Annotated in this window: 60 protein-coding genes; 28 read left to right on the forward strand and 32 right to left on the reverse strand. The window is 69.5% G+C overall.

Going from position 1 to position 52,466, the window contains the following annotated elements; translation table 11 throughout:
- Positions 1 to 45: 45 nt before the first annotated feature.
- Together SGCZBJ_RS12065 and SGCZBJ_RS12070 are read right to left on the reverse strand one after the other, a co-directional pair.
- Positions 46 to 453 (reverse strand): hypothetical protein, encoded by a 408-nt coding sequence (locus SGCZBJ_RS12065; protein WP_101718243.1) that lies wholly within the window; start codon positions 451 to 453, stop codon positions 46 to 48.
- 231 nt (positions 454 to 684) lie between these two features.
- On the reverse strand, positions 685 to 1,647 hold the full coding sequence (locus SGCZBJ_RS12070; protein WP_101718244.1) for a DMT family transporter: 963 nt from the start codon (positions 1,645 to 1,647) through the stop codon (positions 685 to 687).
- Positions 1,648 to 1,782: 135 nt separating this feature from the next.
- On the opposite strand from SGCZBJ_RS12070, the gene SGCZBJ_RS12075 reads away from it, so the two are divergent.
- Positions 1,783 to 2,055 carry a hypothetical protein gene (locus SGCZBJ_RS12075; protein WP_101718245.1) on the forward strand — a complete coding sequence of 91 codons (273 nt, stop codon included), beginning with the start codon at positions 1,783 to 1,785 and terminating at the stop codon, positions 2,053 to 2,055.
- On the opposite strand, the gene SGCZBJ_RS12080 is transcribed toward SGCZBJ_RS12075, so the two are convergent.
- From SGCZBJ_RS12080 to SGCZBJ_RS12090, 3 genes are all read right to left on the reverse strand, one after another.
- Positions 2,052 to 2,786 (reverse strand): helix-turn-helix domain-containing protein, encoded by a 735-nt coding sequence (locus tag SGCZBJ_RS12080; protein WP_101718246.1) that lies wholly within the window; start codon positions 2,784 to 2,786, stop codon positions 2,052 to 2,054. The two genes, SGCZBJ_RS12075 and SGCZBJ_RS12080, sit on opposite strands and share 4 nt — an antisense overlap.
- An 18-nt stretch (positions 2,787 to 2,804) precedes the next feature.
- Positions 2,805 to 3,269 carry a hypothetical protein gene (locus SGCZBJ_RS12085; protein ID WP_101718247.1) on the reverse strand — a complete coding sequence of 155 codons (465 nt, stop codon included), beginning with the start codon at positions 3,267 to 3,269 and terminating at the stop codon, positions 2,805 to 2,807.
- Positions 3,270 to 3,370: 101 nt separating this feature from the next.
- Positions 3,371 to 4,618 (reverse strand): aspartate kinase, encoded by a 1,248-nt coding sequence (locus SGCZBJ_RS12090; protein WP_101718248.1) that lies wholly within the window; start codon positions 4,616 to 4,618, stop codon positions 3,371 to 3,373.
- A 172-nt stretch (positions 4,619 to 4,790) separates the two neighbouring features.
- On the opposite strand from SGCZBJ_RS12090, the gene ubiG reads away from it, so the two are divergent.
- The 7 genes from ubiG to SGCZBJ_RS12125 all read left to right on the forward strand — a co-directional run bounded on the left by ubiG (position 4,791) and on the right by SGCZBJ_RS12125 (position 9,155).
- Positions 4,791 to 5,567 carry a bifunctional 2-polyprenyl-6-hydroxyphenol methylase/3-demethylubiquinol 3-O-methyltransferase UbiG gene (ubiG, locus tag SGCZBJ_RS12095; protein ID WP_101718249.1) on the forward strand — a complete coding sequence of 259 codons (777 nt, stop codon included), beginning with the start codon at positions 4,791 to 4,793 and terminating at the stop codon, positions 5,565 to 5,567.
- A 35-nt stretch (positions 5,568 to 5,602) separates the two neighbouring features.
- Positions 5,603 to 5,869, forward strand: a complete 267-nt coding sequence (locus SGCZBJ_RS12100) for a type II toxin-antitoxin system VapB family antitoxin (RefSeq protein ID WP_165832164.1) — start codon at positions 5,603 to 5,605, stop codon at positions 5,867 to 5,869.
- On the forward strand, positions 5,866 to 6,270 hold the full coding sequence (locus SGCZBJ_RS12105; protein WP_205685376.1) for a type II toxin-antitoxin system VapC family toxin: 405 nt from the start codon (positions 5,866 to 5,868) through the stop codon (positions 6,268 to 6,270). Before SGCZBJ_RS12100 ends, SGCZBJ_RS12105 begins: the two co-directional genes overlap by 4 nt.
- Before the next feature lie 51 nt (positions 6,271 to 6,321).
- A complete protein-coding gene (locus SGCZBJ_RS12110) occupies positions 6,322 to 6,699 on the forward strand; it encodes a hypothetical protein (protein ID WP_101718251.1) in 378 nt (125 codons plus the stop codon).
- Between the two features lie 121 nt (positions 6,700 to 6,820).
- Positions 6,821 to 7,870: a glycine zipper 2TM domain-containing protein gene (locus SGCZBJ_RS12115; protein ID WP_101718252.1), complete on the forward strand. Its 1,050-nt coding sequence runs from the start codon at positions 6,821 to 6,823 to the stop codon at positions 7,868 to 7,870.
- Positions 7,871 to 7,977: 107 nt separating this feature from the next.
- Positions 7,978 to 8,289: a glycine zipper 2TM domain-containing protein gene (locus tag SGCZBJ_RS12120; RefSeq protein ID WP_101718253.1), complete on the forward strand. Its 312-nt coding sequence runs from the start codon at positions 7,978 to 7,980 to the stop codon at positions 8,287 to 8,289.
- A 167-nt stretch (positions 8,290 to 8,456) separates the two neighbouring features.
- Complete coding sequence (locus SGCZBJ_RS12125; protein ID WP_101718254.1) at positions 8,457 to 9,155, forward strand: dienelactone hydrolase family protein; 699 nt, start codon at positions 8,457 to 8,459, stop codon at positions 9,153 to 9,155.
- A gap of 3 nt (positions 9,156 to 9,158) precedes the next feature.
- On the opposite strand, the gene SGCZBJ_RS12130 is transcribed toward SGCZBJ_RS12125, so the two are convergent.
- The 5 genes from SGCZBJ_RS12130 to SGCZBJ_RS12150 are packed head-to-tail and all read right to left on the reverse strand — an operon-like array spanning position 9,159 to position 12,084.
- Positions 9,159 to 9,677 carry a hypothetical protein gene (locus tag SGCZBJ_RS12130; protein WP_133149241.1) on the reverse strand — a complete coding sequence of 173 codons (519 nt, stop codon included), beginning with the start codon at positions 9,675 to 9,677 and terminating at the stop codon, positions 9,159 to 9,161.
- Positions 9,678 to 9,722: 45 nt separating this feature from the next.
- A complete protein-coding gene (locus SGCZBJ_RS12135) occupies positions 9,723 to 10,157 on the reverse strand; it encodes a DUF1178 family protein (RefSeq protein ID WP_101718256.1) in 435 nt (144 codons plus the stop codon).
- A gap of 15 nt (positions 10,158 to 10,172) precedes the next feature.
- Entirely contained in the window at positions 10,173 to 11,006 is an 834-nt protein-coding gene (locus tag SGCZBJ_RS12140) for a carbon-nitrogen hydrolase family protein (RefSeq protein ID WP_101718257.1), read from the reverse strand.
- A complete protein-coding gene (gene grxC / locus SGCZBJ_RS12145; protein WP_101718258.1) occupies positions 11,003 to 11,257 on the reverse strand; it encodes a glutaredoxin 3 in 255 nt (84 codons plus the stop codon). Before grxC ends, SGCZBJ_RS12140 begins: the two co-directional genes overlap by 4 nt.
- 29 nt (positions 11,258 to 11,286) lie before the next feature.
- Complete coding sequence (locus SGCZBJ_RS12150; protein WP_101718259.1) at positions 11,287 to 12,084, reverse strand: ComF family protein; 798 nt, start codon at positions 12,082 to 12,084, stop codon at positions 11,287 to 11,289.
- Here SGCZBJ_RS12150 and SGCZBJ_RS12155 point away from each other — a divergent pair.
- Positions 12,083 to 12,994 carry a methyltransferase domain-containing protein gene (locus tag SGCZBJ_RS12155; protein WP_101718260.1) on the forward strand — a complete coding sequence of 304 codons (912 nt, stop codon included), beginning with the start codon at positions 12,083 to 12,085 and terminating at the stop codon, positions 12,992 to 12,994. The genes SGCZBJ_RS12150 and SGCZBJ_RS12155 overlap by 2 nt on opposite strands.
- 46 nt (positions 12,995 to 13,040) lie before the next feature.
- On the opposite strand, the gene SGCZBJ_RS12160 is transcribed toward SGCZBJ_RS12155, so the two are convergent.
- Positions 13,041 to 14,450: a glycoside hydrolase family 43 protein gene (locus SGCZBJ_RS12160; protein WP_101718261.1), complete on the reverse strand. Its 1,410-nt coding sequence runs from the start codon at positions 14,448 to 14,450 to the stop codon at positions 13,041 to 13,043.
- A gap of 45 nt (positions 14,451 to 14,495) precedes the next feature.
- Complete coding sequence (gene mutT, locus SGCZBJ_RS12165) at positions 14,496 to 14,924, reverse strand: 8-oxo-dGTP diphosphatase MutT (RefSeq protein ID WP_101718262.1); 429 nt, start codon at positions 14,922 to 14,924, stop codon at positions 14,496 to 14,498.
- Between the two features lie 87 nt (positions 14,925 to 15,011).
- On the opposite strand from mutT, the gene SGCZBJ_RS12170 reads away from it, so the two are divergent.
- The gene (locus tag SGCZBJ_RS12170; RefSeq protein WP_101718263.1) at positions 15,012 to 15,347 is read left to right on the forward strand and encodes a PRC-barrel domain-containing protein; all 336 of its coding nucleotides are present in this window, start codon (positions 15,012 to 15,014) and stop codon (positions 15,345 to 15,347) included.
- Between the two features lie 27 nt (positions 15,348 to 15,374).
- On the opposite strand, the gene SGCZBJ_RS12175 is transcribed toward SGCZBJ_RS12170, so the two are convergent.
- From SGCZBJ_RS12175 to SGCZBJ_RS12190, 4 genes are all read right to left on the reverse strand, one after another.
- Entirely contained in the window at positions 15,375 to 16,109 is a 735-nt protein-coding gene (locus SGCZBJ_RS12175; protein ID WP_101718264.1) for a hypothetical protein, read from the reverse strand.
- 109 nt (positions 16,110 to 16,218) lie between these two features.
- A complete protein-coding gene (locus tag SGCZBJ_RS12180; RefSeq protein WP_101718265.1) occupies positions 16,219 to 17,247 on the reverse strand; it encodes a beta-eliminating lyase-related protein in 1,029 nt (342 codons plus the stop codon).
- Between the two features lie 87 nt (positions 17,248 to 17,334).
- Positions 17,335 to 17,691 carry an OmpA family protein gene (locus SGCZBJ_RS12185; protein ID WP_165799307.1) on the reverse strand — a complete coding sequence of 119 codons (357 nt, stop codon included), beginning with the start codon at positions 17,689 to 17,691 and terminating at the stop codon, positions 17,335 to 17,337.
- 106 nt (positions 17,692 to 17,797) lie between these two features.
- Complete coding sequence (locus SGCZBJ_RS12190) at positions 17,798 to 18,694, reverse strand: EamA family transporter (RefSeq protein WP_101718267.1); 897 nt, start codon at positions 18,692 to 18,694, stop codon at positions 17,798 to 17,800.
- A 264-nt stretch (positions 18,695 to 18,958) separates the two neighbouring features.
- On the opposite strand from SGCZBJ_RS12190, the gene SGCZBJ_RS12195 reads away from it, so the two are divergent.
- The 3 genes from SGCZBJ_RS12195 (at position 18,959) to SGCZBJ_RS12205 (ending at position 25,542) form a co-directional block, all read left to right on the forward strand.
- The gene (locus tag SGCZBJ_RS12195) at positions 18,959 to 21,151 is read left to right on the forward strand and encodes a putative bifunctional diguanylate cyclase/phosphodiesterase (protein WP_101718268.1); all 2,193 of its coding nucleotides are present in this window, start codon (positions 18,959 to 18,961) and stop codon (positions 21,149 to 21,151) included.
- 419 nt (positions 21,152 to 21,570) lie between these two features.
- Positions 21,571 to 23,034: a DEAD/DEAH box helicase gene (locus SGCZBJ_RS12200; protein WP_101718269.1), complete on the forward strand. Its 1,464-nt coding sequence runs from the start codon at positions 21,571 to 21,573 to the stop codon at positions 23,032 to 23,034.
- Between the two features lie 267 nt (positions 23,035 to 23,301).
- Positions 23,302 to 25,542 carry a sensor histidine kinase gene (locus tag SGCZBJ_RS12205; RefSeq protein ID WP_240621489.1) on the forward strand — a complete coding sequence of 747 codons (2,241 nt, stop codon included), beginning with the start codon at positions 23,302 to 23,304 and terminating at the stop codon, positions 25,540 to 25,542.
- 192 nt (positions 25,543 to 25,734) lie between these two features.
- Here SGCZBJ_RS12205 and SGCZBJ_RS12210 read toward each other — a convergent pair whose 3' ends face one another.
- From SGCZBJ_RS12210 to SGCZBJ_RS12225, 4 genes are all read right to left on the reverse strand, one after another.
- Positions 25,735 to 27,285 (reverse strand): hypothetical protein, encoded by a 1,551-nt coding sequence (locus SGCZBJ_RS12210; RefSeq protein ID WP_101718271.1) that lies wholly within the window; start codon positions 27,283 to 27,285, stop codon positions 25,735 to 25,737.
- Complete coding sequence (locus tag SGCZBJ_RS12215) at positions 27,282 to 28,055, reverse strand: ABC transporter ATP-binding protein (protein ID WP_101718272.1); 774 nt, start codon at positions 28,053 to 28,055, stop codon at positions 27,282 to 27,284. The genes SGCZBJ_RS12210 and SGCZBJ_RS12215 overlap by 4 nt, the downstream gene beginning before the upstream one ends.
- A gap of 119 nt (positions 28,056 to 28,174) precedes the next feature.
- Positions 28,175 to 28,588 carry an OsmC family protein gene (locus tag SGCZBJ_RS12220; protein WP_101718273.1) on the reverse strand — a complete coding sequence of 138 codons (414 nt, stop codon included), beginning with the start codon at positions 28,586 to 28,588 and terminating at the stop codon, positions 28,175 to 28,177.
- 88 nt (positions 28,589 to 28,676) lie between these two features.
- Positions 28,677 to 28,871: a hypothetical protein gene (locus tag SGCZBJ_RS12225; protein ID WP_058350467.1), complete on the reverse strand. Its 195-nt coding sequence runs from the start codon at positions 28,869 to 28,871 to the stop codon at positions 28,677 to 28,679.
- A 284-nt stretch (positions 28,872 to 29,155) separates the two neighbouring features.
- Between SGCZBJ_RS12225 and SGCZBJ_RS12230 the strand changes: the two genes are divergently transcribed.
- The 4 genes from SGCZBJ_RS12230 (at position 29,156) to SGCZBJ_RS12245 (ending at position 31,238) form a co-directional block, all read left to right on the forward strand.
- Positions 29,156 to 30,118 (forward strand): acetyl-CoA carboxylase carboxyltransferase subunit alpha, encoded by a 963-nt coding sequence (locus SGCZBJ_RS12230; RefSeq protein ID WP_101718274.1) that lies wholly within the window; start codon positions 29,156 to 29,158, stop codon positions 30,116 to 30,118.
- Positions 30,119 to 30,120: 2 nt separating this feature from the next.
- A complete protein-coding gene (locus tag SGCZBJ_RS12235; protein WP_101718275.1) occupies positions 30,121 to 30,327 on the forward strand; it encodes a hypothetical protein in 207 nt (68 codons plus the stop codon).
- Positions 30,328 to 30,437: 110 nt separating this feature from the next.
- The gene (locus tag SGCZBJ_RS12240; protein ID WP_101718276.1) at positions 30,438 to 30,869 is read left to right on the forward strand and encodes a carboxymuconolactone decarboxylase family protein; all 432 of its coding nucleotides are present in this window, start codon (positions 30,438 to 30,440) and stop codon (positions 30,867 to 30,869) included.
- Between the two features lie 66 nt (positions 30,870 to 30,935).
- Complete coding sequence (locus SGCZBJ_RS12245) at positions 30,936 to 31,238, forward strand: hypothetical protein (RefSeq protein WP_101718277.1); 303 nt, start codon at positions 30,936 to 30,938, stop codon at positions 31,236 to 31,238.
- Between the two features lie 97 nt (positions 31,239 to 31,335).
- Here the strand turns inward: SGCZBJ_RS12245 and secA are convergent, their stop codons facing one another.
- Positions 31,336 to 34,101 (reverse strand): preprotein translocase subunit SecA, encoded by a 2,766-nt coding sequence (gene secA, locus SGCZBJ_RS12250; RefSeq protein ID WP_101718278.1) that lies wholly within the window; start codon positions 34,099 to 34,101, stop codon positions 31,336 to 31,338.
- 370 nt (positions 34,102 to 34,471) lie between these two features.
- Here secA and SGCZBJ_RS12255 point away from each other — a divergent pair, with 370 nt between their 5' ends.
- The 4 genes from SGCZBJ_RS12255 to SGCZBJ_RS12265 are packed head-to-tail and all read left to right on the forward strand — an operon-like array spanning position 34,472 to position 37,794.
- Positions 34,472 to 35,482 (forward strand): peptidylprolyl isomerase, encoded by a 1,011-nt coding sequence (locus SGCZBJ_RS12255; protein ID WP_101718279.1) that lies wholly within the window; start codon positions 34,472 to 34,474, stop codon positions 35,480 to 35,482.
- Positions 35,479 to 36,990, forward strand: coding sequence for a bifunctional glutamate N-acetyltransferase/amino-acid acetyltransferase ArgJ (gene argJ / locus SGCZBJ_RS12260; RefSeq protein ID WP_240621490.1), 1,512 nt, complete (start codon positions 35,479 to 35,481; stop codon positions 36,988 to 36,990). The genes SGCZBJ_RS12255 and argJ overlap by 4 nt, the downstream gene beginning before the upstream one ends.
- 10 nt (positions 36,991 to 37,000) lie before the next feature.
- Positions 37,001 to 37,288 carry a hypothetical protein gene (locus SGCZBJ_RS25385; protein WP_133149242.1) on the forward strand — a complete coding sequence of 96 codons (288 nt, stop codon included), beginning with the start codon at positions 37,001 to 37,003 and terminating at the stop codon, positions 37,286 to 37,288.
- Entirely contained in the window at positions 37,216 to 37,794 is a 579-nt protein-coding gene (locus SGCZBJ_RS12265) for a hypothetical protein (protein ID WP_101718280.1), read from the forward strand. The genes SGCZBJ_RS25385 and SGCZBJ_RS12265 overlap by 73 nt, the downstream gene beginning before the upstream one ends.
- Here the strand turns inward: SGCZBJ_RS12265 and SGCZBJ_RS12270 are convergent.
- Both SGCZBJ_RS12270 and SGCZBJ_RS12275 read right to left on the reverse strand, forming a co-directional pair.
- Entirely contained in the window at positions 37,791 to 38,105 is a 315-nt protein-coding gene (locus SGCZBJ_RS12270) for a hypothetical protein (RefSeq protein WP_101718281.1), read from the reverse strand. The genes SGCZBJ_RS12265 and SGCZBJ_RS12270 overlap by 4 nt on opposite strands.
- 39 nt (positions 38,106 to 38,144) lie before the next feature.
- Entirely contained in the window at positions 38,145 to 38,477 is a 333-nt protein-coding gene (locus SGCZBJ_RS12275; protein WP_101718282.1) for a hypothetical protein, read from the reverse strand.
- Positions 38,478 to 38,629: 152 nt separating this feature from the next.
- Here SGCZBJ_RS12275 and SGCZBJ_RS12280 point away from each other — a divergent pair, with 152 nt between their 5' ends.
- Complete coding sequence (locus SGCZBJ_RS12280) at positions 38,630 to 39,316, forward strand: type 1 glutamine amidotransferase domain-containing protein (RefSeq protein WP_101718283.1); 687 nt, start codon at positions 38,630 to 38,632, stop codon at positions 39,314 to 39,316.
- Between the two features lie 58 nt (positions 39,317 to 39,374).
- Here SGCZBJ_RS12280 and SGCZBJ_RS12285 read toward each other — a convergent pair whose 3' ends face one another.
- From SGCZBJ_RS12285 to SGCZBJ_RS12295, 3 genes are all read right to left on the reverse strand, one after another.
- Positions 39,375 to 40,766 carry a nicotinate phosphoribosyltransferase gene (locus SGCZBJ_RS12285; protein ID WP_101718284.1) on the reverse strand — a complete coding sequence of 464 codons (1,392 nt, stop codon included), beginning with the start codon at positions 40,764 to 40,766 and terminating at the stop codon, positions 39,375 to 39,377.
- Between the two features lie 62 nt (positions 40,767 to 40,828).
- Positions 40,829 to 41,866, reverse strand: coding sequence for a bifunctional nicotinamide-nucleotide adenylyltransferase/Nudix hydroxylase (locus tag SGCZBJ_RS12290; RefSeq protein ID WP_101718285.1), 1,038 nt, complete (start codon positions 41,864 to 41,866; stop codon positions 40,829 to 40,831).
- A 108-nt stretch (positions 41,867 to 41,974) separates the two neighbouring features.
- Positions 41,975 to 42,466: a hypothetical protein gene (locus SGCZBJ_RS12295; RefSeq protein WP_101718286.1), complete on the reverse strand. Its 492-nt coding sequence runs from the start codon at positions 42,464 to 42,466 to the stop codon at positions 41,975 to 41,977.
- Between the two features lies 1 nt (position 42,467).
- Here SGCZBJ_RS12295 and SGCZBJ_RS26375 point away from each other — a divergent pair, with 1 nt between their 5' ends.
- Positions 42,468 to 42,602 carry a hypothetical protein gene (locus SGCZBJ_RS26375; RefSeq protein WP_276308955.1) on the forward strand — a complete coding sequence of 45 codons (135 nt, stop codon included), beginning with the start codon at positions 42,468 to 42,470 and terminating at the stop codon, positions 42,600 to 42,602.
- A gap of 164 nt (positions 42,603 to 42,766) precedes the next feature.
- Here the strand turns inward: SGCZBJ_RS26375 and SGCZBJ_RS12300 are convergent, their stop codons facing one another.
- The 4 genes from SGCZBJ_RS12300 to SGCZBJ_RS12315 all read right to left on the reverse strand — a co-directional run bounded on the left by SGCZBJ_RS12300 (position 42,767) and on the right by SGCZBJ_RS12315 (position 46,338).
- Positions 42,767 to 43,816, reverse strand: a complete 1,050-nt coding sequence (locus tag SGCZBJ_RS12300) for an HpcH/HpaI aldolase/citrate lyase family protein (protein WP_101718287.1) — start codon at positions 43,814 to 43,816, stop codon at positions 42,767 to 42,769.
- A gap of 74 nt (positions 43,817 to 43,890) precedes the next feature.
- On the reverse strand, positions 43,891 to 44,151 hold the full coding sequence (locus SGCZBJ_RS12305) for a hypothetical protein (protein ID WP_101718288.1): 261 nt from the start codon (positions 44,149 to 44,151) through the stop codon (positions 43,891 to 43,893).
- On the reverse strand, positions 44,148 to 45,173 hold the full coding sequence (locus tag SGCZBJ_RS12310) for a mechanosensitive ion channel family protein (protein WP_101718289.1): 1,026 nt from the start codon (positions 45,171 to 45,173) through the stop codon (positions 44,148 to 44,150). The genes SGCZBJ_RS12305 and SGCZBJ_RS12310 overlap by 4 nt, the downstream gene beginning before the upstream one ends.
- 166 nt (positions 45,174 to 45,339) lie before the next feature.
- Entirely contained in the window at positions 45,340 to 46,338 is a 999-nt protein-coding gene (locus tag SGCZBJ_RS12315; RefSeq protein WP_101718290.1) for an aldo/keto reductase, read from the reverse strand.
- A gap of 119 nt (positions 46,339 to 46,457) precedes the next feature.
- Between SGCZBJ_RS12315 and SGCZBJ_RS12320 the strand changes: the two genes are divergently transcribed.
- From SGCZBJ_RS12320 to SGCZBJ_RS12340, 5 genes are all read left to right on the forward strand, one after another.
- Positions 46,458 to 47,345 carry a LysR family transcriptional regulator gene (locus SGCZBJ_RS12320; protein ID WP_101718291.1) on the forward strand — a complete coding sequence of 296 codons (888 nt, stop codon included), beginning with the start codon at positions 46,458 to 46,460 and terminating at the stop codon, positions 47,343 to 47,345.
- Between the two features lie 3 nt (positions 47,346 to 47,348).
- A complete protein-coding gene (locus SGCZBJ_RS12325) occupies positions 47,349 to 48,356 on the forward strand; it encodes a hypothetical protein (protein WP_101718292.1) in 1,008 nt (335 codons plus the stop codon).
- 99 nt (positions 48,357 to 48,455) lie between these two features.
- A complete protein-coding gene (locus SGCZBJ_RS12330) occupies positions 48,456 to 48,941 on the forward strand; it encodes a VOC family protein (protein WP_101718293.1) in 486 nt (161 codons plus the stop codon).
- Between the two features lie 124 nt (positions 48,942 to 49,065).
- The gene (locus SGCZBJ_RS12335) at positions 49,066 to 49,377 is read left to right on the forward strand and encodes a PadR family transcriptional regulator (RefSeq protein ID WP_101718294.1); all 312 of its coding nucleotides are present in this window, start codon (positions 49,066 to 49,068) and stop codon (positions 49,375 to 49,377) included.
- Positions 49,374 to 50,024 carry a hypothetical protein gene (locus SGCZBJ_RS12340; RefSeq protein WP_101718295.1) on the forward strand — a complete coding sequence of 217 codons (651 nt, stop codon included), beginning with the start codon at positions 49,374 to 49,376 and terminating at the stop codon, positions 50,022 to 50,024. Before SGCZBJ_RS12335 ends, SGCZBJ_RS12340 begins: the two co-directional genes overlap by 4 nt.
- Here the strand turns inward: SGCZBJ_RS12340 and SGCZBJ_RS12345 are convergent.
- Both SGCZBJ_RS12345 and SGCZBJ_RS12350 read right to left on the reverse strand, forming a co-directional pair.
- On the reverse strand, positions 50,021 to 52,090 hold the full coding sequence (locus tag SGCZBJ_RS12345; protein WP_101718296.1) for an ATP-binding protein: 2,070 nt from the start codon (positions 52,088 to 52,090) through the stop codon (positions 50,021 to 50,023). The two genes, SGCZBJ_RS12340 and SGCZBJ_RS12345, sit on opposite strands and share 4 nt — an antisense overlap.
- A gap of 107 nt (positions 52,091 to 52,197) precedes the next feature.
- Entirely contained in the window at positions 52,198 to 52,419 is a 222-nt protein-coding gene (locus SGCZBJ_RS12350; RefSeq protein WP_101718297.1) for an alkylphosphonate utilization protein, read from the reverse strand.
- Positions 52,420 to 52,466: the final 47 nt, after the last annotated feature.

Here is a 52,466-nt window from a genome sequence, read left to right on the forward strand (position 1 = left end):
CTCCGGAAAGGGGCGGCGCATTGCCTAGCTTGTCAGCGGCGAAGCTTAGCGGCGCTGACCGTAGTAGTCGTAGCCGGTGTTGTAGCGATCGCCCTGGTAGCGGCGCCCATCCCGACGATCGTCGCGACGGTCGTAGCGATCATAGCCGTAGCGGTTGTCGCTGTAGTACGGGCGACGCTCGTCATAGCGGCTGCTGTAGCGGTGATGACGCTTGTCCTTGGCGGTGGCCGCGCCGATGGCGCCGCCGGCCAGGGCGCCGACCGCGATCGCGCCGCCGTCGCCGTCGCCCAGCATGGCGCCGGCCGCGCCGCCCAGGACAGCGCCCAGGATCGCCCGCTCGGTCTTGTTGCTCTTGCCGCGATCGCCGGCGAAGGCGGCCGAGGCGGGCAGGACCAGAGCGCCGGCGATGGCGGTGCTGATGGCGATCTTGCTAAACTTACCGAAGGTCTTCATGGCATTTGCTCCTTGTTCCAGAAGCGTCGCCAATCCCGAGGGCGGCGCTGTTGATGGCCTTTATGAGCCTTGCCGTTTGAACCCGACCTGAACGCGGTTGTTCATGTTCGCGTCAGGTTTTTCCGGTGCTCCGCGTTCCGTAAAATCCCCGCGAAAGCGGGGCCCCAGGAGTTTTATCGTCGAGCGCCGCAGATGGCAGAAGAAGCCCAGGCCCCCGCTTTCGCGGGGATTTTACGGGTGGGAAGCCTCCGCCTCGACCGCCGCCTGCGCCGCCGGACGATGCAGCCGCACTGACCAGATCACCCCGGCCAGCATCAGGACGATGGCCGCGCCCTCCAGCAGGTGGGGCCAACGACCCTCGTGCAGGAAGCCGTAGAGCAGTGCGAACAGGGTCTCGAACACGATCAGCTGGCCAGACAGGCTCAACGGCAGCACGCGGCTCGCGGCGTTCCACAGGCCGTTGCCGATCACCGAAGCGCCGATGGCCACGGCGAAGCTGACCAGCCAGAACCACGTCCAGGCGGCCGGCGGGTGGCTTTTACCGCCCAGCATGAAGGCCGGGACGACCAGCGCCAGCGACAGCAGGCCCGTGGCCAGGCCCGTCAGCAGCGACCATTCGTGGCTGTTGAACTTCGGCGTGGCGGCCAGGCGTCGTGCGTTCCAGACGGCGTAGGCGGTCCACACCGCCAGCGCCAGGGTCGCGCCCAGCACGCCCAGGACCAACTTGCCGACGGGCGCACCCGACGACGCGGTGAACACCGCCACGTTGATGCAGACGCCGCCGGCGATGATCAGGGCCAGAGGACCGGCCAGGGCCCGCAGGGGCGCGCCCTCCCCCTTGCGCGCGCCGGCCAGGGTGATGGTCACCGGCAGGAGGCCGATGATCAGCGAGGCCAGGGCCACGCCCGCCGTCTGCACGGCGACCGCCAGGCCCACATAGTAGACGAGGTTGCCCAGCAGGCTCAGCAGGGCCAGATCGCGCCAGTCGCGCCGGTCCATTCGCGCCATCACCGACTTCCAGGTCGGAGCCAGCAACAGGGCGGCCGCCAAGCCGTAGGCGATGTAGCGCCCCGCCGTCATCTGCAGCGGCGTGAAGGCGTCCAGCAGCTTCGGGGCGAGGAACACCCCGCCCCACAGCGCGCCGGCGACAAGACCGTAGAGAAGACCGAGCAGAAGGTTCCGGGGACTGATCATCGCCCGGACCTAGCAGGCGCGCGCGGCGCTGGCTTTGGCGAAAGCTCCCGAAGATCGGGCGAAGGCTCCCGCCCCGTTGCCCTCCGCCGCGCCCCGGCTAAACTCAAGATCGATAACCACAACCGAGCCGCGACCATGGCCCCGTCCACCGACACGCCCGCCCCAAAGGCCAGCCCGGAAGACCTCTGGGCCGATCGCCTGAACGGCCTGATGCTGACCCTGCTGGGCGCGGCCGTCCTCGCCGGACTGGCGTTTTTCGCGTGGTTCAAGGTCACGGGTCCGGGGCGGGGAAACACCGACCAGGACGTCTTCCCCTGGGCGTCCGCCCCGCTCGCCTTCGCCGCCACGGTGGGCCTGTTCATGATCGTCCGCGGCGTCAGGCATCTCTACAGGAGCTTCCGAGGCTAGCGCCGCCCCTTGCGCCAAGCCGCCGGCGTCACGCCCAGCACGGCCTTCATCCGCCGGGTCAGCGTGCTCTGGTCGCCGTGGCCAGTGCGGACGGCGATCTCGGCGATGGACAGGGCCGGATCGTCCAGCAGGTGCTGGGCGGCCCGCAGCCGCGCATCGCTCAGGGCGGCATGCGGGGTCGCGCCGTAGGCGGCGGCGAAGCGATCGAAGAAGCGGCTCTGGCTCATGCCGGCCTCGACCGCCAGGTCGCGGACGGTGAGCGGCTGATGGTAGCGGGTCTCGATCATCGTCGCGGCGCGCGCCAGACGCGGATCGACGGCGGAGGGACCGCTCGACAGGCCGCGCAGCAGGAGCGGCGTCCACAGGCCCGCGACGCCGTCGTCGATGCCGCCCGGCGCCTCGCCCGCCAGGTACGACAGCAGGCCGCGCACCGGGCTGGTCACCGAGGCGAACGGCCTGTCGCGCAGGCGCTCGAACGGCGCCATCAGGGCGGCGCCGATGTCGGCCACCACGAACAGGTTCTCGCCGTCGGCGGCGCAGACGTGGCGCGTACCCGGCGGTATCACCGCGGCGCTGCCCGGATCGACCCGGCCGCCCTTGCCGTCGATCTCGATCTCGAGCACGCCGCGACGCGGCAGCACGATCTGGTCGAAGTCGTGGGCGTGCGAGATCGCCTCGACACTGTAGCGGCGGAAGGACAGCTCTGCGGGGGCGGTCAGGTCGTGGCCCATGACCTCACTATAACGAACTCAGCCGTGCCCGGGCAGGGCCAGGGGCTCCTCGGCGTCCATGACCAGGCGGCGGGCCTGTTGCAGGGCCGCGTCGATGTCGCTCTCGATGAACTCGACCTGCAGGTCGGTCAGCGGATGCGGGGCTGCGATGACGTTGCGCAGGTAGTCGCGCTTTTCCGGCTCGGTCATGGTCCACCAGCCGACCGTGTGGCCTTCCTCGATCACGGCGTCGCCCATGGCCAGGAGGTCGTCGGTGTCGAAGATCGGCTGGCCGGGCTTTTCCGGGAACCACTGGCCGTCGTCGGGCAGGGCCTGGTCCAGCTGGCGCAGCAGGGCCGCCAGCCACGGGCTGACCAGCAGCGGCTTCTCATAGCCGTCGCCGAACTTGGCGCGCAGCAGGAGGTCGTAGAGCAGCTCGAGCCCGGCGTCGCCGTGGAAGGTCACCGTCTTGGCGGCGGGATCGAACTTGAAGACGTCGGGCATGGGACTCTCGAAGGCTGGTGCGCCTTCCATAACGTCAGAGCACGACGTTTAGGCAACGATCGGCTCCCTCGAACCTCAGGGGTTCGAGGGAGCCGGCATTCTTACAGCTGGTCCAGGCCGTACACGGCGTGCAGGGCGCGGACGGCCAGTTCGGTGTAGGCCGCGTCGATCAGGACCGAGATCTTGATCTCCGAGGTCGAGATGACCTGGATGTTGATGTTCTTCTCGGCCAGGGCCGCGAACATCGACTGGGCGACGCCGGCGTGGCTGCGCATGCCCACGCCGATCACCGACACCTTGGCCACGTCTTCGTTGACGGCCACGTCCTCGAAGCCGATCTCGGCCTGGGCGCCGCGGACGATCTCCAGGGCGCGCGTGGCGTCACGCTTGCCGACGGTGAACTCCATGTTGGCGGTGTCGGCGCTGCGGGCGCGCGACTGCACGATCATGTCGACGTTCACATTGGCGTCGGCCAGGCGGCCGAAGATGGCCGAGGACACGCCCGGATGATCGGGCAGGCCCAGCAGGGTGATCTTGGCTTCGTCGCGGCTGTAGGCGACGCCCGAGACGATGCGCTTTTCCATGATTTCTTCCTCGTCGCAGACGATCGTACCTTGGCCCGGGGCTTCGCCCGGCTCGACGAAACTCGACAGCACCCGCACCGGGACGCGATGGGCCATGGCCATCTCGACCGAACGGGTCTGCAGCACCTTGGCCCCCAGCGAGGCCATTTCCAGCATCTCTTCGTAGCTGATCTTGGCCAGGCGCTTGGCCTTGCTCTCGATCCGGGGGTCGGTGGTGTAGACCCCGTCCACGTCGGTGTAGATGTCGCAGGCGCCCTTCACCGCGGCGGCGATGGCCACGGCGCTGGTGTCCGAACCGCCACGACCCAGCGTGGTGATGCGGCGCTTGGGCGTCACGCCCTGGAAGCCGGCGATGACGGCGATCTCGCCGGCCTCGAAGCACTCTTCCAGGTTCTCCGGCGGGATCTCTTCGATCCGGGCGCGGCCGTGGGCCTCGTCGGTGAGGATCGGCACCTGCCAGCCCAGGAACGAGCGGGCCTTGTGGCCCATGTTGCGCAGGGTCATGGCCAGCAGGCCGGCGGTCACCTGCTCGCCCGACGCCACGACGGCGTCGTACTCGTCGTCAGACTCCGGCAGGCCCGCGGCGGCGCGGCCGGCTCCGTCCGTCCAGGCGACCAGTTCGTTGGTCTTGCCCGACATGGCGGAAACGACGACGGCGACCTGCTTGCCCGTGGCGACTTCCGCGGCGACCAGGCGCGCCACCCGGCGGATGCGCTCCAGGTCGGCCACCGAGGTGCCGCCGAACTTCATCACCAGACGTGACACGTCTCTAAATCCTCGAACCAAAGCGGTTTTTTCTTGCGCCTTCGCGGCCGGAACCCGTCCTTCCGCGCAAGCCCGCGCCTTCTAGCGGGGCCTCGGCGCAACGGCAATGTCGCCGATGTGTCTTTTTTCTCGCAGCATGGCGCGAAAAATTGGCCGTGCTAGATACCGGGCCATGACCAGCGCCGCCCCCGACACCGCAGGAAGCACGCCCAACTGGAGCATCGACCCCGCCGACGTGGCGCGGTTCTCGGCCATCGCGGCCGAGTGGTGGGACCCCAAGGGCAAGTTCGCGCCGCTGCACGTGTTCAATCCCTGCCGGCTGGCCTTCATCAGGGAGCAGGCGCTGGAGCGCTTCGGCCGCGACGGCAACGACCGCGCGCCGTTCGAGGGCCTGTCCCTGATCGACATCGGCTGCGGCGGCGGCCTGCTGAGCGAGCCCATGGCCCGCCTCGGCTTTTCGGTCACGGCCATCGACGCCTCGGAGAACAACATCAAGACCGCCGCGGCCCACGCCGCCGAGCAGGGTCTTTCGATCGGCTACCGCCCCGCCACCGCCGAGCAGCTGCTGGCCGAGGGCGCGGGCCCGTTCGACGTCGTCCTGACCATGGAAGTCATCGAGCACGTGGCCGATCCGGGCGCTTTCCTGCGCACCTGCTCGCAGCTGCTCAAGCCCGGCGGCCTGATGATCGTCGCCACCCTGAACCGCACGCTCAAGGCCCTGGCCCTGGCCAAGATCGGCGCCGAGTACGTTCTGCGCTGGGTGCCGCCGGGCACCCACGAGTGGAAGCAGTTCCTCAAGCCCGAGGAGCTGCGCGCCTTCCTGGCCGGCGAGCCGGTCGAGATGCAAGGCCCCTTCGGCGTGGCCTACAACCCGCTGACCGGCCGCTGGAGCCGCTCCACCGACGTCGACATCAACTACATGATGACGGTCACCAAGCCGGCGGCGTGACGCAGAACGCGGTTCGCGGTATGTTTCCTGCCGCGATGACCAAGTTCGAGACCATCGAGATCGAAAGCCGGGTCGTGGACCATGTCCGCGAGCTCGCACGCCAGCGCGGCGGCAGCTTGTCGGAGGCCATCGACGCGGCGGTGCTCGCCACCCTGGAACGGGATCGGGCGAACCAATCGGCCGCGCCCTTGGTGGATCTCGACGAAGTCGCCCGAATAGCGGCCCGATTCCGAGCCCTTCCCGAACGTGCGCCCATGCCGTCCGACGCCGACTTCTACGACGCCGACGGCCTGCCGCGTTGATCGCCATCGACGCCTCCGCAATCGTCGCAATACTGCTGGGCGAGCCGGAGGCCGCCGCCTTCACCGCCAGGCTTCACGCCGAACAGGACGGCCGCATGATGTCGGCCGTCAACTATTGGGAAGTGTTGGCCAAGGCCGAGGTCTCCAGGGGCGAGACCGGACGGCAGGAAGCGGAACACCTTCTCCAGGCGCTGCGGATCGAAATCGGGCCCGCCGACGCCGAACAGGCTCGGCTCGCCATCGAAGCCTTCGTTCGCTTCGGCCGCCATACGCCCGCGAAGCTGAACCTCGGCGACTGCTTCGCCTACGCCCTGGCCACGACCCATGGCGGCGGCGCACTGCTCTACAAGGGCGACGATTTCGCACGCACCGACCTGCGCTCGGCCCTGAAAGAGGCTTGACGGCGCACGGCCGAAAGCCAACCTCCGGCTGTAACCCTCGGAGTACCCGCCATGTCCGTCCTGCTGTTCGCCCTCGCCGCCGCCCTGCCGACCCTGGCTGGCGATTTCGACGGAGACGGCAAGGCCGACCAGGCGCGGCTGGAGCCGCGCGGCGGGGCCCATGTGCTGGTGGTCGAGCGCGGCGCGGCGCCGGGCAAGCCCGAGACCGTCACCATGGTGGCCGACGCCGCAGGCTTCTTCATCGCCGCCCAGCCGCCGGGAACCTACCCCACCACCTGCGCCAAGGACGTGGGCGCGCCCTGCGCCGCCGACGAGCCGCGCAAGGTCGAGCTGAAGGCGCCCACCCTGTCGTTCGGAACCGAGGAAGCATCGCTGGCCGTCGCCGTCTGGACCGGCGAGCGCTTCGCCGTCACCTGGCTGAACGACTGATCCCGCCGCTTTCGGGAACCTTGGCCTTCGCCAAGGCTTATTCCGCCGCAGGGACTTTGAACCCGAGCCGGCGTCTTGTGGGGCGGGACGCTGGTTCGTTCGTCGGAACGGAGACTTCCCCATGACTTCCCGCCGCATGGCTTGGCTGATGGCCGGCGCCGTCGCCATCAGCACGGCCGCGCCCGCGCTGGCTCAGGACGCAGGCTACCAGCAGCAACTGCGCACTTATGAGGAGCAGCGCTCGTCCTACGAGGCGCGCCGCGCCGACTACGACAGCCGCCAGGCCCAGTACGACGCCGACCGCTCCGCCTATGAGCGCGCGCGCAGCGACTATGACCGCCGCTATGGGTCTGGCGCCTATGATCGGCGCTATCCCGACGAGGCCCGCCGTTGGCGCACGCCCGCCTACCCGACCAGCAACGACTATTACGGCGAACAGCGCCAGTTCGAGGCCGATCGCGCGGCCTATGAGCGGGCCCGCGACCGCTACGACGCCCGCAACGGCCGCGGCGCCTACGACCGCCGCTATCCGGACGAGGCCCGCCGCTTCGACACCAGCGGCCAGGACAATCGCTACGCCGACGACTACGACGCCCAGCGCCGCCAGTGGGAATCCGACCGCGCCGAGTATCAGCGCGCCCGCGACGACTACGACCGCCGTTACGGCCGCGGTTCCTATGATCGCCGCTATCCGAACGAAGCCGGCCGCTGGGACGATGGCCCGCCGCCCGCCTATGCCGGCGGCTCTGGCCTGTCGGGCGGCTATGCCGACCCGTGCCGCAACGACGCCAAACGCAACGCCACGGCTGGCGGCGTGATCGGCGCCCTGGCCGGCGCGGTGATCGGCTCCAATGTCGCCGCCCGCAACGCCAAGACCGAAGGCGCGGTGCTGGGTGCCTTGGCCGGGGCCGGGGTCGGCGCGGCGATCGGCAACTCGGCCGCCAAGGCCCGCTGCGACACCCGCGGCCAGTACTGGTCGTACGAGGACACCGTGCCCTATCGCGAAAGCGCCGAGTATCGCGACCGGGCCGGCGGCTATTCGGAATGGAACCGCTACAGCGAGCGCAAGTGCCGCCTGGCGCCGGCCCAGACCGAGTACCAGGGCCGCAACGAGACCCGCTACGTCCGCGTCTGCCCCGATAGCGACAACCGCTACCGTCTCGAAGGCTGACGCAAAGGCCGAGCTCCGCGTCGGGCGTCCGACATAGAACCGACACGGAGCTTCGGCGTTATCTCCCGCAAGGGACATAGAACACACGCTCTCAAACGGAGGTCGCCATGCGCGTCCAGATGAAAACCTTGATCGTCGCGGTGAGCCTCGCCTTCACCGCCTCCACGCTCGCCGTCACCGCCGCCGAAGCCCAGCAGCGCCGTGAACGCGTGCTCGTCTGCAAGAGCACCAAGAAGGCGCGCAACAAGGGCACGGTGATCGGCGGCCTGACCGGCGGCACGCTCGGCGCGGCCGTGGCCGGCAACGGCGCCAAGACCGAGGGCGCGATCCTCGGCGGCGTGGTCGGCGCGGTGGCCGGCAACCAGATCGCCAAGAAGAACTCCAAGAAGAACTGCCACTACGAGTACCGCTACCGCTAGGCGGACTTGCTGCTCGGTCGGATGGCCCGTCCCTTCGCGGGGGCGGGCCTTTTTCGTGCGCGCTTGAACCAATCGGTCGCGCCGTCGCGCCGGTGAGGCCGCATCGTTCAAGCCCAGGGGCGCAGGGCCGATCATGGTCTGGCGACCCTGCCGCGAGGAGCACGACCATGGCCGAGAGCCTGACCATCCAGACCGACGACGGAAGCTTTCAGGCCCTGGTCTTCCGCCCCGACACGCCCGGCCCGGCGCCGGTCGTCGTGGTCGTGCAGGAGATCTTCGGCGTCAACGCCGGCATCCGCCTGATCGCCGCCGAGTACGCCGTGCAGGGCTTCATCGCCGTCTGCCCCGACCTTTTCTGGCGGGTCGAGCCGGGTCTCTCGATGTCGGAGAACAGCGAGGAGAACTGGAAGAAGGCCCTCGACATCTACACTGCCTACGACTTCGACCAGGGCGCGGCCGACGTGCTCAAGACGGTCGAGGCCGCCCGCGGCATCGAGGGCGGCAACGGCAAGGTCGGCCTGACCGGCTACTGCCTGGGCGGACTGATGACCTTCCTCGGCGCGGCCCGCGGCGCGCCCGACGCGGCGGTGGCCTATTACGGGGGCGGCACCGAGCGCTATGTCGGCGAGGCCGACGGCGTGAAGCCCCCCCTGCTGATGCACCTGGCCGGCGAGGACGAGTTCATCGGCCCCGACGCCCGCGCCGCCATCGTCGAGGCCCTGGCCGGCCGCCCCAATGTCGAGGTTCACGTCTATCCCGGCCGCAACCACGCCTTCGCGCGTCCCGGCGGCAATCACTACGACAAGGCCGACGCCGAGACCGCCAACGGCCGCACCCTGGCGTTCTTCAAGGAAAAGCTGGGCTAGGCGCTAGCGGTCGGGGCAGAAGGACGTCTCCGAGGCGTCCTCCAGCGGCAGGAAGCGCCAGCCGAGACCGAACCGTCCATGCGGCGGATCGAAGCCGTTCGCCCAATCGAAGCGCCCCAGGAAGCTCACGCCCTCCCGCCCGAAGGTGGCGCAGGGCGGGCGCGTGCGGCAGCGCGCGGCGGTGATCATGACCGGGTCGAACTCGACGCACTCGATCGCCCCGATCAGGAAGAACCTGTCGCCATTGCCGTAGAGGCTGAGCGTGCTGAGATCTCCCGCGCCGCCGTTGGCCAGGGCCAGGGAGAGCGTCTTGCCGCTCGCGCCGCGCAGCACGAAGGTGCGGCTCGAGACCGGCCATTTGGTGGCGCGGTAGTCCTCGCGCACGGTCACCAACGCGCCGCTGAAACCGAGCTGGTGCGACGCCGAGAACACCTTGGGGCGCGGGGCCGCCGTCGATGACCCGGCCGCGCCGAGCGCGCCGGCGACCGCCAGGAGAATCAACCACAGCCTGAAATCTCGCATGCGCTCAAGCTGCGCCACGATCGCGGCGCGTGCAACGGCGAGGCCCTAGTTCACGTCCGTCTTCTTCGGCGGCGCGGGCGGCAGGGCGGCGATCTTGACGCCGTCCTCCAGCAGGCTCTTGACCTCATTGGGCGAGGCCTCGCCATAGATGCCGCGCTCCTCGGACTTGCCCTCGTGGATGTCGCGGGCCTCTTTGGCGAAGCGGTCGCCGACATAGTCGAAGTTCTCCTCGACCTCGCGACGCACCTCGCTCATGGCGGTCATCATCATCTCGCGCATGCGCGCGTCGCGCTCCGGCGCCGAGCGCTGCGCCTTCGTCCCCGCAACGGCGGGGGCCATGATCTGCTTGCGCACGCCGGTCGAGCCGCACACGGGGCATTCGACGAGGCCGCGAGCGGCCTGGTCGTCATAATCGCTCGACGAGCCGAACCAGCCTTCGAACTCGTGCGCATGGTCACAGGCGAGCGCGTACTTGATCATGGTCTGGATATGGGGTCAGGGACCCGTGAATTCACGGGCGTTGGCCAGGACCGGGATGGCCGCGCGGGCCTTGTCGGCGGCGGAAAGGTCAAGGTCGGCGATCAGCACGCCCGGCTCATCGTGATCGAGCTTGCCGATCACCTCGCCCCACGGGCCGATGGCGATCGAGCGGCCCCAGGTGCCGCGCCCGTCCTCGTGGAAGCCGCCTTGCGCAGCGGCGATGACGAACGAGCCGGTCTCGATGGCCCGGGCGCGCAGCAGCACATCCCAATGGGCCTCGCCGGTCGGACGGGTGAAGGCGGCCGGAGCGGTGATCACCTTTGCCCCCGCCAGCGCCAGCGCCCGGTGCAAGGCCGGAAAGCGCATGTCGTAGCAGATGGTCAGGCCGAAGGCGGCCAGCGGCGTGTCGACCACCACCGCACGCTCGCCAGGGGTGTAGGTCGCCGATTCCCGCGCCGTCTCGCCGTTCGGCAGCTGCACGTCGAACATGTGCAGCTTGTCGTAGGTGGCGACGATGGCGCCGGTCGGGTCGATCACGGCCTGCCGGTTCGCAGCCTTGCCGTCCTCGCGCAGCACTAAGGCCGAGCCGACGTCGATCCAGGTTCCGGTCTCGGCGGCGATGGCCCGCAGGCCACCCACCACCGGATCGTCCTCCAGCGCCGTCAGGGTCGGCAGCAGCCTGGCGCGGTCCTTCTGCAGGACGTTGGTGCACTCCGGCGTCAGCACGAAGCGCGCGCCTTGCGCTATGGCCTCGCGAACCAGCGGGGCCACATGGGCCAGCGCCGCTTCGTGAGTCGCGGGCGTGCGGGTCTGGACCAGGCCGACGCGCAAGGGCGCGGACGGGCTCATGCGGCGAGAAGACCGTCCAGCTTGCCCTCGCGCTCGAGGGCCATCATGTCGTCGCAGCCGCCGATGTGCTGTTCGCCGACGAAGATCTGCGGGAAGGTGTTGCGGCCCGAGCGGTCCATCATTTCCTGGCGCAGCTTGGGGTCCATGCCGGCTTCGATCTCGGTGAAGTCGGCGCCCTTGTCGTTGAGCAGCTTCAGGGCGCGGGCGCAGTAGCCGCAGAAGGGACGGGTGTAGATGGTGACCTTGGCCATTTCGGTTCCAAAGGGTTGGATTCCCACCCTCATATAGGACGGCTTCGCATTTCTGTAACGCGCGCGACGACAGTCAGGTCGACAGCCGATGCTCCAGCCGCCAGCAGGGCCCGTGCGCAGCCCTCGGCGGTGGCCCCGGTGGTCAGCACGTCGTCGACCAGCAGCACCCGCTTTCCCTCGATGAGAGGCTGCTTGCGCCCAGGCACGGCGAAGGCGGCGGCGACGTTGCGACGGCGTCCGTCGGCCGACTTGCCGCCCTGGCTGGCGGTGTCGCGCCTGCGCACCAGGGCGTCGGCCAGGTAGGGCCGCCCCGCCGCGCGGGCCAGCGGCCGGGCGATCTCGGCGGCCTGATTGTAGCGGCGGCGCAGCAGGCGCGCGGCATGGATCGGCACGGGGACCACCGCATCGGCCTCGTCCAGCAGGTCGGGCGCGGCGCGCGAGATCCAGCGCGCGAACAGGCCCGACAGGTCGGTGCGGTCGGCGTGCTTGAGCTTCAGCACCAAGTCGCGGGAATGTTCGTCATAGAGGCAGGCGGCCCTGGCCCGCGCGAAAGCCCTGGGCCGCGCCAGGCACAGCGCGCACAGCGGCTCGCCCTGGTCGAAGGGAAACGGCGCGCCGCAGCCGTCGCAGACCGGTCCGTCGAGAAAGACGATGCGGCTCCAGGCCCCGGCCGAAAGCCCCGGCGTCAGGGCCGGCTCGCCGTCGAAGGCGCGGGGCGGCAGGATCAGGTCGAGCAGGCCGCGTCCGAGCGCCGTAAAGCGTGGACCGGGTTTCCATCGCCCTGCTGCTTTCCATCGGGAGAAGGAATCGCCATGTTCCGCCCGCATGACCAGTTCGCCCCTCCTCTTCGACCGCGACCTCCTGCGGGCCCGCCTCGACCGCGCCGCGCCGCACTTCGGCCAGGCCGGTTTCCTCAAGGCGCGCGCCGCGGGTGACGCGGTCATGCGGCTGGAGGCGATCCTGCGGGAGTTTCCGGTCGCCGTCGATCTCGGAAGCCGAGACGGCGCTTTCCGCGCGGCGCTGTCCGAAAGCGACGCGGCCGGCAAGATCGGCCTCCTGATCGACACTGACCTTTCGGCCCGAATGCTGGCCGAGCGCGGCGGCGCGACCGTGGTCGCCGACGAGGAACGCCTGCCGTTCGGCGACGAGACGCTGGACCTCGTGGTCTCGACCCTCGCCCTGCACTGGACCAACGACCTGGTGGGCGCCCTGATCCAGGTCCGCCGCGCGCTGCGCCCCGACGGCCTCTTCATCGGCGCCCTGTTCGGCGGCGCCACCCTGACCGAACTTCGCCAGTCGCTGATGGCCGCCGAGGACGAGATCTCGGGCGGCGTCTCGATGCGCGTCTCGCCCTTCGCCGACACGGTGGACGCCGCGGGCCTGCTGCAACGCGCCGGCTTCACCCTGCCGGTGGCCGACATCGACCGGGTGAAGGTGCGCTACGCCCACCCGATCGCGCTCTTGCAGGACCTTCGCCGCATGGGCGAGACCAGCGTGCTGCTCGATCGCTCGCGCAAGCCCTTGACCCGCAAGGTGCTGCTGCGGGCGATGGAGATCTACCAGGCGCGCTTCGCCGAGGCCGACGGGCGCGTGCCGGCCACCTTCGAGATCGTCACGGCGACGGGATGGGCGCCGCACGACAGCCAGCAGAAGCCGCTGCGTCCGGGTTCGGCCAAGATGCGGCTGGCCGACGCGCTGGGGGTCAAGGAACAGCCGGCGGGCGACAAGGCGGGCTGACGGATCCTCCCCCGGAGGGAGAGCTGTCGCGGAACGACCGAGCGGGTCAACTCACCAGGAACGACGCCGCCGCACGCGCCTTGGCGTCCCTGGCCGGTCCGACGACCACTGCGCCGTCGCGGTGCGCAAGATACCCGCCGTCCAGCGCCTGGAAGGACACGCCCTTGCCGGCCACGCCCTTCACGCGCTTGAAGAGGGCGGCCTTGTCGCCCGGCCGGGCCGGCGCGATCACCGCCTGGCCGCCCTCGACCTTCAGCCCATGGCCCGGCCGCAGGATCGGCTCCAGGACCACGAGCCCGCCCGCCCCGGCCTTCTGGCGCAACTGGGTCGCGGCCAGCGGCCCCTCGCCCACGCTCACCACATCACCCTCGACGCGCAGGAACGCCCCCGGCCGGTCCAGCGGCGAGAACCGGTCGGGGATCTCGCCCACACCGGCCGGCACGCCGAAGTCCGGAGTCCCGTCGGGCCTGTAGTAGAGGCGCTGCACCCGCGTATGGCGGTTGGGATCGAACAGGGGGTTGCCCTTGATCGTCTTGTAGTCGCGGCCGTGAAACACCAGAACGTCGCGGCCCTGCTCATCGACGGTGAACGAGTTGTGGCCCGGCCCCCAGACGCCCGTCTCTTCGGACGAGACGAACACAGGAACCGGCGACTTGCTCCACGAGCTCTCGGCCATCAGGTCGGCGTCCGCGTCGGCGGTCAGCAGGCCCAGGCAGTAGCGGTCGTCGGTGGCGCTGGCCGAATAGGCGATGAACACCTTGCCATTGCGGATCAGCACGGCCGGCGCCTCGGCGACCTTGAAGCCGCGCACCTCCCAGTCCAGCGTCGGCACGGTCAGGCGTACGGGCGGCCGGCCAAGGGTCAGGGGCGTGGCCAGCGGCGCGAGGTAGAGGTTGCTGTTGGTCTCGATCCCCGGCTCCTTCTGCGCCCAGCAGAACCAGCGCACGCCCTTGTGGTGGAAGATCGTCGAGTCGAGGTTGAAGCTGTCCCATGGGGTTTGCACCTCGCCCAGTAGGCTCCAGGCCCCGGTCAGGGCGTCCTTGCCCTCGCAGCGAAGCACGTAGGTGCGGATACGGAACGGCTGGCCCTTGTCGCCGGCGGCGAAATACATGTGCCAGGCGCCGTCGATCCAGTGCAGCTCCGGCGCCCAGATATAGCCGCCCAGCTTGCCTTCCGTCGGCCGCCGCCAGATCACCGCTTCCTGCGCCGTGGCCAGCCCCGCCAGGGTGCGCGAGCGCCGCACGATCAGCCGATCATACTCGGGCACCGAGCCGGTCAGGTAGTAGTAGCCGTCCGTGTGCTTGAAGACCTGGGCGTCGGCCCGCTGGCGCACGACGGGATTGAGCAGCGGCGCGGCCTCCGCCGCCTGCGCGCCGCCCGCGACGCCGCTCAGACCCAGGGCCCCTACGCCGGCCAGAAGGATGCGTCGCGAAGGCTGCGGGTCGAAGTTCGTCACGGTCGTTTCCTCAAACGTTTCGCGCCTTCGCGCGATTTGTCTGAGTTAAAGCACGTCGCGCAGCCAGGCCACCAGGGGAATGTCGGCCGGCGGCATCTCGTAGTCCGACAACTTGTCCGGCTTCACCCAGGCCATGGCCTTGTGCTCCTTGGCAGTGACCAGCCCCTCCCAGCGCCGCAGCAGATAGAGCGGCATCAGCAGGTGGAACTTCTCGTAGGTGTGCGAGGCGAAGACGAAGGGCGCCAGGCACGCCTGGGCCACGGTGATGCCCAGCTCCTCGTGCAGTTCGCGGATCAGGCATTCCTCGGGCGTCTCGCCCTTCTCGACCTTGCCGCCCGGAAACTCCCACAGGCCGGCCAGCGACTTGCCCTCGGGGCGCTGGCAGATCAGCACCCGCCCGTCGACGTCGATCAGGGCGGCGGCGGCGACCAGGGCGATGGGGCGGTCGGTGGGAGGAGCGGCTGGCGAGTTCATGCCCGATCCATCGCGGGCTTTGCCCAACCTGGCAACTCCCTCTGGGCGACGAACGTTGCCCAAGGGTCATTGCCAAGGAGGAACGCCATGTCGCTGGACGATCGGCTGGTGAAGAGCGGCGACCTGATCGGGGTCGCGGTCACCGATCCCAAGGGCCACAAGCTGGGCGTGATCCGCGAGGTCTTCGTCGACCGCGACGCCGGCGTCGGCCGCTATGTCGCCGTCGAACCCGCGGGCCTGTTCACCGGCGGCAAGTACCACCCCCTGCCCTGGCGCATCCTGACCTTCGACGACAAGGCCGAAGCCTACGCCACCGACCTGTCAAAGGACCGCTTCAAGGACAGCCCCGCCTACGACCGCGACCAGCTGTCGAAGGCGTCCTACGGCTGGGCCGAGCAGGTGGAGCGGTATTTCGAGGGGTAGAGGCGTCTTTTCAGCCTCCTCTACCCACTATTTCACGGCCTGAACATTGAATCGAAAGACGTAGTCCTCGTCGTTCCATCGGCCGACCACCTCCACTGTGTAGGGAGGGCTGATTTTTGGCTTGGCGACGATAATCTGCCCACCGAAGGCGTGATCCGGCTCGACCGTTGTCGTTTGCAGGATGGAATCGCTCAATCGGTTCAGGGTGCTGTCGAGTTCTGACCGAATGGCATAAATCCCGCCAGCCGTGGCTGCGGTCGCAGCAGCTGTGCCTAGAGCGGCTGCGGTGGGATCGTAGGTGGTCGAGGTGGCGCGGTAGACCCTAGCGCCGGGCGCATAGAGCGTTGAATTGGTCGTGCTATAGGCATTCTGATTGGCAGAATACACGGCTGCGGCTCCGGACAGGGCCACGGCGACGGTCGCCCAATTGGCGGCGGTCTTCGCCTCCTTCTCCAACTGCACATAGCTATAGACGTGCAAAGGCTGCCCGCCCATCGACGCTGAAAAGTTCTCGGATCCGAGATTAGCGGCTTTGCTGGTCTTGTTGTAGGCCGCCACAGCGAAACTTACCCGGCCATTTTTCAACACGCCGAGCGGCGTCACCTTCACCGCGCCGTTCTTTTGTTCGAGATCGGTCGTTGAGCGTCCCGATTCATAGGTAACCTTGGCAAGGCCTGTGTCGACTGGCGTAACGGTGTAGGTAGTCGCGCAGGCGCTCAAGGTGCTGCCCACCAAGGCCAGCACCATCAGTTTGGTCTTCATGATTCCCCCGAAAGTCGCAAAGGCGACGAAAGCTTCACCATAAAGCGAAGCACATACCGCTCAAGTCGTGCCTCTGCGACAATACGTCACCTTAAGTCGAGCGCAGCGCTTATGCCGACACCCGCTTCAACGCCGCGCCCAGGTCCTCGACCATCTCCGGCGTCGTCGCCCACGAGCACATGAACCGCGCCGAGCCGTCGAGGAAGCGGTAGACGAACCAGCCCTCGCCGCGCAGCAGCTCCAGCGCCGCGTCGCTCATGGTCACGAAAATCCCGTTGGCTTCGACCGGATGGGCGATCGGATAGGGCATCAGGTCGGCCAGCTTGCGGGCCATGGCGTTGGCGTGCGCCGCGCGGGCGGCCCAGGGGCCCATCCCGCCGTTCTCGTCCAGCAGGGCCAGCCACGGCGCGGCCAGGAACCGGCCCTTGGAGACCAGCTGGCCGGCGTGCTTGATCCGCGCGTCCAGGCGACGGCGGTGCGCGGGGTCGAGGAACACCACCGCCTCGGTCGGGGTCGAGCCGGCCTTGGTGCCGCCCATCACCAGGATGTCGACGCCCAGGCGCTTGACCGCCTTCAGGTCGAAGCCCGCGGCCACGGCGTTGGCCAGGCGCGCGCCGTCCAGGTGCACGCCGTAGCCCTTGGCCTTGGCCGGATCGATCAGCGCCTTGAGGGCCGCCTCCGAATAGACCGTGCCATATTCGGTGGTCGTGGTCAGCGACAGGGCCGCCGCGGGCTGGCGGTACGAGACGTCGGGCTGGGCCAGGGCGACTTCCAGCGCGGCGACCTCGATCTTGCCCGAGGCTCCCGGCAGGCCGATCAGGCCCACGCCCTGGCCGAAGAAGCCCGGCGCGCCGGTTTCGTCGGTGCAGATGTGGGCGTGCTCGTGGGCCAGCACCGCCTCGTGCGGCGAGGCCAGCAGGGTCAGGGCGAAGGCGTTGGCGGCCGTGCCCGACGGCATGAACCTGACCTCGGCGTCGGCGTCGAGCGCGGCGCGGATGCGGTCGCCCGCCGCCTGGCTGATATGATCGGTCCCATAGCCCGACGCCGCGCCCGCATTGGCCGCCAACAGCGCCTCCATCACCTCGGGCATGGCGCCGGCGACGTTGTCGGAGGCGAAGTCGTAGCGGGCGATGGTCATGGGCGGTCACTCGGGAAAAGGAACGCCGCCTCGATGCCGGGGCGGCGCGGCCTTTTCAAGAGGAGACCGGTTCAGGAAGAGACTGGCTCAAGAAGAGACTGGCCAGGACAGCAGGACCACGCGGTTTTCCGCCAGCGGACCGGGCTTTTGCACCAAGAGGCTCGTTCCCCGCCGAGGCCTGGTGCGCCCCCGCGCGCCTTCCAGATTCTCGAAGGCCTCGGCGACGGCGTTCGCCCTTTGCAGCGGCAGCTCCCTCAAGAACTGCGATCGTTCGGCCTGATCCATGTAGCCGGTGACGCGGACCCAGTCGCCGTTGTGCGGGTTCGGCCGCGCCTGAAAGGCCTTCACCACCGCCTCCAGCTCGCCCTGCTGCGAAGCGCCGAGCTCGGCCGAGCCGGACGCGAAACGGATCGCCATCGGCTCGCTCCAGCCGGTCTCGGCCATCGCGATCGCCGGCGCTATGGTCAGTCCGACCGTCCCGATGATGAATGTACGCCGCTGCATGTCGCCTCCCCTTCGAGCTGAAGAGTCGGCCGAGCGCAACCTTACGTCAAGCCGCGGGCGCGGCCCGCAGCGCCCGGATCTTCGGCCACAGCATGTTGACCGCCAGGCCGGCCAGAACGAGGCCCGCCGCCAGCAGCTTCCAGGCCGGCAACCCCTCGCCCAGCAGCAGGGCCGAGGCGCTCATGCCGAACACCGGCACCAGCAGGGCCATCGGGGTGATGGTGGCGGCCGGGTGGCGAGCCAGGAGCCAGCCCCAGGCGCCGTAGCCGAACATGGTGTTGCCCACCGCCTGCCAGACGACGGCCAGCCAGGTGCCGAGGTCGGCATGGGCCACGCCCTTGACCATGGCCGGCCAGCCCTCCAGCCACAGGGCCATGATCGCCAGCGGCGGGATCGAGAACAGGCTGGCCCAGACCACGTAGCCCAGCATGTTCACCGGGCCGGCCTGGCGGGCGACGATGTTGCCGCAGCCCCAGCTGAGCGCCGCCAGCAGGCCCAGGCCCACGCCCAGCGGCGTGGCCGAACCGCCGCCGTGCAGGGCGATGATCAGGATCCCCGTCACGGCCAGCAGCAGGGCGACCACCTGGAAGCCCCGCACCCGCTCGCGATTGATCTGCATGGCCAGGGCGATGGTGAAGAACACCTGGGTCTGCAGGATCAGCGAGGCCAGGCCCGGCGAGATGTGACCCTTCATGGCCACGAACAGCAGCCCAAACTGCCCCGCCCCGATCAGCAGGCCGTAGCCGGCCAGATTGAGCCACGACACCGCCGGCTTCTTGACGAAGAACACCAGCGGCAGCAGCACTAAGGTGAAGCGCAGGGCCGCGAAGGTCAGCGGCGGCAGGTGGTTCAGGGCCTGGCGGATGACCACGAAGTTGGTCCCCCACACCGCCACCACCGCAAGAGCCAGCAGGAAATGGCGAAGCGGCAGGGAACTGGGCATGGCGGGTACTCCTCGGACGGGCCCTAACTAGGCCTTGGGGTCCAGGGAGGGAACCGCCTCCTGGCCCATTTTTGCCCGGACGCTCCGGAAAGGCTCCTTCGTCAGCCTACTGAGTATTCGCCCGCCAGGGTCACAGTAAACACGCCCGAAATCACTGTGACGCAGCCGTGAAGTTTTCGCGAAACCGGTAGTCTCCACGGTCAAGTTTAGCACCTCGTTAGGTGTGAAACCGCCATTCACCCTCGCGAGTGGAGGCGTATTTCGATGTTCACCCTGCGCGACACCGTTTCTTCCCTGGCCCCGGCGCGGGCGGAAGACCTCGGCAAGACGCTGTACGAGCGGTTCCGCGAGGAGCCCGACACCCTGATCATCCCGGTGCTCGACGCCGACGACCGCCCCGTGGGCCTGGTCGAGCGCAACGCCTTCTTCCTGCGGATGGCCGCCGAGTACGGCCGCGCCCTCTACGCCAACCGCCCCATCGAAGTGCTGATGGACCGCGAGCCGCTGGTCGTCGAGGCCGAGGTTGAGCTGGCCGCCTTCACCAACGACAGCCTGTCCTACCGGGCCAGCGACCTGCTGCGCGGCTTCATCGTCACCGACGGCGGGCGCTATCTGGGCGTCGGCACCGTCATCGGCCTGCTGCAGGCCGCCAGCGAGACCAACCGCCGCAACCTGGACGCGTTGGCCGCTGCAAAGGCCGACGAGGAGCGCGCCCGCACCTTCATGACCGCCGTGGTCGAGTCCATCCCGTCGATGGTGTTCGTCAAGCGCGCGTCCGACCAGAGCTACGTCCTGCTCAACCGCGCCGGCGAGAAGATCCTGGGCTACAGCCGCGAGGAGATGATGGGCCGCACCGACGAGGCCTTCTTCGATCCGGTGCAGGCGGCCATCTATCACGCCCGCGACGCCGAGGTGGTGCGCTCTGGCGAGGTCAAGGTCATCGAGGAGGACCTTATCCCCCGCAAGGACGGCACCACCGCCATCCTGCGCACCAAGAAGATCGCCATCCTCGACGCCGAGGGCCGCCCCGAATACCTGCTGGGCGTCTCCGAGGACATCGCCGAGCGCAAGCGGGCCGAGGCCCAGATCGCCCGCCTGGCGCACTATGATCCTCTGACCGAGCTGCCCAACCGCCTGCTGTTCCACAAGGACCTGTCGGACGCCCTGGCCCGCGCCGCCCGCCGCGAGGACCTGGTGGCCGTGCACTGTGTCGACCTCGACCGCTTCAAGGTGGTCAACGACACCCTGGGCCATCCGGTCGGCGACGCCCTCCTGAAGGCCGCCGCCGAGCGCCTGCGGGCTTGCGTGCGCGACGGCGACACCGTGGCCCGCCTGGGCGGCGACGAGTTCGCCGTGGTGCAGATGGGCCTGACCGACCTTTCGGGCGCCACGCGCCTGGCCGCCCGCATCGTCGAGGCCCTGGAGGCGCCGTTCGACCTGCTGGGCCATCAGGTGGTGATCGGCGGCAGCGTCGGCGTGGCCGTCTCGCCCGACGACGGCCTGGACTGCGACGAGCTGCTGAAGAAGGCCGACATGGCCCTCTACCGCGCCAAGGCCGACGGCAAGGGCACCTTCCACTTCTTCGAGCGGGCCATGGACGAGCAGCTGCAAGCCCGTCGCGCCCTGGAACTGGACCTGCGCAAGGCGCTCAGCGAGGGTCAGTTCGAGCTCTTCTACCAACCGCTGTTCGACCTCGAGGCCGACCGCGTCACCGGCTGCGAGGCCCTGCTTCGCTGGTTCCATCCCGAGCGGGGCATGGTCTCGCCCGGCGAGTTCATCCCGCTGGCCGAGGAGATCGGCCTGATCGGCGCCCTGGGCGACTGGGTGCTGCGCGCCGCCTGCGACGAGGCCGCCCGCTGGCCGCAGCACGTGCGCCTGGCGGTGAACCTGTCGCCCGCCCAGTTCCGCGACCGCCGCCTGGCCGCCACCGTCGTCCAGGCCCTGGCCGCCTCGGGCCTGGCCGCCGAACGCCTGGAGCTTGAGATCACCGAGAGCGTCCTCCTGCAGGACAGCGCCTCGAACATGGCCATCCTGCATGACCTGAAAGCCCTGGGCGTGCGCATCTCGATGGACGACTTCGGCACGGGCTACAGCTCGCTGAGCTATCTGCGCAGCTTCCCGTTCGACAAGATCAAGATCGACCAGACCTTCGTGCGCGACATCCTCGACGACGCCGACGCCCTGGCGATCATCAAGGCCGTGCTCGACCTGGGCGCCAGCCTAGGCATCACCACCACCGCCGAGGGGGTGGAGTCAGAGGAACAGCTGCACGAGCTGCGCCGCCAGGGCTGCGGCGAGATCCAGGGCTACTTCATCAGCCGCCCCAAGCCGGCGATGGAGATCGCGGCGTTGCTGGGGGTGGAGACGGCCACGCCGCGCGGCCTTTCGGACGTGGTGGCGTTTTCAGCGGTAAAGCCCGTCGAACTGGTCAGCGAGGCCCAAAGGGCGACCGGGTGACATCAAAGGAGCCTCCCCCTGTGGGGGGAGGTGATCGCGAAGCGATCGGTGGGGGGAGTGATTGCTGACCCCGCCAATGCCTCGGAAGCTGAAAACGTCCCCCCAACCGGCCTTCGGCCGCCTCCCCCACAGGGGGAGGTTCCTCGTGCTTCAGCCGCGCCTAACCACCGCAAACCCTTGCGGCTCAAGCCTCTCACTTGACTTCGCACCTGCGATATACGATATGAGCCCCGCGCCTAATCGCGCTATCGGTGCTCCAGCCGCGTGACGGACCCCACTGGGTTCAGCCTGTCGAGCGCCCTGAAAGCTTCTCATAGACCGCCCGTATCACGCGGGGCGCTCCCCACCGACCCGCCGCCAGGCGAGCCGTGCGAGGACCGCGCGCGCCGTCTTGCGACCGTTTGAAAGATACGTCCGCAGTGACTCAATTCACCGACCTCGGCCTCGCCAAGCCCATTCTCAAGGCGCTGGCCGACAAGGGCTACACCCAGCCCACCCCGATCCAGGCCCAGGCCATTCCGATCGTCATGAAGGGCCGCGACCTCCTGGGCATCGCCCAGACCGGCACCGGCAAGACGGCCGCCTTCGCCCTGCCGATCCTGCACCGCCTGGCCGAGGATCGCCGTCCGGCGCCGCGCCGCGGCTTCCGCTGCCTGGTCCTGTCGCCGACCCGCGAACTGGCGACCCAGATCGCCGACAACTTCAAGGCCTACGCCGCGCACCTCGGCCTCTCGGTCGCCACCATCTTCGGCGGCGTCAAGTACGGCCCGCAGATGCGCGCCCTGGCCGCCGGCGTCGACGTGGTCGTCGCCACCCCGGGCCGCCTGATGGACCACCTGGGCGAAAAGAGCGCCACCCTGGGCGGCGTCGAGATCTTCGTGCTCGACGAGGCCGACCAGATGCTCGACCTGGGCTTCGTGGTGCCGATCCGCAAGATCGCCAGCCAGCTGCCGAAGGACCGCCAGAACCTGTTCTTCTCGGCCACCATGCCGGGCGAGATCGGCAAGCTGGCCGGCGAGCTGCTGAAGAACCCGGCCTCGGTGTCGATCACCCCGCAAGCCACCACGGTCGAGCGCATCGAGCAGTCGCTGATCTACATCGAGGCCCAGCGCAAGCGTCCGCTGCTGGCGGAACTGCTGGCCGACCGCAGCGTCGAGCGCTCGATCGTCTTCACCCGCACCAAGCGCGGCGCCGACCGCGTGGCCAAGTACCTGACCGCTTCCGGCATCGAGAGCGCCTCGATCCACGGCGACAAGACGCAGGGCCAGCGCGAGCGCGCCCTGGCGGCCTTCAAGGCCGGCGAGGTCAAGGCCCTGGTGGCGACCGACATCGCCGCCCGCGGCATCGACGTCAACGACATCAGCCACGTCTTCAACTACGAGCTGCCCAACGTGCCGGAGGCCTATGTCCACCGGATCGGCCGCACCGCCCGCAAGGGCAAGGACGGCGTCGCCGTCAGCTTCTGCTGCGACGACGAGCGCAGCCTGCTGAAGGACATCGAGAAGGCCACCCGCCAGAAGATCCCGTCCTTCGACCGCCGCAACGACAAGGCCCTGGCGGCCGCGGCGGCCGTCGCCGACAAGCTGGCCCCGGCCGAGAAGTACGTCGACCCGCGCAAGGCCGACCCGCGCAACAACGTACCGTCGGAACTGCGCCGCAAGCGTAACCGCAATGGCGGCGGCCAGGGCAAGAGCGCCCAGGGCAAGGGCGGCCAAGGCGGCGGCCAGCAGGCCCAGGGTCGTGGCGAGGGCCGTAACGGCGGCCGCGGCAAGGGCGGCGCCCAGGGCCAAGGCCAAGGCAAGGCGGCGGCGGCCGGCGGCGACTTCCGCGGCCCCAAGCGCGGCGTGCAGCAGGTCGAGACCCGCTGGAGCCCCATCGACTAAGGAGCCCGGCTCCCAGGAAAGGCCGCCTCGTCCGAGGCGGCCTTTTTTCTGCGCTCTCCCAAGGATCAGCGCGCCCCAGGGTCGAGCCCGCTCGCCCGCGCCGCGAAAACCACACCCCTGGGCCGAACCGACTGCGACGCTTGCGCGCAGGGGTCGCGTCCCGCCCTTGCAACCCGTCAGGCCGTCTGGCCATTGTTCGCCCGGACCCGGCTTTAGGGGAGCCGGTGGGAGGGACAAAACGCCATGCCGCAGGGCGAAGGGCGGAGCTTGCCTGCGTTCACGCGCCTGGCCGGCGGGGAAATGGCCGAGCGCGTGAAGGCTTTCGACTGGTCGAAGACCCCCCTGGGCCCACGTGACGCGTGGTCGCCCAGCCTGGCGCTGGCCGTCGACATGCTGATGGCCACCAACTTCCCCATGGCGCTGCGCTGGGGTCCCGAGCTGGTCCTGATCTACAACGACGCCTATGCGCCGTCGCTGCGCGAGCGTCATCCCGACGCCCTGGGCCGGCCCTTCACCCAGCATTCGGACGCCTTCCGCGCCACCTTGCTGGGCATCCACCAGGACATCCTGTCGGGCGAGAGCGGCGGCTACGCCCTCGAACGCATGCCGCTTCAGGTCGAACGCGAGGCCGGCGAGGCGCGGCTGGCCCACTTCGCCGTCAGCTACAGCCCGGTGCCCGACCAAACCGCGCCCACCGGCGTCGGCGGCGTGCTGATCTCGGCCGTCGAGATCACCGGCGCGGTCGAGACCGAAAAGGAGCTGCGCACCACCCGGGCCCGCTACGACATGGCTCTGGACGCCGCCGGCGGCGTCGGCGCCTGGGAGTGGGACATCAAGGCCAACCGGGTCTATTGCGACGCCCGCTACGCACAACTGCACCAGGTCGACCCCGCCTTCGCCACGCAGGGCCTGCCCGCCCAGAGTTTCACCCCCGCCGTCCATGACGAGGATCGCGAGCGGGTGCGCGAGATCGCCCTGGCGGCGATGCAGACCGGCGGCGACTTCGCCGACGAGTATCGCCTGGTCCAGGCCGACGGCTCGGTACGCTGGGTGGCGGCCAGCGGCCACTGCTATCTCGACACCGACGGCCAGGCAGACCGCAACGCCGGCGTGGTGTTCGACATCACCGAGCGCAAGCGGATGGAAAGCCAGCTGCTGGAGGCCCGCCTCGACCGCGACATCGCCATGGAGGCGGCCGGCATGGGCCGCTGGGACCACAATCCCAGCACCGGCCAGCGCTACTGGGACAAGCGGTCCTGCGAGATGTTCGGCGTGCCCGAACCCGGCCCGCAGGACTTCGACAGCTTCCTGGCCCTGGTGCACCCCGACGATATCGACGGCGTGCTGGCGGCCGTGGGCGCGGCCACCGACCCGGTCGGCGACGGGCTGATCAATGTCGAGTACCGCATCGTCCGCCCGTCCGACGGCGCGCTGCGCTGGATCGAGGTGTTCGGCCGGGCCTATTTCGAGCGCGGCGCCTGCGTGCGCTTCGTCGGCGTCGGCTCGGACGTCACCGAGCGCAAGGAGGCCGCCCGCAGGCTGGTCTCGCAGGAGGAAACGCTGCGCCTGGCCATCGAGGCCGCCGACGTCGGCACCTGGGACCTCGACATCAGGAACGACATCCTGACGTGGTCGGACCGCTGCTACGCCATGTTCGGCGTGGCGCCGGCCACGCCCGTCGTGCGCGACGACTTCTACTCCAACCTCCACCCGTCCGATCGCGACGCGGTGCGCGAGGCCCTGCGCCGCACCCTGGATGGCCGCATCCGCGCCGACTACGACGTCGAGTTCCGGGTCATCGGCCGCGAGGACGGGGTCGAGCGCTGGCTATCGGCCAAGGGCAAGGCCTTCTTCGACCTCGAGGGCAAGCCGATCCGCATGATCGGCACCACCGTCAACATCACCGACCGCAAGCGGGCCGAGCTGCACCTGCGGCTGCTGGTCAACGAGCTGAACCACCGCGTGAAGAACTCGCTGGCCACCATCCAGGCCATCGCCGGCCAGACCTTCCACGCCGCGCGTTCGCTGCCGGCGGCGCAGGAGGCCTTCACCGCCCGCATCATCGCCCTGTCCGAGGCCCACGACGTCCTGACCCGCGAGAACTGGGAAGGCGCCGACCTGCTGGATATCGTCGACCGGCTGGTGGCCGTGCACGGCGGCGAGGGCCGCTTCGTGCTGGACGGGCCGTCGGTGCGCCTGTCCCCGCGCCCCGCCCTGTCGCTGTCGATGGCCCTGCATGAGCTGGCCACCAACGCGGTCAAGTACGGCGCCCTGTCGCGCCAGGGCGGACAGGTGACGATCAACTGGAGCGTCGACTACAGCGGCGTACCGCGCCTTTCCCTGCGCTGGCGCGAAAGCGGCGGCCCGCTGGTGGTCGCTCCCACCCGCCGCGGCTTCGGCTCACGCCTGATCGAGCGCGGCCTGGCCTCGGAGCTTTCCGGCGAAGCCCGCATCGACTTCAGGCCCGAGGGCGTGGAGTGCGCGATCACGGCGCTTCTGGACTGCTGACCAAAGCCCTCTCCCCGTGGGAGAGGTGTCGCCCCAGGCGACGGAGAGGGGAGTGACCTCGAAGCCGGCCGCGCTCGGCGTAAGCTGAGAACGTCCCCCCTCCGCCCCTTCAGGCCGCCTCCCACAGAGGGGGAGGATCAAGCGCCCAGACGCTCCCCCCTCTGGGGGGGCTGTCGCGAAGCGACTGAGGGGTCACGCCAACCGCAGCACCTTGGCGATCTGTTCGTCGCTGCGGCGCAGGGCCAGCATGGCCAGGCCCGCGCAGGCCAGCGGGATCGTCGCCCAGGGCGCGAAGCCCGCCACCGCCAGCCCCGTAGTCACGGCCAGCAGGGCCGAGACCACCACCTCGGCCAGGGTGGCGAACCACGATGACCCGCGGCGGCGCTTGAAGTCGGCCCGCTTGCCCGGCTTCTGGTGCCAGACGTTGATCAGGCCACAGGCCCAGGCCGACAGCCCCGCGCCCAACGCCGTCCACAGCGCCGTGACCGGGGCCAGCCACAGCAGGAGGCCCAGCGGAACCGCCAGGAGCAGCGCCACCGGCAGCAGGGCGGCCGCCAGCTTGGCGCGGCGCAGGCTGCGCGTGGCGGCGGGCGAGACGGCCAACAGGTCTGGGCTCTCCTCGGCCGACAGGGTGATCCAGGCCAGGCTCCCGGCCACCTGCCCGGCCAGGAAAACCACCACGCCCGCGCCGCCGGCCAAGGCCGCGCCGCCGTCGCCGTGACCGGCGTTGCGGCTGAGGATCACCGCCGTCGGCACCAGGTAGAGCACCCGCAGCAGCACCTGCGACAACAGGCTCGCGTCGCGCAGGATCAGCCGCAGTTCCTTGGCCAGGGTGGCGGCGAACACCCCGCCGGCGAAGGCCCTGTCGCGGCCCTTGGCGGGCTTGGCGGCCGAGGCTTCGGCCCCTTGCGTGGCCGCCGCGGCGTCGGCGAAGCGCTTGCCCAGCGACAGCGCCGCCAGGGTGAAGGACGCGGCCCCGATCGCCAGCATGGCCAGCAGCGGCAGGGGCTCGCCCAGCATCGCCTTCAACGGCCAGTAGCCGATCGGCGGGATCTTCATGCGGCCTTCGGCGGCCTCGCGCGCCAGCGACTGGAACAGGCTCTCGCTGGCCCGCTCGCCCATCAGCGTGCGGACTTGGCTGACCAGGAAGAAGGCCGCGCCCGTCAGGGCCGCCAGCACCTGGGCCACGGTGCGCGTGCGGCGGGGCCCGATCAGCCGGAACAGGAACATGGCCAGGGTCAGGCCCGTGGCGGTGGCCAGCAGGGCCAGGGCCGCCAGCACGCCGAACAGGCCCAGCCACTCCGGATGCCCGAGGATGACCGCCGGCCCCAGCAGCGGCGTGACGAAGATCAGGAACACCGTCAGCACGCCGGTCGCCACGCCCATGGCCCGGACCAGCAGCACCGTGCGCGGCGCGATCGGCGAGGAGAACAGCAGGTCAAGGTCGCCGCGCTCGTACAAAGCCTCGCTGGCCGCCGCCAGCGTCTGGGACAGCATCAGGGTGAAGGCCGTGGCGCAGCAGGCCAGGGCGATGGCGGCCGACAGCGGGATCACCGGCACGTCCAGCTTGCGCAAGGCCAGGCCGATGACCACCCCGCCGCTCAGCATCACCAGCGCCAGGATCGCAAGGCCGATCATCGCCCCGACGCCGCCCATGGCCCGCTTGCCGGTCAGGGCGCGAAAGCTCAGCCGCATCTCGTGGGCGAGCAGCCAGGGGACCCCGCCGGGACGCAGCAGGCTCACGCGGGGGCCCCGTCGGCGGTCAGTTGCAGAAAGACGTCTTCCAGGGTGTCGCCGCCGCCCTGCCCCGCCCCCGTCTTGCCGGCATGCGCTCGCAGGGCGTCCAGCGTGCCTTCGGCCAGCAGGCGGCCGCCGGCGATGATGCCGATGCGGTCGGCCATGCGCTCGGCCACCTCGAGAATGTGGGTGGTCAGGATCACCGTGCCGCCGGCGTCGACGCGGGCCTGCAACATGTCCTTGACCAGGCGCGCCGAGGCCGCGTCCAGGCCGGTCAGCGGCTCGTCGAGGATCAGCAGGCGAGGGTCGTGGATCAGCGCCCCGGCCAGGGCCACCTTCTGCTTCATGCCGCGCGAGAAGCCCTCGCACCGCCGCCGCGCCTCCGAAGCCAGGCCCAGGGTCTCAAGCAATTCCCCCGCCCGCGCCTTGGCGTGGCGGGGCTCGACGTTCCACAGGCCGGCGACGAACTCCAGGTATTCCAGCGGAGTGAGGCGGTCGTAGATCATCGCCTCGTCGGGCGCCCAGGCGGTCACCGCCTTGGCCGCCGCCGGATCGGCCAGGGCGTCGATCCCGAAGATGCTGATCGATCCCTTGTCGGGCTTGGTCAGGCCCGCGACCATCCGCAACGTCGTGGTCTTGCCCGCGCCGTTGGGCCCCAGCAGCGCATAGAGCTCGCCCGGGTGCACCGTCAGGTCCAGCTCACGCACGGCGGGCTTGGCGAAGGTCTTGTCCAGCCCCCGGACGATCAAGGCTTCGGTCACGCTGGCTGCCCCCATGCAATCACGACGGGCATGTGATCGCGATTGGGCGGGGTGCGCAAGGCGGGGCCGAATTCGCTCGGACAGGCCGCCCTTCGCGCCCCTCTTCCATGGGGAGAGAGAGGGGACAGTTCCCCCTACGCCACCCGCGTCTCGACCTTCACGCCGGCGGTCAGCATCTTGTGCACCGGGCAGGCCTCGGCGATCTCCAGCAGGCGCTGGCGCTGTTCGGCGTCGAGATCGCCGGAGAGGCTGATCACCCGGTCGAAGACGTCGGCCGGGACCTGGCCGGGCAGGCGCCGCCAGGTGGTCTCTACCCGCACCGCGCCAAGCGCCCAGCTCTTGCGCTTGGCGTAGAGGCGCAGCGTCTGGGTCGTGCAGGCCGCCAGGCCCGCGGCGACCAGGTCATGCGGATTGGGGCCGGTGTCCAGGCCGCCCTCGGAGGGTTTCAGGTCGCCGGCCAGGCGCGAGGGCCCGGCGGTGACCAGGATCTGCACGCCGCCGTGGCCGCTGTCCTCGGCGATGGCGGAAGGACGGGCGATGTCGGTCATGGCGAAGATCCTGCGTTCTCTGTCGAGAACGCCAATGTGGCGCCTTGCCCGATCCGATGCTTGGTCGAATCCGCGCGAACGTGAAGGTTCAGGCGGCCGCGCCGGCTCCGACCTTGAACAGGTGGGTGGCGCCGCGCCAGACCTCGACCTCGTTGCAGCCGCGATGCATGTCGAACAGCTCGTTGGCCCGCAGGCGCGCGGCATGGTCGTCGGCGCAGGCCGTGACATCGAAACGGGGAACCGAGCCGTCGCGCTCGACGCAGAAGAAGGTGAACACCTGCATGGGAACAATGCGTCCTCATCAGGCGGGCCGTGTCCATGTTCGATGGGCGGGGCCGCAGCGCCAGCTGACTTCCGCAGCCGGCTCTTGAGAACCCAATATAATGATCGGCGTTCGATTCACCATAGGGGTTCGGTTTCTTAACAGGACTCAGTTGGGGAGGAATCCCGTGATCAGGGAATCCGTCGCCGAGACGGTGGTTCCAATTCCGCGTGAATGCGCTTTCCCTGGGCGTCATCACGCACTAGGTTCGCCAACCTTTCGCAAACGGCGACGTTAAGAGACTCATGGCCGCGCACTATCTCGATTTCGAGCGACCCATCGCCGACCTGGAAGCCAAGATCGAAGAGCTTTCAAGGCTTTCCGAGACGGCTGGTCCTGGCGCGTTCGACAGCGAGATCGGCGCCCTGCGCGAGCGCGTGCAGGTGCTTCGCAAGGAAGCCTATGCCGGCCTCGACGCCTGGCAGAAGACCATGGTCGCCCGCCACCCGCAGCGTCCGCACCTGCGTGATTATGTCGCGGGCCTGATCGACGAGTTCGTCGAGCTGCGCGGCGACCGCAAGTTCGCCGACGATCAGGCGATCGTGGGCGGCCTGGGCCGCTTCCGCGGCATGCCGGTGGTCGTGATGGGCCACGAGAAGGGCTACGACACCACCACCCGCCTGAAGCACAACTTCGGCATGGCCCGCCCTGAAGGCTACCGCAAGGCCGTGCGCCTGATGGACATGGCCGAGCGCTTCAACCTGCCGGTCGTCACCTTCGTCGACACCGCCGGCGCCTATCCGGGCCTGGGCGCCGAAGAGCGCGGCCAGGCCGAGGCCATCGCCCGCTCGACCGAGCGCTGCCTGACCCTGGGCACGCCGATGGTCGCCACGGTCACCGGCGAAGGCGGCTCGGGCGGCGCCATCGCCCTGGCCGGCGCCAACCGCGTGCTGATCCTCGAGCACTCGATCTATTCGGTGATCTCGCCGGAAGGCGCGGCCTCGATCCTGTGGCGCGACGGCGCCCGGGCCAAGGACGCGGCCACCAACATGAAGATCACCGCCCAGGACCTGATCAAGCTGCGCATCGTCGACCGCATCGTCGAGGAACCGGCCGGCGGCGCCCATTCGGACCCGGAAGCCGCCATCAAGGCCGTCGGCGACGCGGTCGAGGACGAACTGAAGAAGCTGTCGCTCCTGACCCCCGCCGAACTGAAGCGCCAGCGCGCCGAACGCTTCTACGCCATCGGCCGCGAGGGGCTGCAATAAGGGTGCTGAAAAAGCGCCATCCGTTCCTGGCCGGCAAGAAGCGCAAGTCCCCTTCCCACCTGGACGAGGGCGTCGGCGCCGGCCTCGACGTACTGGCCGACGCGGCGCCCGCGCCCGTCGCCCTGGTCGCAAGCCTGGCCATCGGCGCGGGCTTGCTGGGCTTCCTCGCCTGGAAAGTCGTCAAGCGGTCGGCCGGACAGGCCGACTGAGGCAAGGCCGGCGCGCCTGCTTTTTCCGGGCGCCATGTCACAAGACGCGCGCCCGTCTCGTCCTGATCTTCGAAGCCCCCCCTTCAGGGGCCGTAACGAGGATCAGGACCATGAGCGACACCGCCGGCTTCCGCCACGACAAGAACGTCCCCGCCGTCTATCAGGCCTTCATCGCCGCCGAGCAGGCGGTGGCCGCGGCGGGCCTCGCTCCTTCCTTGCTTCACCTGCTCAAGCTGCGCGCCTCGCAGCTCAACGACTGCGCCTTCTGCGTGAAGATGCATTCCAAGGAGGCCCGCGACGACGGCGAGACCAACGAGCGCCTCGACCGCCTGACCGTCTGGCGGCACGTGGCCGACTACACCCCCGCGGAGAAGGCCGCCCTGGCCTGGACCGAGGCCCTGACCCAGTTGCCGGCCAAGGTCGACCTGGCCCCATTGCGCGCCGACCTGCGGGCCCACTACAGCGAGGTCGAGGCCAGCGCCCTGACTGCCCTGGTGGCGATGATCAACCTCTGGAACCGCCTGGGCGTCTCGGCCCACTGAGCCGGCGTTGAACAACCCGCCATGCGAGGCGTTGCCAAAGCTCCCCCTGCTAGAGGAGACGCCCGCATGGCCCAGACCTTCGAAGACGCGCTCGAGACCGTCCTGGCCTGGCTGGACACGCCGCCGCCGTCGGGCTCGGCCGAGGAGGCGCGCTTCCTGGCGGCGATCGAGCGCGTGCTGGCCGAACCCGACGGCGCCGAGGCCAGCGCCGAGCAGGCCGCCGCCATAGACGACATCGTCCGCGTCGACGACGACCTGCGCCAGCGCCTGGCCAAGCTCGCGAACGCCCGCCGCAACCCCTTCGGCGACCACCCCGACGGCATCGGCCCGACGCTGGGCATGGACCTGGGGGCGAAGAAGGGCGGCTGACGCCCACACACGTCCCATCGCCCCGCCCACGAAAAAGCCCGCCCTGGTCTCCCGGGGCGGGCTTCGTCGTTTCAGGCCCTGACGAACCCGCCGGTCGTCAGACCAGCGAGCCGTGGCACTGCTTGAACTTCTTGCCCGAACCGCAGGGGCAGGCGCCGTTGCGGTTGGTGCGTTCCCAGCCTTCCGGCAGGGACGAGACCGGCAGGGCCTCGCGCTGTTCGGGCGACAGACCTTCCGGGATGGCGCCGGCCACGGCGGCGTTCTCGCCGGTCAGCGGGTCCAGATGCACCGGGATCAGGTTTTCCGGCGTGTGCAGCGGCTCCGGCTCGGCATAGGCGATCTCGACCGTCATCAGCCAGCGGGTGGTGTTGGTGCGGAGATCCCCCAGCAGTTTTTCGAACAGGCTGAAGGCTTCGGTCTTGTATTCGTTCAGCGGGTCGCGCTGGCCGTAGCCGCGCAGGCCGATGACGTTGCGCAGGTGGTCCAGGTGCATCAGGTGCTCGCGCCACTGCAGATCGATCATCTGCAGCAGGAAGCTCTTTTCCACCTGGCGCATCTGCTCGGGCGTGATGATCACTTCACGCTGGGCGGCGTACTCGTCGGCGGCCTTGGTGATGCGCTCGCGGAAGGCTTCGTCGTCGACGCCCTCTTCGGCGGCCCAGTCCTTCAGCGGCAGGTCCATGCCCAGCACGGCCTGGACGCGCTCGTGCAGCCCCTCGATGTCCCATTGTTCAGCGTAAGCCTTGGGCGGCACGTGGCGGGCAACCAGGTCGTCGATCACGTCGTGGCGCATCTCGTGGATGACTTCCGACAGATCGCTCGATTCCATGAACTCCTGGCGCTGCTCGAACACGGCCTTGCGCTGGTCGTTGACGACGTCGTCGTACTTCAGGAGGTTCTTGCGGATCTCGTAGTTGCGCTGCTCGACGCGGGTCTGGGCCTTGGCGATGGCCGCGTTCAGCCAGCGGTGGGTGATCGCCTCGCCGTCCTGGACGCCGAAGGTGCGCATGATCGCGTCCAGGCGCTCGCCCGCGAAGATGCGAAGAAGGTCGTCCTCGCACGACAGGAAGAACTTGCTGCGGCCCGGGTCGCCCTGACGGCCGGTGCGGCCGCGCAGCTGGTTGTCGATCCGGCGGCTTTCGTGGCGCTCGGTGCCCAGCACGAACAGGCCGCCGGCGGCCAGGGCCGCCTTCTTGGCGTCGGCGATCTCGGCCTCGACCTCGGCGCGGTGGGCGGCCTCGTCTTCCGGCGAGACCTCGATGCCCAGGCCCCGTTGCTCGATCTTCCACTTGGACAGACGCAGGTCGATGCTGCCGCCCAGCTGGATGTCGGTGCCGCGGCCGGCCATGTTGGTGGCGATGGTCACGGCGCCGGGCACGCCGGCGTCGGCGACGATGCCGGCTTCCTGCTCGTGGAAGCGAGCGTTCAGCACCTGGTGCGGGATGCCCTTCTGCTTGGCGCCCTTATTTTCCCACTCGTAGGAATCGAGCAGCTTGGACAGTTCTTCCGACTTCTCGATCGACACGGTGCCGACCAGGATCGGCTGGCCACGGCTGTGGCAGTCGGCGATCTGCACCAGGATGGCGCGGTTCTTCTCGGCCTCGGTGCGGTAGACCTCGTCATCGTCGTCGATGCGCTGGATGACGCGGTTGGTCGGGATTTCGCTGACGCCCATCTTGTAGATGTCGTCGAACTCCTGCGCCTCGGTCGAAGCCGTGCCGGTCATGCCCGACAGCTTGGTGTAGAGGCGGAAGTAGTTCTGGATGGTCACCGAGGCCAGGGTCTGGTTCTCGGGCTGGATGTCGGCGCCTTCCTTGGCCTCGATGGCCTGGTGCAGGCCTTCCGACAGGCGGCGGCCGGTCATCATGCGGCCCGTGAACTCGTCGATCAGGACGACTTCGCCGCCCTTGACGATATAGTCCTTGTCGCGCGTGTAGAGCACGTTGGCCCGCAGGGCCTGGTTGACGTGGTGCACGATCGAGATGTTGGCCGCGTCATAGAGGCCGGCGGTGTCTTCCGCCAGGTGGCCGCCCGAGGTCAGGACCTCTTCGATCCGCTCCTGACCTTCCTCGGTGAGGATGACCTGCTTCTGCTTCTCGTCGTGGTCGTAGTTGGTCTTGTCCTTGATGAGTTCCTTCACCAGGACGTCGATGGTCTTGTACAGCTCGCTGCGGTCCTCGGTCGGGCCCGAGATGATCAACGGGGTGCGGGCTTCGTCGATCAGGATCGAGTCGACTTCGTCGACGATCACGTAGTGGTGGCCGCGCTGGACCATCTCGTTCACGTCATAGACGAGGTTGTCGCGCAGGTAGTCGAAGCCGAATTCGTTGTTGGTGCCGTAGGTGATGTCGGCGCGGTAGGCGCGCTGGCGGTCGCCTTGCGAGAGACCGTTGACGATGATCCCGTAGGACAGGCCCAGGAAGTTGTAGAGCTGACCCATCCACTCGGCGTCGCGGGTGGCCAGGTAGTCGTTGACGGTGATGACGTGCACGCCCTTGCCGGCCAGCGCGTTCAGATAGGTCGGCAGGGTGGCGACCAGCGTCTTGCCTTCACCGGTGCGCATTTCGGAGATGCCGCCGAAGTGCAGCACCATGCCGCCGATCATCTGCACGTCGAAGTGGCGCATGCCCAGGGCGCGCTTGGAGCCCTCGCGGACCACGGCGAAGGCTTCGTCGAGGATGTCGTCGAGGGTCGCGCCCTTCTCCAGGCGATCCTTGAATTCCTGGGTCTTGGCCTTTAGCGCCTCGTCCGACAGCGCGGCCATCTGGGGCTCGAGCGCGTTGATCTTGGCGACGCGGCCGTGAAGCGACTTCACCTTGCGTTCGTTGGAGGAACCGAAGAGCTTTTTGGCGAAGCCGAGCATGCAGAAAGGATCCGGAGCGAGAACTTAGTGGGCCGGCGCTAAGGCTTTATCGGCCTTCACTACGGTAATGACGGTGCGCCGAGATCGCAGAACCCCTGAAAACGGCGCGCGCGCGAGACTTAAGCACCGCCCCCCCCAGTGTCAACGCGAGGCCTGGCCCGCCGGGGCGTCGAAAAGCCCGATGGGCCAAGCTTTCACCCGCTGCGCGAAACCCGCTCGGCGGCGATGCAAACCCTCGCCGCGCCTCCGGGTTCCGAGAACCATGTCCTCGCGCGCGAAGTTTAGAGGCCCGAGCCGTCCGAAACGGCTTTCCCTTTGGCCTGACGCGCTCTAGAGCGCATTTCATAAGACCAGCGGAGATCCGCGCCCGATGAACCCTGTCCGTAAACCCCGCTCACTTCATGCTCGCTCGGTTTTGGCCGCCGCCGTGATCGGCCTGGCGCTGCTGGTCGCCGCCTGCGGCCGCGGCGGCGTCGACGAGCGCCCGCCCGAGCCGGGCGACACGGCCGTGGCCCGGGTCGACGGCCACGCCGTCTGGGCCTCCGATGTCAAGCGCGAGGCCGTGGCGCAAGGGCTGATCGGCGAGGGCGAACCGCTGGACGTGTCGTCCGACCTGTTCCGCCGCGTGCTCGACGAGGTGATCGACCAGAAGCTGCTGGCCGCCGAGGCCATCGAGCGCAAGCTCGACAAGGATCCCGTGGCCCAGCGCCGTCTGGCCGCCGCCCGCGAGCGCATCCTGGGCGACATGCTGGTCGAGGGCATGGTCGAGAAGGCCGTCACCGAGGACAACATCCGCGGCCTCTACGGCGAGCAGCAGAAGCTGACCAAGCAGTCGGAAGAGATCCGCGCCCGCCAGATCCTGGTGCCCACCCAGGCGGAAGCCGAAAGCGTCAAGAAGCTGCTGACGACCGGCGCCTCGTTCGACGCCCTGGCCATGGAACGCTCCAAGGACGAGGCCACGCGCTTCAAGGGCGGCGACCTCGACTACTTCACGGTCGACATCATGCCCGAGCCCTACGCCGTGGCCCTGAAGGACGCCAAGAAGGGCGACCTCGTCGGCCCGTTCGCCATCGCCGGCGGCTGGGTGGTGATGCGCGTAGAGGACAAGCGCCAGGAAGCGCCGATGAGCCTCGAGGAAGCCCGTCCGCAGATCGTGCGTTTCCTCACCTACGACCAGGTTCGCGACCTGCTGGAGAAACTGCGCGGCGGCGCCAAGGTGGAGATGCTGGTCGGCAAGGGCCAGGACATCCCCGGCGCCCCGCAGGAGCCGGCCTCCGCGCCGCCCGGAGGCGGCGACGCCGCCCCCAGCTCCGACCTCGACAACGCCCCGCCCGCCTCGGCTCCGGCCCAGAATTCGGCCCAGAACTCGGCAAAGAAATGACCCGCAAGCCCACCACGACCTCGACCGACAAGGCCGCTGCAAAGACCAAGGCCGCGCCGAAAGCCGCCGACAAGGCCCCGGCCACCACCACGCCCGCCGAGATCGTCGGCCAGGTCGGCGCCACGGTCGGCCACGCGCTGGACCGCGCCCTCGACCCGCTGGCCTCGGCCCTGAAGCGCGCCGGCCTGCGCCGCGCCCAGAAGTCGGCCGGCGAAACATCCGTTCAGGCCGCGCCCGTCGTCGCCCCGCCGCCGGTCGCCCCGGGCAAGCCGGGCCTGGCCGTCTCGCCGCTGGTCGTGCCGTTCCCGGTCATCCCGCCGATCGCCGGGGTCGAGATCGCCACCGGCCGCGCCGGCTTCTACAAGCACGAGCGCCCCGACCTGCTGCTGATGCGCTTCGCCGAGGGCACCTCGGGCGCCGGCGTCTTCACTCGCCACGGCGTGGGTTCGGCCCCGGTCGACTGGTGCAAGCGCCAGCTGGCCGCGACCGGCGGCGCCGACGTGCGCGCCCTGGTGGTCAACGCCGGCTGCGCCAACAGCTTCACCGGCAAGCCCGGCGCCGACGCCGTGCGCCGCGTGGCCACCGCCGTGGGCAAGCGCTTCGACTGCCGCCAGCGCGACGTGATGATGGCCTCGACCGGCGTCATCGGCGTCATCCTCGACGACAGCAAGATCACCTCGAACCTGCGCGAAGTGGAAACCCGCCTCACCGCCGACGGCTGGGCCCAGGCGGCCTCGGCGATCATGACCACCGACACCTTCCCGAAGGGCGCCTACACCACGGCGGTGATCGACGGCCATGAAGTGAAGATCGCCGGCATCGCCAAGGGCTCGGGCATGATCGCGCCCGATATGGCCACGATGCTGGCCTTCGTGGCCACCGACGCGGCCATCGCGCCGGCCGCCCTGCAGACCCTGGTCAGCCTCTATACCCGCACCACCTTCAACTGCGTGACGGTGGACGGCGACCGCTCGACCAACGACACGCTCCTGTTGTTCGCGACGGGGCAGTCGTCGGCGCCGAAGATTGCACGGGCCGGCGACAAGCGCCTGGCCGACTTCCGCGAAAAGCTGGAAGGCGTGCTGCTGGACCTGGCCATGCAACTTGTCCGCGACGGCGAAGGCGCCACCAAGTTCGTCAAGATCACGGTCAACGGCGCCGAGAGTCCGCTGTCGGCCCGCAAGATCGCCCGCACCATCGCCGAAAGCCCGCTGGTCAAGACCGCCTTCGCCGGCGAGGACGCCAACTGGGGCCGCATCGTCATGGCCGTCGGCCGCGCCGACGAACCGGTCAACCGCGAGAAGATCAGCGTCAAGTTCGGCGAACTCTACGCCGCCCGCGACGGCCTGGTCTCGGCCGAGTACGACGAGGCGGCCATGAGCGCCTACATGAAGAACCAGGAGCTTGAGGTCACCGTCGAGGTCGGCGTCGGCAAGGGCAGCTCCTCGGTCTGGACCTGCGACCTGACCAAACAGTACGTGGCCATCAACGGCGACTACCGGTCGTAGACCGGGCCGGATGCTCCAAGCCGTGACGCTGGAATTGGGGCGCGCCGATGCAGAGCGCGTCTCCTTTCCCGATCTGGCCATGCTCACGTTCAGCCTCACGGCGCGTGAACTGGCCTTTACGGCCGAGGGCGTCTTCGTCGAGGGCATAGGGCTCGTCGATGCTCCGTGCCGAGCGCTTCTGACCGCCGAAGCCGCCATCACCGCACGCATGTTCAAGCATGAGCAATGGCTGGCCGCGATCCTTCGGCGGCCGCCCTGCGCGACATCTGCGAGTGGATCGTCGAGGGCGACGACCTGATCCTGTCGGGGTTCGGCGCCTCGTCCGGCTACTGGACCGAGATCCGCATTCCCCTCATCTCGGCAACCATTCGGGTCGACGGCCGCTCGATGACGGCTCCGCTCGGCGCGGTCCTGCGGGACCTGACGCTGAGCCACGCCTGGACGGCAGACGGCGCGCTGTTCCTGGAGTTCGGCACGCTGTCGCCGTCCACGGTTCGCCGCCGCGACGGAAGCCCTGGCAACCGGACCGGCGAGGTCTCGGCCTGTCTCTATGACGGCTGGCGGGTCGAGGAGAACGGTACGCCCCTCCCGCCGTCTGCCCTGGTCGGCCGACGAGTGATCTTCGGAGCGGCCGCGGGCGAGCCGCCGGAACTCGACCTGGCTTTCGAAGGCGGCGCGCGGATCGTGTCCTACGCCCGCGATGGCGGGGCTCCCGATTGGGCGCTCGCCGATCGGCGTGGCGCGACGCCGATCTGGTACGCGGTCGATGAGGGCCGGGTGCGCGCGGGCGATGGCAGGAGCTAGACCACCGCCTCGCAGCGGCCGTCGCGGACGATGAAGTCGAAGACCTGGTCCAAGCCAGGCGTAACGTAGCCGATGTGGCAGGTGGCGGCCTGGCGATCGGCGAACGACACCTGGATCTCGCCATGCCCTTCGCACCTGGCGGGCTGGACGCCGGTGAAGCGGTCCCCCGACCTGGAAAGCGGAACCTGCCGGCCGCACAGCCGAAACTCGGCGCCGATCACCTCGCCGTCGCCCACACGAACGTCGAAGCGGTTTGACGCCGTCTCGCAGGCGCTCAGGCCGAGCAGCGCGAGCAGAACCATCTTCTTCATGGCGTCACCTTGGCTGACGTTTCGGATGCGAGAGCACGCCTAGAGCCGATCCAGCCTGGCGCTCCGCATCGTCTCGTGCGGCTTCGACGGCCAGCCGCGGGTCATGCGCAGCGTCGCCATCGTCGCCAGCAAGGCCAGGCCGACGCCGCCGGCCGTAGCGCAGGCCAGCGCGATCAGCACGGCGTCGCCGCGCGGCTCCTGGCTCCAGTAGGCCCAGTGGGCGTGGTTCTGGTCGAGCACATAGATCCGGCCGTGGATCAGATGTTGCGCCAAGTTCCAGCCGTTCCAACCCAGGGTCAGCAGCGCGACCCCGGCAAGTGCGAACCACTCCATGGCGTCGCGATCGGAGATCGCGTGCAGTTGGTCCAGCAACTTCCTTCGCCCTGCCATTCTCCCCCCGCTGACCAGACCCGCGATGGCGGCCACGCCCAGCCACCCCATATGCCGGAAAGATCGACGCCCCCAAACGCCATCCTCGCCCGCCCGATCTTCACAGCCCCGATCTTCACAGCAAAGAGCCCGCCATGAAAATCCTCATCGTCCTGACCTCGCACGACACCCTTGGCGACACCGGCAAGAAGACCGGCTTCTGGCTCGAGGAGCTGGCCGCGCCCTATTACGTGTTCAAGGACGCCGGCGCCGACCTCGTCCTGGCTTCGCCCGAGGGCGGCCAGCCGCCGCTCGATCCCAAGAGCGACCTGCCCGACTTCCAGACCGACGCTACCCGCCGCTTCCAGGCCGACGAGGCCGCGCTGGCGGCCCTGGCCCAGACCACGCCGCTCGCCGAGGTGAACGCCGCCGACTTCGACGCGGTGTTCTATCCCGGCGGTCACGGCCCGCTGTGGGATCTTGCCGAGTCGCCCGTCTCGGTCTCCCTGATCGAGGCCTTCGACCGCGCCGGCAAGCCCCAGGCCCTGGTCTGCCACGCCCCCGGCGCCCTGCGCCACGTCAAGGCCGCCGACGGCCGCCCGCTGGTGGCCGGCCGCAAGGTCACCGGCTTCACCAACGGCGAGGAGGACGCCGTCGAGCTGACCGACATCGTGCCGTTCCTGGTCGAGGACATGCTGAAGGCCAATGGCGGCCTCTACGAGAAAGGCCCCGACTGGGCGCCCTACCTCGTCGAGGACGACGACCTGATCACCGGCCAGAACCCCGCCAGCAGCGACGCCGTCGCCCACGCTCTCGTCAAGCGCCTGGCGGCCAAGGCCTGAGGCCATACCAAATCCGTAAGGTCCCCGCTTTCGCGGGGATCGTGCGGGAGAAGGCCTCTCATCCCGCCTCGCTGCGCGCCCGCACGTCGGCCAGCGTGTGATCCACCAGCAGCGCCCCGTCCTCCCACACCGTGACCATGGCGTCAGTCCAGCCCTGCGGCGCGGCCTCGCCTTCGGCCACGGCGACCGTGCGGTAGTCGCCGGCCGCATTGCGCTGAAGCATCAGCCGCCCGGCCTTGGAGCGCTTGCCCGGATCGGTGACCGGGTTCTTGCTGACGTCGATCCAGGCCCCGTCGACCTTGGCCGCCGAGCACTTCAACGCAAAGCGCTGGGTGTCGCGGTCGAGCTGCTGCAACAGGCCGCCGCCCATGCCGAAGGCCAGGTTCTCGGCGCTGAAGCCGTCGGCGATCACCCGCTCGAGGATGGCGGCGATGCTGACAGGATTGACCCCGTCGCCCTGGATCACCCGCACGTGGTTCAGCACCTTGTAGCCCTTGGCGTTGACCGTGCTGCCGAAGGCCTCGTCGAGGCGCCTCAGGGTCTCGGCGACGATCTCGACCGGCTCGCCGGAGTCGGGGCGCACGACCAGGGTCGCGCCGCTGGCGATCACCTCGTCCCGCAGTTCCTGGCCCCAGATGCGGCTGACCGCCTCGAACAGGTCGTAGCTGTCGGACACCACCGAGAACAGGCCGCCCGGCTTGCCGAAGCTCGTCAGCATGTTGCGATAGGCGTCGGCCTCGCGATCGCGGCCCCAGCTGGTGATGGTGCTGTGCTCGGCCGCCGGGATCGAGAAGGCCGCCATCGGCTCGTTGTACCAGGCCCGGCCCGCCTGCACGGCCGCCAGGGTGTCGCTGCCCAGGAAGTTGACGAGGTGGGCCAAGCCCCCGATCGCCGCGCTCTCCTTGCTGGAGACGCCCCGCGCCCCGAAGTCGTGCAGCTTGAACGGCAGCTGGCCTTCGGGATCGTCGCAGGTCTTCTCCAGCGCCGCGCGGAGCGTCTGCTTGACGCCCCAGCTGGTGGTGGCGACGGTCACCGGATACCAGACCCGCAGCAGCAGGGTCTCCAGGTAGGACGGCAGCCAGAAGCACTCCGGATCGGTGTTCTCGATGGTCATCAGCGCCTGGTGCGTGGGGACCACCGCCCCTTCGGGCACGGCCCGGATGCGCACCGGCAGGCGGCCGCCGTGCACGTCGACGATCCGCCGCCAGCCGGCCTCGTTGAAGGGCTCGCCATGCGCCGCCAGAAGCTGCGCAGCCTCGTCGACCATGGCGTGGGTCACAGGTTTGGCCAGCGCGGTCTTCAGGATCGCCTGCAGGCCGAAGAAGACCGTGCGGTCGTAGCGTCCGCCCCGGCTCTCCACATAGAAGAACGCGCCGGTCGTGGCGGGCGGGTATTGCAGCCAGTGGCTGGCCTTGTAGCTGTCGGTGTCGAGGATCAGGTTGTCGAACATCGCGGAAGCTCCTTGCCGCGGATCACCGTCCCGTCTTTCGGGTCGGCTGGGTTTGACCGGCGTCAGGCGCCGACGAAGTGCTCGAGGATGTGGAAATGGTCCTCGAAGAACTGCTCCTCCATCAGCAGCGCCTCGCTGATCGGGATCCAGCGGGCCTGCTCGGCGTCGTCGGATCCCTTCACGCGCGGCAGCGGGCCGGCGGGGAAGTCGAAATGGAAGGCGTGGGTGATGGTGCGCCCGCGCAGCGAGCGATCGGGATGGTCGAACACCCGGCTGGCCTTGATCGAGCCGCGCAGCACGGCCGGCGGGATCTTGGCGCGGGTCTCTTCCTGCAGTTCGCGGATCGCCGCCTCCTGCACGGTCTCGCCCTGGTTCACGAAACCGCCCGGCAGCGCCCACAGCCCCCTGCCCGGCTCGGCGCGGCGGCGCACCAGCAGCACGTGGCCGGAATGGACGACCACCGCGTCGGCGGTGACGAAGGTCGGGGCATAGGGCGCGGCCGCCCACGACTGGCGATAGGTCTTGATGAAGGCGTGCTCGCGGGCCAGCTGGGCGTAGGCGGGCGAACCGTCGCGGAAGGCGCCCAGCATCTCGAACACCGGCGTAGGCACATTGGCCTCGACCAGGCGCAAGGCCCCGGGCTCGCCGGTGAACAGCCAGTCGCGCAGTTCGGTGGCCGACAGCACCTCGGCGTGCTGAACGTCGACCAGCTCCCACTGCGGAAAGGCGGCCAGGTAGGCGGCGGTGGCGTCGTCCTTGTTGCGGCCGATCAGGCCAATGGTTGCGCCCTCGCCCGCGCCGTCCCGAGCCACGGCCTCGGCGACGAGGCGCTGCACGTCGCCGACCCACAGCGTCTCGCCATAGAGGCGGTCGCGCAGCGGCTCGACGATCAGCCGGGCGGCGTCCTCGCCGGCGGCGGCGCGGATCATCACCGCGCGCTCGGCGGCGTTGAAGGGGTTGCGGATGGTGCGAGGCTGGCCGGCGCTGCCGGTCAGGACGATGACCTTCTGCGCCAGGCGCAGGGCATGCCGCAACACGGCGGCGTGGCCGTTGTGGAACGGCTGGAAACGTCCGATCAGGACGAGATAGTCGAAGCGCATGAGACTCCCTCACGCCGATGTCAGCCGCCGGTCTATCCAGCGACTGGACTTATGCTATCTTTGAGCAAAAGGGAGTGTCAACCGGCGGTCCTGGAAAATCGCGCGCCCCTACGGAGCGACAGCGACCACCACCTGGTCGGGATTGCCCGGCGCGGCGCTGAGGGAGACGACGCCGGCCACCGCCTTGAGCACGAACCGGCCGTCGGCCTGGCGAGACAGGACCGTCGTTTGGATCTCGCTGCCACCGGCGAAGGCCGCGATCCGCGGCTTGTCGCCCTGCCAGCCGGCGAAGCGATATTCCAATTGGAGCTCGGCGGGGATCTCGACCGGTCGCAGCTCGAAGACCGGCGCATGGGTATAGTCGAAAGTGCCTGACGCCGGGCTGAACTGGGTCCAGAGCCAGGGGTTCATGCGGGTCGGCGCGCTGGCCGCCACGCCGGTGTCGCTACGCAGCAGGCAGATGCTGTCACGCTTGCCGCCGACCACCTTGGGCAGGAAGCACCACAGCTCCGACGGCTCGCCCACGCCACGCTGGCTGAAGGAGTGGAAGGTCCCGGCATAGTATCCAGGCGCGCCCTTCGGCGCCTGGACGCCCGGCACCGTGATGCTGAAAGAGGAGCAGCATGAGCCAGCCCACCAAGCCTATCAGGCCGACCGGATCGACCCAGACGACCAGCGCGGCGACCGCGACGAAGACGAGGGTTATCGCCAATTGCAGCGACACCTTGAAGCGTGACGCCTTTATGGTTCGAGGCTTAAGGCGCGTGTCCACGCCGACATCCACTGGTTTGGCCATGTTCGCTCCCGCCCGACCCGTCGTATCCTCGCCAAGCCATCGTCGGCGAACAACGCGCGCCCCCCTGGCCGAGCATCACGTGGTGGTGGACTTGGGGCGGTGCCTCAAAACCCGTAAAGCGCCGCGTACTCGGCATCCTTGGCGGCGATCTGGCGGGCGCAGTCGACCATCACCTTGGCCTGTTTCCAGGTGGCGTCGTCCTGCATCTTGCCGTCGATCATCGCCACGCCCGAACCGTCGGGCATGGCCTCCAGGATCCTCTTCGCGAAGGCCACCTCGGCGGGATCGGGACTGAACACCTGCTTGGCGATGGCGATCTGGCTGGGGTGCAGGCTCCAGGCCCCCGCGCAGCCCATCAGGAAGGCGTTGCGGAACTGCTGCTCGCAGGCGACCGGATCGTCGATGGCCCCGAACGGACCGTAGAACGGCTTGATGCCGTGGGCCGCGCAGGCGTCGACCATCTTGGCGAAGGTGTAGTGCCAGAGGTCCTGCTGGACGGAGGCGCGGGCCGAACCGTCCGCATGCGGATCTTCAATCACGCGATAGCCCGGATGGCCGCCTCCAACCCGCGTGGTCTTCATCGCCCGGCTGGCCGCCAGGTCGGCCGGTCCCAGCGAAATCCCCTGCATGCGCGGACTGGCGCCGGCGATCTGCTCGACGTTCATCACACCCTCGGCCGTCTCCAGGATGGCGTGCAGCAGGATCGGCCGGGTCACCCCGTGCTTGGCCTCCAGCGAGGCCAGCAGCTGGTCGATATAGAAGATGTCCCAGGGCCCCTCGACCTTGGGCACCATGATCACGTCGATCCTGTCGCCGGCCTTCTCGACCAGGGTCGCCACCTCGTCCAGGTGCCAGGGCGAGTTTAGGCAGTTGATCCGCACCCACAGCCCCACGCCCAGGGCCTTGAAATCGACCTCGCGCGACAGGGCGATGGTCCCGGCCAGGGCCGCGCCCTTGGCGTCGGCGGGGATGGCGTCTTCCAGATTGGCCAGGATCACGTCGACGGTCGGGGCGATCTCGCCGACCTTGGCCCGCACCTTGTCCAGGTGCGGCGGCACGAAGTGGATCATCCGCTCGACGCGGGCGGGCAGCTCGCGCCACGGCGCCGGGGCGCCGATGGCCAGGGGTTTGAAGAAGCCTCGGGCGGTCTTCATGCGCGTGTTCCCTAGGTGCTTATTTCGCAGTTGCGAGAAGACTGCGGCGCGCGCGCGAGGGGGTCAAGGGTCGCTCAGCGCTCGCCGCCGAGCCGGTCCAGCATCGCGGCCCTCCCCTCGGCCGCGGCGATCTCGGCCGAGGCATAGATCCCCTCCGGCGCCAGGCTATGCCATCCCTCGACGATGACCTCGCCGTCGTGTTCGGACACGTAGTGATACTGCTCGGCCCACGCGAAGAGGCCGTCGTCGCGCAACAACACGACGACCCGGCGGCGGGGATGCAGGGCCGACGGGATCTCGACCTCTTCCAATGTTTCAACTGTCTGCATCGTCATCCTGCACCCTGCCCCGGCCTCGGCGGCGGCGCCTCGTCGGGATCCTCGCGGCCCAGTTCGTCGGCGGCGTCGTTCTGCGAGACGTGGGTGGCCGCCTTGCCCCTGGCCTTGCGGGCCGCGCGCGGCTCCAGCCGCAGGGCGGCGCGGGCGTCCTCGCCCTCTTCGCCGAACAGCCCCCGCAGGCGCACGTCGCGCTGCGGATAGGGGATCTCGATCCCGGCCTCGCGCAAGGCGTCGTCGATGGCCCAGGTATAGGCCGCGAAGATCGCCGCCGGACGGCGCACGGCCTCGACCGTCGGCCAGACGATCAGCTCGAACTTCAGCGCGTGCTCGCCATAGCCGACCAGCCACACCTGGGTGCGGCGCACGGCGTCGTCGGCGCTGGTGAAGGGCACGCTGCGGGCGGCCTTGAGCACCGCCTCGCGCACCAGTTCCTTGTCGACCCCGAAGGCGGTGACGAACGGCACCCGAATGCGCCGCGTGGTGTTGCGCAGGGTCCAGTTGACCACCTGGTCGTTGACCAGCACCGAGTTGGGCACGATCACGTCGGTGGCGTCGTTGGTGCGGATGCGCGTGGCGCGCGGCCCGATCTCGTGCACCACCCCGCGCGCGCCGTTCGACAGCTCCACGAAGTCGCCCACCGCGATCAGCCGCTCGAACACCAGGCTGACGCCCGAGGCGAAGTCCTTGATCACCCCTTGCAGGCCAAGGCCGACGCCCACGCCGACGGCGCCGGCGAACACCGTCAGCGAGGTCAGGTCGATGCCCATGGTCGACAGGCCGGCCAACAGGCCGACCAGCACCAGGCCGTAGGTGGTCAGCTTCTCGACCACATACAGCGAAGGCCCGCTGTCGGCCGCCCGCGCCCGCAGCCGCCGAAGCCCCGCCGCCGCCAGCCGCGCGGCCAGCAAAGCGGCGATGACGATGACGATCCCGGCCCCGAGCCCGCCCACCGTGATCGCCGACTTGCCGAGCTTGACCAGCTCGAGGGCGTCCAGGCGCTGCAGGGGATTGTCGGTCATGAGGTGGAGTTTGAGCGCGAGCCGGCGACGGGTTCAAGACCCGCCGCCGCAGACCCCCTCAGTCGCTCCGCGACACCTCCCCCAGAGGGGGGAGCATCTGCATTGGTAGATCCTCCCCCTCTGGGGGAGGTGGCCCAGAGGGCCGGAGGGGGCCGGCGCCAACCAGCTACCGCCCGACCATCGCCAGGCCGGCTTCCGCATACCGCGCGCCCTCGACTTCCGTCTCCGGCACGGCCGCGGCGATCCGCGCCAAGTCCTCAGCCGACAGCACGATGTCGACCGCACCGATGTTCTCAGCCAGGCGCGACGCCTTGGTCGTACCGGGGATCGGCGCGATGTCGTCGCCTTGCGACAGCAGCCAGGCCAGGGCCAGCTGGGCCGGGGTCACGCCCTTGGCGGCCGCCAGCTCGACCAGGGCCTCGACCAGCGACTGGTTCTTGGCGATCGCCTCGCCCTGGAAGCGCGGCAGGGTCGAGCGGAAATCGTCCTTGCCGAAGCCGTCGCCGGCCTTGATCGCGCCGGTCAGGAAACCGCGGCCCAGCGGGCTGTAGGGCACCAGGCCGATGCCCAGCTCGCGGATCGTGGGCAGCACCTCGGCTTCGATCCCCCGCGTCCACAGCGAATACTCGCTCTGCAGCGCCGCCACTGGCTGCACCGCCTGGGCCTTGCGGATGGTGGCCGCGCCGGCTTCCGACAGGCCGAAGTGCTTGACCTTGCCCTCGGCGATCAGGTCCTTGACCGTCCCGGCCACGTCCTCGATCGGCACGTTGGGGTCGACGCGGTGCTGGTAGAAGAGATCGATGACCTCGACGCCCAGGCGCTTGAGCGAAGCCTCGGCCACGGCGCGGATGTTGTCGGGGCGCGAATTGACCCCGCGCATGCGCGGAACGCCGGCCTCGTCGGGGGCGATGTCGAAGCCGAACTTGGTGGCGATCACGACCTTGTCGCGGAAGGGCTTCAGCCCCTCGCCGACCAGTTCCTCGTTGACATAGGGGCCATAGACCTCCGCCGTGTCGAAGAAGGTCACGCCCAGGTCGACGGCCTTGGCCATCAGGTCGAACATCACCTGCTTGTCGGGCGCGGGACCATAGGCCCAGCTCATGCCCATGCAGCCGAGACCGAGGGCCGAGACCTCCAGGCCGTCGCCGAGTTTGCGCGTCTTCATGGGCAGCTCCTTTTGCGGAATTTCGGTCGCGGTCCGGCCGCGACGACGCAGAGATGGGTCCAGGCGGCCCGCACGATAACCGCTTGCGATCTCAACGCACTCCTGAGCATCTCTCAGCAATGTCGACCCGCCCTCTGCCCGACCTCGCCGTCTTCGCCCTGGTCGCCGAGCGCCGCAGCTTCCGCGCCGCCGCCCAGGTGCTGGGCGTCACCGCCTCGGCCCTCAGCCACACGATCCGCAACCTCGAGGCCCGCCTCGACGTGCGCCTGCTCAACCGCACCACCCGCAGCGTCGCCCCCACCGAGGCCGGCGAGCGGCTTCTCGCCAGGCTTGGACCCGCTCTGGCCGACATCGACGCGGCGCTGGACGAGGTGGCGATGTTCCGCGACCGCCCGGCCGGCCGCCTGCGGGTCAATGTCGCCAGCACGGCCGCGCGCATGCTGCTGGCGCCGCGCCTGGGCGGCTTCATGAACGCCTATCCCGACGTGCGGGTCGAGATCGTCTGCGAGGACGCCCTGGCCGACATCGTCGCCGGCGGCTTCGACTGCGGCGTGCGGCTGGGCGAACGCCTCCAGGCCGACATGATCGCCGTGCCGCTGGGCGGCGAGCTGTCCCAGGCCCTGGTCGCCACCCCCGACTACATCGAGCGCCACGGCGCCCCGACCAAGCCGGAAGACCTGATGAGCGGCCATCGTTGCCTCTTGGTGCGCCGGGCGTCGGGCCAGCCCTATCCGTGGGAGTTCGAGCGCAGGGGCCGCCTGGTGGTCGTCACCCCGCCGCCGGCCCTACTGACCGACAACGGCGTCGTCATGCTGGAGGCCTGCCGCGCCGGCGCGGGCCTGGCCTTCCCCTTCCGCGAAGCCGTCGCCGACGACATCGCCGCCGGCCGCCTGGTGTCGCTGCTCGAAGACTGGTGCGAGCCCTTCCCCGGCTTCTTCCTCTACTACCCCAGCCGCCGCCAGCTCTCCCCGGCCCTGAGGGCCTTCATCGACTGGATGCGGGGGTAGGCGATGGACTGGTTCGAACGCCTTGTCGGTTTCGCCGAAGGCGACTACGCCACCACTCAGGCGCGGCTGCGGATAGTGGACGGACGCCTGGGCTCCGACGCCGTCGACGCGACCTGGAACATCGGAACCCTGGAACTCCCGTCCCTGGCCGAACTGCGCAAGCGTGCAGGCGGCGTGTCGGCGCCCGGGCGACTTTCAGTGCGGATCGTGCGCGGCGACGCCCGCGCCCTGCACAATCGCGCCGACAACGCCGACGCCCTGTTCCAGGTCGCCTCGCAGTTCAACCTACTGGAGATGGTCGACCCCGGCGTCAGCCCCGAGGACGGCGTCGCCCGCTACGCCTGGGACCCGACCCAGGGCCCTGCCTGCGCCATCGCCGTCGGCGCGGCCACGGTCTATCGCAACTATCTTGCGCCGGTCGGCGGCCGGATCGGCCAGACCCGGGATCGCCAGTTCGACGGCCTGGCCGAGCTTGGAGCACGGCTTGCGGATCTGACTGGACGCCCGCTCGACGCGCTGTGGAGCATGCGCAATGGCTACGCCTTGTGCGCCGACAGCGGCCTGGGGGCGATCGCCGCCGTCCTCGACTATCTCGAAGCCGACCAGATCGACGCCCTGCGCGGCCTGCTGCGCATCGGCCTGGTCTGGGACGCCGAAGTCACCGATACCCCCGAAAGGCCGGGACAGACGGTCTGCCAGGCCTTCTGCTCGGCCCTACCCGTCAGCTATGCGCCGGTGACCAAGACCCTCGCCGCGCCCTTCGCCGGCCTGATCCTGGAAGCGGCCTACGAGGCGACGCTGCTGGCGGGCCTGCTCAACGCCGCGCGGGGCCGTCGCGTGATCTATCTCACGCGCCTGGGCGGCGGCGCCTTCGGCAATGCGACCGCCTGGATCGACGCCGCCATGGTTCGCGCGCTCGACGCCGTTCGCGACCAGGCGCTGGACGTGCGGATCGTCAGCTACGCTGCGCCCGACGAGGCCTTGCTGGACCTCGCCGCCCGCTACGCCTGAAGCCGCCCCCAAATTTCTCCTCGACCCTGTCGGCATCGCGGGCGTTCCTTCGTCCTCGGGAAGACGCGGCCGCCGAGGCCGCGCAGGAGGAGCAACGCCATGCCGAAGATCTCGCCGTTCCTGTGGTTCGATACCCAGGCCCTGGAGGCCGCCGAGTTCTACGTCTCGATCTTTCCCAACTCGAGGATCGTGTCGGTGAACCGCTATCCCGAAGACGTGCCGCCGCCGGCCGGACCCGGCGGCTCGGTGTCGACGGTCTATTTCGAGCTCGACGGCCAGCCGCACGTGGCGCTGAACGGCGGGCCGCACTTCAAGTTCACCGAGGCGATCTCGCTGTCGATCGACTGCGACGGCCAGGCGCAGGTCGACCACTACTGGGACGGCCTGCTGGCCGGCGGCGGCCAGCCCTCGCAGTGCGGCTGGCTGAAGGACCGCTACGGCCTGTCCTGGCAGGTCACCCCGCGCCAGCTGATCGAGCTGACCACCGGCCCCGACAAGGCCGTCGCAGGCCGGGTGTTCGCCGCGATGATGACCATGAGCAAGATCGACGTGCCGACGCTGGAGAAGGCCGCGCGCGGCGAGTGACGCGGCCCTCCCCTCCGCCGCCATCCCGGCCCCGACGCGCGGAAACCGGGAAGGCGACGGAGGGAGCGCCACCCGCCAAACAATGTTCCTTGACTCAAACTCTACATATATCGCTAATGACGACATGACCCGCGCACCCAACATCTCGCGACAGACGGTCGGCGTGCTGGCCGCCCTGCTGGCCCAGCCTCAGGCCTGGCGCTACGGCTACGACCTGTCCAAGGAGACGGGCCTGAAGTCGGGCACCCTCTATCCGCTGCTGATGCGGCTGTCGGACCAGGGCTATCTCGAGGCCGAGTGGCGCCAGCCCCTTCAGCCCGGGCGGCCCGCGCGGCACGCCTATCGCCTGACCGGCGCCGGCGTCGCCCTGGCCCGCCAGCGCGCCGAGCCGACGCCGGGCGCAGCGCCGCTCCAGCCCTCGACGGTGCGCCCATGAGCCTCGCCGAGCGCCTGCTCGACCACGCCGCCGCCGTCCTGCCGGCCGCCCAGCGCGACTGGGCCGCCGGCATGAAGGCCGAACTGTCCGCCATCGACGCCCCGGGCGAGGCCGTGGTCTTCGCCGCCGGCTGTGTGCTGGCCGCCTATCGCCGCAGGATCGATCCGATGCGCATCGCCCTGGTTTCGGCCCGCCTGTTCGTGGCCGCCCTGGCCATGCTGGCCGCCGCCTTCCACGTGCTCCCGACCAGCTACTGGCTGCTCGTCCTGGCCGACCTGAAACTCAGCGGGATGGAAGGATGGGCCGGCCGGCTGGGGATGTTCCGCGGCGCCTCCGCCGAGCAGGCGATCGACGGCCTGCTGCAGTTCCAACCGTGGAACATCATGCTGACGCTCATCATGGGCTTCAGCTTCGCGGCCGCGGCCTGGTTCGTGGTCAAGGGACGGATGCGCGGCCTGTTCGTCGCCGTCCTGGTCGGCGCCCTGGCCCAAGCGGCCAGAAGCGCCCTGCTGATGGCGTTCTGGCCCGCCCCCTCGCATCTGGGCTTCGCCTGGCTGAACATCATCGCCTTCGGCCTGTTGCTGGTCGCGGGGCTCGTCTTCTTCGGCCTGGACCGCTGGACCCGGCCGAAACCGGCGGCGGCCTAAGCCGCCTCGCGCTCGACCAGCCAGTTCTCGACCGTCGCGTAGAGGACGTCCTTCTGGATCGGCTTGGCCACGTGGTCGACCATGCCGGCCTCGCGGCACTGGGCGATCTGCTGGGGCAGCGCGTCGGCGCTCATGGCGATGATCGGCACGGCCGAGACGGGCCCGGGCAGGGCGCGGATCGCGCGGGTGGCCGAAAGGCCGTCCATGCCCGGCATGTGGATGTCCATCAGCACGATGTCGAAGCCGCCGTCCCGCGCCATGTCCACGGCCTCCTGGCCGTTCTCGGCGGTGATCACCTCGCAGCCGGCCAGGGCCAGGAAGGCCCCGCCGATCTCGCGGTTCATCGGGTGGTCGTCGACCAGCAGCACGCGGGCCGAGGCGATCCGGCCGCCGGCCGCCACCACGCACCTCGGGGCGGCCTCGCAAGGCAGAGCCGCCAGCTCGATCCAGAAGGTCGAGCCCTGCTCGGCGTTGGCGGTCATGCCGATGCGCCCGCCCATCAGTTCGACCAGCGCCTTGCTGATCGCCAGGCCCAGGCCCGCCCCGCCGAAAGCCCGCGTCACCGAGCTGTCGCCCTGGCTGAAGCGCTGGAACAGGCGATCGCGCAGCTGCGGCGGCACGCCGATGCCGGTGTCGACGATCTCGATCCGCAGGAGGTCGGCGTCCCCGCCGGGCGTCACCGCCAGCCGCGCGGTCACCCGGCCGGCCGGCGTAAACTTCACGGCGTTGTTGAGCAGGTTCAGCAGCACCTGGCGCAGACGGTCGGCGTCCAGCGTGTGATGACTGCCGGTCTGTCCTTCGACCTCGACATCCAGAGACAAGCCCTTGGCGCGGGCCTCCTGGGCGACGATGGCGACGGCGTCGCGCAGCACCGCCTCGGCGCGCGCGGGCTCGACCTGAAGCTCCACCCGGCCGGCCTCGACCCGCGAGAAATCGAGCACGTCGTTGACCAGGGTCAGAAGGGCCCCGCCAGCCCCGTCGATCAGGCCCACGTGGCGCCGGGCCTCCGGGGCCAGGTCGTCACGGTCGGCCAGCAGGCGGGTGAAGCCCAGCACGCTGTTCAGCGGCGTGCGGATCTCGTGGCTCATGGTGGCCAGGAACTCGGTCTTGGCCTGGCTGGCGGCCTGGGCGCGGGCCTGGGCCTTGCGGGCCAGGGCCTGGCGGCGCACCAGCAGCAGCCTCAGGCGCTGCTGGTTGGCCAGGGCCAGGGCGGCGGCCAGGCAGGTGAACAGCAGCGCGCTGACCAGGAACTGCAAGGCGTGCATGCGCTCGGACGCCTGGGCCCGCGTGGCGGCCTCGGCCACGATGCCCAGCACGCTCAGCGGCGCGGCGATGGCGGCGACGATCACCGTCGTCCAGGCCGCGCCTTTCGGGCCCAGCCGGAACGCCACCAGCACCCCGGCCGGAAACACCAGGAACGGCAGGGTGTGACCCGGCCGCCCGAAGGCGATCAGCGCCGCGGCCGCCACCATCACGTAGCAGGCGATCTTCTCCCAGAACGGCCGCTCGAAGCCGCGCTGGATGCGCGGGTCGAACAGGATCAGGGCGATGGGCAGGCCCGCCGTCATGCCCAGGGCGTTGACGAACATCCAGTTCTTGACCAGCACCGGCAGCGATACGCTCAGCATCGGCGCGCTGGCGAAGGCCCCGATCACGGCCAGCACGGCGGTGATCGGCAGGGCCAATCCCACGACCCTCAGCGCCTGGGTCAGGTTCTTCATTCTCGGCGGTCCGCCAAAGGCCTTGCGCAGCACCACCGCGATCACCGCCGCCTCGATGGTGTCGAGCACCGTGAACAGCGCGGTCATCGCCGGCGCCGTGCCGCCCAGGCGGTCGAGCAGCACGTGGCAGACGGTGGTGACCGCCAACAGGATCAGGCTGCGGCGCGGCGTGAGCAGGACCAGGCCGCCGGCCAGGAGGCCGTTGCACGGCCACAGGGTGGCCATGCCCGACGGCCCCCTTGTCAGCAGGTCGCAATAGGCGATGGTCACGGCGTAGGCGAAGATCAACGCCAGCAGCAGGAGCGTCTGCCGCCCCTCGCCCTCGAACCGTTGGAAAGCCACCATACGCGTACTCGCGATCCCCTCGTCCCCCAACGAAATCGCCCGCAGGATCGCGCCCAACCCCGGCTAAACGGTTAAGACGAGACGGGAATTTCTCGCGATGCGCGTTTCTAGGCCTTCTTGACAAACTCGGTGCGCAGCACCAGGCCCCTCACCTTGTCGACATTGGCCTCTATCTCGTCGGGATCGCCGGTCAGGCGGATCTTCTTGACCAGGGTCCCGCGCTTGAGGGTCACCCCGCCCGCCCCCTTGACCTTCAGATCCTTGATCAGGGTGACGTTGTCGCCGTCGGCCAGGATCGCGCCGTTGGAATCGCGGGTTTCGTCGGACATGGAAGGCTCCCTGGGCCTCAAGCGAAGCCCGCACAAAAAGTACGGGC

The organism is Caulobacter zeae (assembly GCF_002858925.1).
Lineage (GTDB): Bacteria > Pseudomonadota > Alphaproteobacteria > Caulobacterales > Caulobacteraceae > Caulobacter > Caulobacter zeae.

What these genes read in the sequence shown, in the direction of transcription:
- SGCZBJ_RS12245 (WP_101718277.1), top strand. Translation starts at nt 30,936, where the DNA reads ATGGCCCAGACCTTCGAAGACGCGCTCGAGACCGTCCTGGCCTGGCTG.
- SGCZBJ_RS12070 (WP_101718244.1), bottom strand. Translation starts at nt 1,647, where the DNA reads ATGATCAGTCCCCGGAACCTTCTGCTCGGTCTTCTCTACGGTCTTGTC.
- SGCZBJ_RS12185 (WP_165799307.1), bottom strand. Translation starts at nt 17,691, where the DNA reads ATGGCCGAGACCGGCTGGAGCGAGCCGATGGCGATCCGTTTCGCGTCC.
- SGCZBJ_RS12150 (WP_101718259.1), bottom strand. Translation starts at nt 12,084, where the DNA reads ATGCGGGCGGAACATGGCGATTCCTTCTCCCGATGGAAAGCAGCAGGG.
- SGCZBJ_RS12180 (WP_101718265.1), bottom strand. Translation starts at nt 17,247, where the DNA reads ATGACCATCGCCCGCTACGACTTCGCCTCCGACAACGTCGCCGGCGCC.
- SGCZBJ_RS12135 (WP_101718256.1), bottom strand. Translation starts at nt 10,157, where the DNA reads ATGATCAAGTACGCGCTCGCCTGTGACCATGCGCACGAGTTCGAAGGC.
- SGCZBJ_RS12310 (WP_101718289.1), bottom strand. Translation starts at nt 45,173, where the DNA reads ATGACCGACAATCCCCTGCAGCGCCTGGACGCCCTCGAGCTGGTCAAG.
- SGCZBJ_RS12115 (WP_101718252.1), top strand. Translation starts at nt 6,821, where the DNA reads ATGACTTCCCGCCGCATGGCTTGGCTGATGGCCGGCGCCGTCGCCATC.
- SGCZBJ_RS12170 (WP_101718263.1), top strand. Translation starts at nt 15,012, where the DNA reads ATGTCGCTGGACGATCGGCTGGTGAAGAGCGGCGACCTGATCGGGGTC.
- SGCZBJ_RS12290 (WP_101718285.1), bottom strand. Translation starts at nt 41,866, where the DNA reads ATGCGCTTCGACTATCTCGTCCTGATCGGACGTTTCCAGCCGTTCCAC.
- SGCZBJ_RS12125 (WP_101718254.1), top strand. Translation starts at nt 8,457, where the DNA reads ATGGCCGAGAGCCTGACCATCCAGACCGACGACGGAAGCTTTCAGGCC.
- SGCZBJ_RS12085 (WP_101718247.1), bottom strand. Translation starts at nt 3,269, where the DNA reads ATGCCCGACGTCTTCAAGTTCGATCCCGCCGCCAAGACGGTGACCTTC.
- SGCZBJ_RS12140 (WP_101718257.1), bottom strand. Translation starts at nt 11,006, where the DNA reads ATGAGCCCGTCCGCGCCCTTGCGCGTCGGCCTGGTCCAGACCCGCACG.
- SGCZBJ_RS12155 (WP_101718260.1), top strand. Translation starts at nt 12,083, where the DNA reads ATGACCAGTTCGCCCCTCCTCTTCGACCGCGACCTCCTGCGGGCCCGC.
- SGCZBJ_RS12335 (WP_101718294.1), top strand. Translation starts at nt 49,066, where the DNA reads ATGACCCGCGCACCCAACATCTCGCGACAGACGGTCGGCGTGCTGGCC.
- SGCZBJ_RS12330 (WP_101718293.1), top strand. Translation starts at nt 48,456, where the DNA reads ATGCCGAAGATCTCGCCGTTCCTGTGGTTCGATACCCAGGCCCTGGAG.
- SGCZBJ_RS12270 (WP_101718281.1), bottom strand. Translation starts at nt 38,105, where the DNA reads ATGAAGAAGATGGTTCTGCTCGCGCTGCTCGGCCTGAGCGCCTGCGAG.
- SGCZBJ_RS12215 (WP_101718272.1), bottom strand. Translation starts at nt 28,055, where the DNA reads ATGGGGGCAGCCAGCGTGACCGAAGCCTTGATCGTCCGGGGGCTGGAC.
- SGCZBJ_RS12320 (WP_101718291.1), top strand. Translation starts at nt 46,458, where the DNA reads ATGTCGACCCGCCCTCTGCCCGACCTCGCCGTCTTCGCCCTGGTCGCC.
- grxC (WP_101718258.1), bottom strand. Translation starts at nt 11,257, where the DNA reads ATGGCCAAGGTCACCATCTACACCCGTCCCTTCTGCGGCTACTGCGCC.
- SGCZBJ_RS12305 (WP_101718288.1), bottom strand. Translation starts at nt 44,151, where the DNA reads ATGACGATGCAGACAGTTGAAACATTGGAAGAGGTCGAGATCCCGTCG.
- SGCZBJ_RS12120 (WP_101718253.1), top strand. Translation starts at nt 7,978, where the DNA reads ATGCGCGTCCAGATGAAAACCTTGATCGTCGCGGTGAGCCTCGCCTTC.
- SGCZBJ_RS12065 (WP_101718243.1), bottom strand. Translation starts at nt 453, where the DNA reads ATGAAGACCTTCGGTAAGTTTAGCAAGATCGCCATCAGCACCGCCATC.
- argJ (WP_240621490.1), top strand. Translation starts at nt 35,479, where the DNA reads ATGACCCGCAAGCCCACCACGACCTCGACCGACAAGGCCGCTGCAAAG.
- SGCZBJ_RS12080 (WP_101718246.1), bottom strand. Translation starts at nt 2,786, where the DNA reads ATGGGCCACGACCTGACCGCCCCCGCAGAGCTGTCCTTCCGCCGCTAC.
- SGCZBJ_RS12255 (WP_101718279.1), top strand. Translation starts at nt 34,472, where the DNA reads ATGAACCCTGTCCGTAAACCCCGCTCACTTCATGCTCGCTCGGTTTTG.
- SGCZBJ_RS12285 (WP_101718284.1), bottom strand. Translation starts at nt 40,766, where the DNA reads ATGTTCGACAACCTGATCCTCGACACCGACAGCTACAAGGCCAGCCAC.
- SGCZBJ_RS12190 (WP_101718267.1), bottom strand. Translation starts at nt 18,694, where the DNA reads ATGCCCAGTTCCCTGCCGCTTCGCCATTTCCTGCTGGCTCTTGCGGTG.
- SGCZBJ_RS12225 (WP_058350467.1), bottom strand. Translation starts at nt 28,871, where the DNA reads ATGCAGGTGTTCACCTTCTTCTGCGTCGAGCGCGACGGCTCGGTTCCC.
- SGCZBJ_RS12240 (WP_101718276.1), top strand. Translation starts at nt 30,438, where the DNA reads ATGAGCGACACCGCCGGCTTCCGCCACGACAAGAACGTCCCCGCCGTC.
- SGCZBJ_RS12230 (WP_101718274.1), top strand. Translation starts at nt 29,156, where the DNA reads ATGGCCGCGCACTATCTCGATTTCGAGCGACCCATCGCCGACCTGGAA.
- SGCZBJ_RS12345 (WP_101718296.1), bottom strand. Translation starts at nt 52,090, where the DNA reads ATGGTGGCTTTCCAACGGTTCGAGGGCGAGGGGCGGCAGACGCTCCTG.
- SGCZBJ_RS12100 (WP_165832164.1), top strand. Translation starts at nt 5,603, where the DNA reads ATGACCAAGTTCGAGACCATCGAGATCGAAAGCCGGGTCGTGGACCAT.
- SGCZBJ_RS12265 (WP_101718280.1), top strand. Translation starts at nt 37,216, where the DNA reads ATGGCTGGCCGCGATCCTTCGGCGGCCGCCCTGCGCGACATCTGCGAG.
- SGCZBJ_RS12110 (WP_101718251.1), top strand. Translation starts at nt 6,322, where the DNA reads ATGTCCGTCCTGCTGTTCGCCCTCGCCGCCGCCCTGCCGACCCTGGCT.
- SGCZBJ_RS12325 (WP_101718292.1), top strand. Translation starts at nt 47,349, where the DNA reads ATGGACTGGTTCGAACGCCTTGTCGGTTTCGCCGAAGGCGACTACGCC.
- SGCZBJ_RS12195 (WP_101718268.1), top strand. Translation starts at nt 18,959, where the DNA reads ATGTTCACCCTGCGCGACACCGTTTCTTCCCTGGCCCCGGCGCGGGCG.
- SGCZBJ_RS12220 (WP_101718273.1), bottom strand. Translation starts at nt 28,588, where the DNA reads ATGACCGACATCGCCCGTCCTTCCGCCATCGCCGAGGACAGCGGCCAC.
- SGCZBJ_RS12175 (WP_101718264.1), bottom strand. Translation starts at nt 16,109, where the DNA reads ATGAAGACCAAACTGATGGTGCTGGCCTTGGTGGGCAGCACCTTGAGC.
- ubiG (WP_101718249.1), top strand. Translation starts at nt 4,791, where the DNA reads ATGACCAGCGCCGCCCCCGACACCGCAGGAAGCACGCCCAACTGGAGC.
- SGCZBJ_RS25385 (WP_133149242.1), top strand. Translation starts at nt 37,001, where the DNA reads ATGCTCCAAGCCGTGACGCTGGAATTGGGGCGCGCCGATGCAGAGCGC.
- SGCZBJ_RS12280 (WP_101718283.1), top strand. Translation starts at nt 38,630, where the DNA reads ATGAAAATCCTCATCGTCCTGACCTCGCACGACACCCTTGGCGACACC.
- SGCZBJ_RS12340 (WP_101718295.1), top strand. Translation starts at nt 49,374, where the DNA reads ATGAGCCTCGCCGAGCGCCTGCTCGACCACGCCGCCGCCGTCCTGCCG.
- SGCZBJ_RS12315 (WP_101718290.1), bottom strand. Translation starts at nt 46,338, where the DNA reads ATGAAGACGCGCAAACTCGGCGACGGCCTGGAGGTCTCGGCCCTCGGT.
- secA (WP_101718278.1), bottom strand. Translation starts at nt 34,101, where the DNA reads ATGCTCGGCTTCGCCAAAAAGCTCTTCGGTTCCTCCAACGAACGCAAG.
- mutT (WP_101718262.1), bottom strand. Translation starts at nt 14,924, where the DNA reads ATGAACTCGCCAGCCGCTCCTCCCACCGACCGCCCCATCGCCCTGGTC.
- SGCZBJ_RS12130 (WP_133149241.1), bottom strand. Translation starts at nt 9,677, where the DNA reads ATGCGAGATTTCAGGCTGTGGTTGATTCTCCTGGCGGTCGCCGGCGCG.
- SGCZBJ_RS12350 (WP_101718297.1), bottom strand. Translation starts at nt 52,419, where the DNA reads ATGTCCGACGAAACCCGCGATTCCAACGGCGCGATCCTGGCCGACGGC.
- SGCZBJ_RS12075 (WP_101718245.1), top strand. Translation starts at nt 1,783, where the DNA reads ATGGCCCCGTCCACCGACACGCCCGCCCCAAAGGCCAGCCCGGAAGAC.
- SGCZBJ_RS12300 (WP_101718287.1), bottom strand. Translation starts at nt 43,816, where the DNA reads ATGAAGACCGCCCGAGGCTTCTTCAAACCCCTGGCCATCGGCGCCCCG.